Genomic DNA, 57,671 nt, shown 5'->3' with positions numbered 1-57,671 from the left:
TTTATACTATCAATCTTTTTCAGTTTACCTTCTATAATAAACACATCTTCATTAGACTTTAATATTTGTTCCAACTCCCACGAATCAAGCCACCCATTAATAATTACTGATACTAACAGCATTAGCATGAGAGCAAAGCATGCTTTCATCATTGAATTATTATTCGCTCTAACTTTAACCAAGCAAAAAAAGCAAGTGTTAGTATGAAAAACAAAAAACACTCTTCACCAGTTATACTTCCAACTTGATATATGGGTGCCCAAGTAAAATTACTACTCATGCCTCATTCCTTATGAAATAGGTTGTTAAATGCGTAAACTGTTTTACCAAATATGCCTAGATTAACATATAAGTTTGTTTGCTCAGGGGCAAAGCTAAGTGAGCCCGTTATCACAGTTATATTCACAGCGGTGACAGACGCACCGGATCGCATTCTTATACTCACTGTCTCACCGGTTTACTTCTGTGTGGTGTTTAGGTAGATCCCGGCTCGCAAGCGTCCGGGATGACGGCGTTGTTTGTCAGTTTTACTGTTAATCAGAGACTAAGGCATGGATTTAAATGGACTGTGTGTGCATCGACCATAATCGGCTACTCGGAAATGTGCGATAACATACTGTTTTAAACATGCCTCTGCGAACATCAGTTTCGTGAGGGTGTCTTTCAAAAAGACATCCCCAAAACAGATACATTGTTACCACTACTGAGCCACAAAATGTCTAAAGCATTCCTGACACAGCCAATGACTATTAGATCTATAACCTGCGCCTGATTCTAAATCTTCGGATTTGAAAATAGTCCAATAACAAACTGTGCAATGTTCATGGTCATTCTCTGCTTCGAAAATAATATATTGCCAATTTTTATCTTTACACCAAAGAACAGTATCTTTGATATCTGAGTATTGCCACTCTTCACCATGAATTAGAATATTCTGCAAAACTTCACCTACAGTTGTGCCGTTTTAGTATTCATGCGTATTTAATTGAGCCGCCTGCAAACGCCATTGCAACAGGTATCCACTTATAACCTTGCGTAGCAAGTGACTACTCTTTCCAAACACTGGGACCTGTACCCATAATTTTGTATGAATTTCTACGTAACTGCCCACATAACTCTGACACTGGTTGCTTCCTCTACTTTGACTCTCTCCAGTCTTTAATGACTGTAGTTAAATCAAACTCGTTTCTAAAGTTTGACTTCCGACTTGAGTAAACACTGGGGTTAAAAGCGATACTTTTCGCCAGTTCTTCAATAAACGAACGACCAAAGCTCCTGTAAGAAGATACTTCAGCTTGAGAGAGTTGGATATCGACATTAAACATGGCAACACCACCGCAAAGGACGGTTAAATACATGTCATTTTGATCCTGAAATAATAGCCATGACCAGCTTTCTTCATCTACAACAAACATATCACCTCTGGTATTTATAACGGTGCACAAAGCCAACCATATCAGCCCTATCTTATGTTGTATATGAGCCAAACAAAAGCATGGAAACTCGATGGTCTAACCCTGATTTAAATTTACTGAACTAATACCTAGTCCGCTATGCCGTGTAACATTTCACCTTTATCAAGGGCATAGCCGATTACCGCTAAGAGCTTATACAGTAAGTGCCTTTCTTCATCAGACGGGTCGCCAACTAGCAATTCACCTAATTCAGTTCTGGCCTGGCACAGTTCAGCGACAGAAAATGAACTATCGCTAAACTGATCGCAAATATTTCTCAGAAAGAAATTATCTGATTTCTTTAGCAAAGCGCATATTAACGGATACTCTTTGAAGCAAATAGAAGCCACTACGACAGGGGCGTCCTTCAAATATTTGCTTTTTCCAACGGCCAGATCGTACGCCATAATTTAGTTTTCCACCTTGCGAATGATTACACGACCCCCACCATCAGGGCCATCCACTTTAAATCTCATACAGCAACGCCTGTACTTTTTTTAATATAACAACACAGCGCGTGCAAGCTCAAAATAACTGACTATTCAAAGCCCTCCCCAACTTCCCAAAAAAAGCCCACACCTGACCAAATAGCAAACAACCTCATTCTTATGTAGTATCTTTGGGTAAGTCACCCATCGCCTAATGGGATGGCAAAACAGGAATTTATACTACCCAATAGAAGGAAATACTATGTTTAAAAAGATGCCAGGACTGGCGCTGTTGAGTGCGGTGAGTTTTTCACTTGCGGCTCATAACACGCCGCACGCAACAAGTTCATCGACGCTTACACAGCAACACGCCACTCAGTCAGCTTATCAGTTGGTCTTTTTCAGTGACTCTCAAAAAGCCGAGTATCTGGCGAACTACCATAATGCGATACTCGAAGTAACACACAACCATGTTGTGCTGTCTCTCAGTAAAGCGGAATCTGAAGCTTTGCGCGCTGACGGTGCCTTAATCATCGCAAGGCCGGATATGAACCGCCGCACTCAGCCGCAGCGTAAAACCTCAAAAACCATGACCAAGCCCGCCGGTGGTGCTGTAACGCCATCTCAGACGTCTGGTATTCCTGCATTTGCGTGCTACCCAACATTGGCTGAAACACAACAGCTGGCCGAAACACTGGCGCAGACTTATCCGGATTTTGTGGAGCTAAAACATATTGGCCCATCGTGGGAAAAAAGCCAGGGTCTGGGTGGTCACGACCTGACGGTGTTAGTGCTGAAAAATAAAAAGAAAAACAACTGGCGTAAACGCCCTGCACTGTATATTCAGGGTGCTATTCATGCCCGCGAATATACCCCTGGCGCAATGACCATTAAATTTGCTCAGTATCTGCTTGAGCATCGAGACACAAATGCCGATGTGAACTGGATCCTCAATGAGCGAGAAATTCATATTCTGCTGATTGCCAACCCGGATGCCAGGGTGCTGGCAGAGCAGGATGAAATGTGGCGGAAAAATACCAATACGGCTTACTGTGCACTGGATGAGTCAAAGCGCGGAGTCGATCTGAATCGTAACTTTGATTTCGCCTGGGCGTCGCCTGTTGGCGGCTCGACGGACGACCAATGTGCAGAAACCTATCACGGGCCCAGTGCTGCGTCTGAGCCCGAAACCCAAGCGATCCAGGCTTATTTGCGCACAGTGTTCAAAGACAGACGAGGCAACTTGCCAAGCGATCCTGCCCCCAGCTGGACTCAGGGCGTGTTTCTGGACTTACACAGTTATGGCCGTTATGTGATGTGGCCGTGGTCGAGCGAGCTGACGCCCAATCCGAATGCCACTGAGCTGGCTATGCTGGGACATCGCCTGGCGGCTTACAATGACTATCTGGCTTTTGAAACAAAAGAGCGAGTTCAATATGGCGGCACAGCAACCAACTATGCCTACGGGCAATATGGTGTTGCCGCTTACACGCTGGAGCTGGGCACCTGGTTTTTTGAAAGCTGCGCTAACTTTGAGGGGGAGATCTGGCCAAATAATCTCAATGCGCTCATTTATGCCGCCAAAGTTGCCAAACGCCCTTACAAACTGCCTGATGGTCCGCAAATTATCGACCTCAGATTGCAAGGCGCTGAGCGCACTGCGGTGCCAGCCGGTACGCCCGTCAACATAATCGCACAAATCGCGGATGATCATTTTGGTCCTGCTCTGAGTGGCCAGATGCCGCGCAGTCAGGCAATTAAAAAAGTGCTGCTGACTATTCGAAAGGAAGGCCATCACAGAGCCCGTCGGGTGTTACTGAGCGCTGAGGATGGTGCCTTTGACTCAGCGCGCGAAGCCATTAACTATTCGCTGGATACCCGTCGCTGGCGCAATGGCCGCTATATATTGACCCTCAGAGCGCAAGATGAAAGCGGCCAGTGGGGTACCCGCTATGCCAAATTCCTGACCATAGATAACGCGGCGCCCGAAAATAATCGGGCACCAGTGGCCGACTTTAGCAGCGACTGCCGTTATGCCATCTGCGGTTTTGACGGAACGACCAGTCAGGACGATCAAGATGGCCTGAGCTATCGCTGGGTATTCGAGGGAGCACGATTTTATCGTGTGTTCCACGGCCAACAAGTTGAGATTGAATTTGGCCGGGCCGGAGACTATCAGCTGACCTTGCAGGTTGAAGACCGCCATGGATTGCGCGACACCAAATCGGTCAGTTTAACGCTGGATGGGGTGCGTCCGCCAGTGGCTCAGCTTAGCTATCAATGTAACGGGCTAAGCTGCGAATTTGATTCGTCAGCCTCTTATGATCCCAACGGAGAAATTGTGTCACGATACTGGCAGTTTGGTGGCGACGATCCGGCCTATATTCCGGGCGAAGCAAAAATGACGCACACCTTCCCTTCACCGGGTGAATACACCATAATTCTGGTGGTGGTAGACAATGAATATCAATCGGGTGTTATTAGCCAGACTATAAAGGTAAGCGAAGACGAGTAGCCACTTACAAACAGCATGAAGCTTGAAGATTAGCTTCGTGCTGTTTTAATCCGGCTAAAATCAAAATTGAAAAAGCACATCGCCAAGCGCTAAAGCACCTATTTTCGGTTAGTATACGCGTTCGGCATGATAGACAGGAAAACCTATGAATAAGGCAATCAAAGAGCAATTCGATACATACCCTGAACATGTTAAGTCGCGCTTACTGGCGCTGAGGGAGCTGATCTTTGCGGTTGCAGCTGAACAGGCCCTGGGTGAAGTCGAAGAGTCTCTAAAATGGGGAGAGCCAAGCTACAGCGTTAAAACTGGCACCCCACTGAGAATGGACTGGAAAGCGAAGTTGCCGGAGCGTTACTGTCTTTTCTTTCACTGCCAAACTAAGCTGGCCGATACATTCCGTGAGCTGTACGGTGACGCAATTGAGCTACAAGGCAACCGGGCAATTATGTTGCCGTTGTCCAAGCCATTGCCAGACGCAATGATCAGGCACTGCATAACACTGGCTTTAACTTATCAACAGCGCAAACACCTGCCGCTTCTTGGTGCTTAACGATTAGCGTTTACGCCTCATCATTGAGTGTAAACGTCAACTTTCTCAACAGCTCAATGGCTTTAAAGACGCCGATAACCCGATAATAAATAACAAAAGTTTAGCACCCTAAAAGTTGTAAGCTATGCTCAATAGTGTTTGATTTTCAAAAGGACAGGCTATGCAACACGCACTTAAACTTTTTCTTTCGATTGTGATTGTGGTCGTGACTTTTATCGCGTCGGCAACACTGGCTGGCATGCTGGCCGAGTATGCGGGTTGGTGGAAAAAACCGGTGATAGGGGGCGTAGCAGCCGCTTGCGTGGTGCTTGCAGGCTATTTGAGCGCACCCGACCATAAGTTGTATTGTGCCGCAGCCTGGCTGGTGATTGGTGCAGTCGTGGCCGGAGTAATGTCAGAGACATTCATGTATGCCGAAGACGCGAATACCTCGCTACCTTTGTATATCACCTACGCCTGTGGTTTTGCGACCTTGCTGCTTTGCTGGGTTTGGGAGCGCAAACAATTTGCACCACACCAATAGCACGGATCAATTATCTGGGCCCTTGCGTTTACTGGCTTTAATCGAATACAGCATAGGCACCTGCTGGCCCCGGTACAACTTTTGATACCCAAGCTCAGGCACAAACTCCAGTCCTTCAAAGCAATCGTATGGGCTGTAAGGATGTTCAGCAAAGAGCTCAATGCTCAGGCCAGCCATTAGCAACGCGCTGATCACATCACTGATCGAGTGAGTCCAGGTTACTGTGGTGCTTTTGTTGCCATCGCAGTTTTCCGTATAAGTGCCCTCTTGCTCAATATCCGGCGAACCATGAGGAAAGTAGGCATAGCCTGCCAGCAAGTCGTTAATTGGGTGAAATTCCACCAGATGGAACGCACCATCAGGTTTGAGCGCGCCCGCCACCGTGTTTGCCCATGCGGTTAAATCGGGCAGCCAGCACAGTACACCGTAAGAGGTAAACACAATATCAAACTGGCGCGTATTAACTTGGCCAAACTGGAGCACATCGCTTTCGATAAACTCAGCTCTGAGGTTAACCGCACCTTTAAGGGCATTTGCCTGCATTATGGCACTTGCGGATAGGTCTACCCCTGTCACATCAGCCCCCAAACGCGCCCAGGATAAGGTATCCTGGCCAAAGTGACATTGCAGATGCAACAAGGATTTGCCTTTAACCGCCCCCACCTGCGCCAGCTCAACCGGGTTCAATGAACATTGCCCGGCTTTAAACCCGGCAACATCATAAAATTCAGACGCCACATGCACCTGAGTTCTTTTATCCCAGGCTGATTTATTAATGCTTAAATAATCCATGATATCAATTAATTGTAAGTTCCTTAATGATTGTCCAGTAACATAGCGCAGACGCATGAACGGTGCAAACCATCGTGAAAAGTTACGGCCTGAGAAATTTAGTCGTCCAATAAACGCAGCACACAATATCTAACTTGCGCATTTATTGATCCTGACAACTTTGGTAGTTGAGTTGGGTAAAGTCAAACAGAACAAGTTCAGGCGCTGATCCATTTGAGATGACAGAGTTAGTCTGTCACAGGGACGAGCGCAAAAAACGCATCATTGCTAGCATTGACTATTATGATGTAAAACAAAATAACAACTTCACTTCGCTAATATCAGGGACAGTGAACCCAGTCATACAGGAATAGAGGCAAATATTGCAATGGTCACTTCAAACATTAAAACTCCTGGCGTTTACATTGATGACGTAAATGCTTTTCCTAACTCGGTTGTGCCAGTAGCAACTGCAGTACCGGCATTTGTAGGTTACACACCAGCTGCCCAGTACCAGGGCAAATCGTATTTGAACAAGGCGCAAAAAATTACATCTTTTGCTGAGTTTCAGGCAATCTATATGAAGGAAAACCCGCCGCCACCTGCCGATCCAAGCGTGCAATATCACCCTGAATACTATTTGATAGAGTCTGAGCAACAGCCCGACACCGGCGACTATCTGAACATTGCAGGACGCTATTACTCAGTCGTGCCAGATCCAGCTAGCATTTACTATTTGTACAACAGCGTGCGCTGGTTCTATGAAAATGGCGGTGAGGATGCCTATATTGTGTCTGTCGGCACCCATGGTAACAGCGCCGGAAAACCAGGTGCTGTAGGCGCTCAGGTTGTTAACCCGAACGTAAAACTGGCTGAGCTACAGGCAGGTTTATCATTACTTAAAAACGAACAAGCACCTACTATGTATATTTGCCCGGAAGCAACCTTGCTGCCTGTGGCCGACAATGGCACGCTGATGCAAAGTATGTTGCTGCAAGCGGGGGAGATGCAAACCGCCATCTGCCTGTTCGACATCATAGGCGGCAAAGCACCAGACCCCATCACTTATACACAAGATATCGAAGTATTCAGAAACAATACGGGCGCAAACGGCCTTAAGTTCGGAGCAGCATACTACCCTTTTGTAGGCACCGCCCTGATGCAGACTGATGAAGTTAACTATACCAACCTGTGTGGTGGCGACCTTAAAAAATTACAGCCATTACTTAGCCCGGAATCGGCACCGAACGCTGCAGCAGAAGAGATCATCGCCAAAATAATTCAAAATGATGGGTCTATGACCACATCGCAGTACCATGCAGCGCTGCTCAGTGCCTCAAAAACCTATTCGCAAATTATCTCGTATGTTCTGCGCGATGCCAATGTATTACCCCCCAGTGGCGGCATGGCCGGTGTTTATACGGTGAATGACAACCAAATGGGTGTCTGGAATGCACCGGCGAATACAGGTATTGTGGGTGCAACGTCTTTGCCCATTCGACTGAGTGATACTCAGCAGGAGAATTTAAACGTTGACGCCATCACGGGCAAATCTGTCAATGCCATTCGCTTTTTCAACGGCCAGGGTATTCTTGTTTGGGGAGCCCGCACCCTGGATGGCAACTCACAAGACTGGCGCTACATTCCGGTGCGCCGCACCATGACCTTTATTGAACAGACCTGCAAACAGGTAGCTCGTACCTATGCACTTGAGCCCAATACGGCAAACACTTGGGCTGCAATAAAAAACGAAATCAGCAGTTTTCTGACTAACGTCTGGAAAGAAGGGGGATTGCAAGGCTCATCGGCTGCCGACGCATTTCAGGTCTATTGCGGTTTAGGTTCAACCATGACCAGCGACCATTTACTCAATGGTCTTTTAAGAGTGAGGGTTGAGGTAGCCGTTATGCGCCCGGCAGACTTTATTGTGATCGAGTTTGAACAGGAAATGGGTAAATCGGGTTAACGGCCGTGACTTTGGATATTGTGCCAAACACCCAAGTTTTGAGGGAGATATTCAAGCCAATCTGAGCTTTGCTTGCACTAGAATAACTGTACAATTGTAAAGGGGCTGCCAGCTGGCAACCCCCTTTACAAAGCCCATACACTAGGCTTTATTGTGATAAAAACTGCCAGTTTCATAGGGCGTTATCATAGACAGGCCCTTCAGTTGATCCTTTTTAACAGCCAGATGTGATAACGCGTCACTATCTAAGTCCATCGTTTTACCTATCTGACCGCCTTTCAGCCCAAGCTGCTTACCCAGCTGCTCCATTTCTTTTTCCATCTGTGGCAAAATCTCTGTTCTTAGCTGTTTTGCCGCCTGCGCATACCGTTCTCTCTCCTCGGCAGAAGAGGCGTTTTGGGCAATTTGCTCAAACTCAGCAATGCTCTCCTTAGTGCCTTTTACATCACCAACCCGGAAGTTGTAACCAAAATAAATATCCATCAAATTACGTGGTAGTTGCATAGCGTCAGCTCCTTGCTATTAGTAAACCCTATGAAAAACAAAGCAAATATCACGCCAACTAATTAAAACGCTTAGGGTTTTTATGTGATATCTAAGCGTTTAAGTGCAAGGTGCGCTCACAGCGGTATTCAGTTCACCAAATTAATAGGGCTTAATATACCGGCTCAAAACAAGCCACTGTTTCGCCTCACTCAATTCCTCACAGCAATTTTTAATCTATCGTTTTCACTGGTTAGCACGCCTTTTTTACATTGCTCTTGTGCCAGACGATTCATCCTTTCAACAGCCTGTGCGGTGGCACGTTGAAATCCTAGTAAACCAAGGGCGGCAGATGCCGAGTCAGTCATGTTAATTGCATGTGCGTCCCGTACTGTCAACAACAGCGCGTTGGTAAGCTCAGCGTCACAGACATTTTCCAGCTTTTTCATTGAGGGGTCTGTGGCATCCCAATTGCGTAATTTAACGCTAGAGACGCCTTTGGGCCACAGAACCCAGTTATCGTCTTTTTGAATTGCTCCTTTGTCCGCTAAACCATCAATAGCTTGATCCACAATCCGTTTTATTTTACTGCCAACACGAGATAACCCTGCGGCATTGGCCAAACGGCTTGCAACTATGGAAGCAAAAATAGGGTATTCACTGGCCACAACTCGCTCAATCGCATGCTCAATAGCGCTTAATGGAATAGCACTAAAATCATCAACCTTGGGCATGTTAAGTTCAGATGCATCCACTTTTTTATAAGGGATTTTGCATGCATCAAATATCGCTTCTTCTGCCACTTCATTTCTTTGTATTACCGGGACTGAGCCTTGCTCCTCTATTTCTGCAGCCACAGATAACGTATCAGCCAATACCGCAGCCTGTTCAGTGTCACCTTCCAGTGCAGCAAGGTGTGCATCGTGATTTAATATGGCCTCCTCAATCATCACTTTCAGTCTTTGCAGCTCTGATTTTGGATCTCTGTACCAGTCGGTTGACCAGATGCGCGCAAATTTCCACCCTAACCCCTCTAGTACGCTTTGTCTCAACCGCTCCCTGTCCCTGGCAGAAACCGCTTCATAGTAGCCTTCGCCATCATACTCAAATGCCAAAACATATTGATCAGGATAACTTGGGTGGCGTATTGCCAAATCAATAAAATATCCCTGACTTCCCACTTGTGCCGCAACATCAAAGCCCAAGTTTTGAATGGCATCTTGCAGTACACGACCAAATGCAAAATTTGCCTCCTGCTCGCCTTCAACAGCCGTTTCTGATTTGTTGAATTCAGCAAACTCTAAAAACGCCTGCAATGCACGCAGCCCGAATGGGCTACCACTATCCACTCTGAGCTCTTGCCCATGGAAGTTCGAAAAGACCTCCATAGACAATCGGGCCCTTGATATTAATACATTGAGCCTGCGCTCTCCCCCGGGTTTATTTAATAAACCGAAGTTCTGGCTTATCTGGCCCGACTTCGTTTTTCCATAACAAATACTAATAAAGATGACGTCTCGCTCATCACCCTGAACGTTCTCAAGGTTCTTTACAAAAAACTCATCACCACCAGCATGGCGCTCAAAGAACCCATCAGTTTCAGGATGTAAACGGCGCACTTTTTCAAGCTCCAGAATGATTGCGTCGCGCTGAGACAAACTAAAAGCAACAATACCGAGCGATAAATGAGGTTTGGTCAGAGCGTGCTTAAGCACAGCTGCGACCACCGCTTTTACTTCTCCGGGGTTAGTTCTTGACCCCCCTTTTTCGTACCAGCTCTCTGGCAAATAATGGAACTTCAGCCCGGTTGCATCACGGTGAAATCCGGGGCTCGGAAATGCGATCAACTCATTTTTGTAAAACTGCTCATTTGAAACGGCTATTAACGAATCGTGGCGTGACCGGTAATGCCACTTCAGCATATGGCTTGGCGCACCTTTAGACTCCATCAGCGCCAGTATGCTTTCGATGTCAGCAGTATCACTCTTTTCAAGCTCTTCTTCTTCCAATTCCACCGACTTTGCAAATAAGCTATTAGGTGGCATCTGCTTGCTATCACCAACAACGATCACCTGACTCCCCCGCATCATCGCACCCAATGCATCTGGAGCGGGGATCTGGCTGGCTTCATCAAAAACAATCAAATCAAATTCCAGCGCACCTTGCTTAAGGTAAGTTGCGATAGACATAGGGCTCATCATAAAGATAGGTTTAATCTGTTGAATAACATGGCCCGCTTCACTTAATAATTTTCGCAAAGGAATATGGCGCGTCTTCTTACTGAGCTCCCGCAGTACCAGTTCCATTTCTCCTTTTGCATTTTTATTCGGTAACTGTTCAAACAACTGACCGACAAGCTTTTCCTGAGCGAAAAACAGACTTTCTTCGTCCACTTTTTTGAATTCTTTGATGGTCTTTTCGTGCTTTGTCCGATCAAATTGTCGGATAGATGCGGAGTTAGCATACGCATAATCAACCAAGCCCTGGTAATAGCTTTTCTCAAACACATGCAGCAAAGATTCCGGGGGCTCTTTCCAATTGAAGGCCAGTTTTACGAAGGGCTGGATCTGATATTGCTCAAGTGCAGTAATTATCTGGTTATATCGTGCAAACTCATATAACTGCTCTGGCTTGTTCCAACTCGCTAACAGATCTGACAAAGCACCAAATTTCATTGTCGCAAGTTCATACTCTGACCTTTGTGGATCTATCGCAACGATTTCTGTTAGTCGATTGCAAAGGTGTAACGACTCATTATGTAATCGTTTTAGCCCGTCTGACTCATTCAGTAGCAGTTGTTTGTCTACACCAGCATCAATGACTTTTGCCAGCTTCAATTGCAACTGACCACTATTCACTTTTTGATAATAGTCGCAGATCCATTCAAAAACCCGTTTGAGCTCTGCCAAGTCTGAGTGCTCTCCTTGCCATAGCGGGCCAAAAGCATTCGATAAAAACGTACAGTAGGTATCAAACTCGCGTTTTGCGCTTTTATACTCCAACACTGTATCTAATGACTCTAACCACTTTGCGGGGTTGCCCGGCAAAATCCCTTTGTACAGACCAGAAAGCTTAGTTTTCGCTTTTCTAAAACCAGGCGACAAAAAGCGCCACCATTTATCCGTTTTTCCAACTAACCCTTCACGGATACTCAGTAAATCGGCCTCAAATACAAGTGCAATAAACTCTTCTTCGACTGCCTTTTTAAGCAACATGGTGCGCTCAAGACTCTCCAGACCACGTACTACCTGTTGCTCATCCGAAACCCACACCGAGTTATCTACTTGTACCCCATGCAGTTCAGGCACCTCAGACAACCAGTACGCAGTGGAAATCAATTGAGATACCGCCTGCAAGCTGTCGGGTCTTTCAAGCTGTATGCGCTCTGCAACCGTTTGGCCATGAGAATCCAATGCGCTTAATTCATCTCTCAGTGCCAGCATCGCAGCGGATAACGCCTGATGCATCGCGGGAGAAAAATCCTGGCGGGTAGACATGGCAAACGGGTGCGCGGCTGGCTCCCCCATTTGCTGTATCTGCTGGACCAGTTCGTCGACAATTTTTATTACTTGATGGTATGTTTCGTCTGTCCATTGCGAAAACAGACTAAATGGCAACAGGGGGATCGGTTTATCCGTTGACGCTTGCTCAAGCTGCATCAGCTTACCCAAAGCACTGATATAATTGATTTTGCTATTGAGAATGGGCACTCTCACTTCTTTCGCATAGGAATCCAGTAGTGATTTGGCGGCAGCAAGCTCAGCAAACTCTTGCTCTCTGTCTGCTATCTGGGGCTTGCCTTGTGCCAGTGACTCCGAGATGGAAGCCAGTACCACCTTCTTGGTACTTTTGTGACTGTGCAATTCGAGCACGGCAAGCCCGAGGTGAGTTTCATCAAGTCGCTTCTTCACCACCTCCAGTGCCGCCATTTTCTGTGCTACAAACAGCACTTTTTTACCCAAAGCAACAGCCTCAGCAATGATGTTGGTAATGGTTTGAGACTTGCCAGTACCAGGTGGACCCTGGATGATAAAATCAGCACCCGACTTCATTGCCAAAATCGCCGCTATCTGGCTGGAATCGGCATCTTTTACCAAATGGAGCTTCTCAGGGTGCGCCAATTCACTAGTGTTGTACTCGGCTTCTGGGATAAACCCCTCACTCAGAAGACGTGTCATGAGCGGCAGCTGTTCAGGCTTTTTGCCTTCTGGCCAGCCACTCGGATCTAAATCCATATACATTTGGAATTTGCCAAACGAGAAAAGCCCCAGGCCGATTTTATCCGGGTGGACTTTCCAGCTTGATTGCTTCTCGACAGCATGCGCAACTGCTTGATAGTATTCTGGTAAAGTAGTTTCAACCGTGTAAGTAGGTAATTGTAGTTTGAATTCGGTTCTCAATTTTGCGGCCAGCGTCAGGTTGGAGCCCAGCTCCTCACCCGTATATTTCAGCTTAAAACTATCCCTGGCGGACGATCTTGTAAGCTTTACGGGGACAAGGATCAAAGGTGCATAGCGCGATACACGCGTATTGGACGGTTCATTCCATTGCAAAAAACCCAGCGCCAGGTACATTACTTCTATGCCCTGCTCTTGCAACATTGTGTGTGCATCCGCCTCTAACTTTAAAAGTGCCTTATCAAGCTTTGCAGGCATAAACCCAGTTTGAAGATACTTATCGCTAAATCGTGCCTCCCCCTTTTGCTGCTCCAGATACAAATCCAGCGGAGGTAACTCAGTGTCTTCATCAGACTGAAAAAAAGTACTTTGATCATCGTCGCTGATGTTATTTTGATAAGCCTTTGGTAATGGCAAAAAGCTCATTGTTTTTTCTTTTTCGACAAGCAACTCAAAAACCTGCTCAGACTTTTCGTCTATTATATCTATCGCTTTTCCACTGCTACGATAGTTCAGCTGCGGGTTTGCTCGCAGCCCCATATCAAGCAACTCCAGTCGTGCACTTTCCAATTTCTGCTCAATAGTCATAAACAACCCTTGTAATAACTTATCCAATCAACCTTGAATAAATGGAATAAAAATAGAGCTAACAATAAAGCGTAGAGCCACAAGACTGGTTTTGCCACTTCATAAGTAAATCAGGTAGCTGCTGTAGGTGACGTTTAGTAGAGCCAAATTAGTTGAAGTATGGAATAAACGAATGGATAGAAGGTTAATTACATAATGCATCGATAACCGACGAATATGTGATTCAGGTTTTACCCCAACCGGTAAGACCTGCTCAAAAACTGTTTGAGGGTATCAGATTAAGTATTTCTGACTCCCTCGGATAAGTTTAACTAACACTTCTGATTGACAAGGTTACAAATTATGATAAGTCTACACTAAGAATCTTTTTTAACCAGTAATTACCATGAAATACAGATGCTTATATGTCATTTTTTTGATGTGCTGTATGTCAGTAACCTATGCGAGTGAGACACTGATACCTGTTAACCTAAAACAACTGCACCAGATCATTGAGCTGGCAGACAGGTTGGTAGTAAAAGATCCAAAAAACGCACTGGTGCAATTTGAGTCCGAAAAAAGAGAAGACTTATCAGCTTTGAAAAACAGCCTGGTCATTGAACGCCCCGAAACAGAGCGACTCTGTCTATGCGTTGGTAATCCCGTAATTTATTTCTACAAAGGTGATAAAGAGCTAGGAGCTCTATCACATATTAGCGGTAACTATATACGCTTCTCACACTGGAGCAGTGATGCTTCTGTAGTCGATACAGATAAATGGCTAACCTGGTTTGATGATCGCGGCATGCCGTGGCCACGACAGATGTTTGATACGCGAAGGAAAGAGCAAATACAAAGCCAGAAAAATGAGCAGCGCTGGCTTGGAGCAATGCCCTCGTCAATCAGAGCAGTCTGGGCTGAGGCTCTAACCCCTTATGGCACAAGAGATACACAGCGACTGATGACTCTATTCACAGCGGCAATACCAGATAAACGCCTACAGGTCCTGGCTTTGCTAGAATGGTTTGGCTCCGGCGCTGGACCTTGGTCAGGTTATCCATCCTACGAGGGGGTTGCAAGGAAAATGCTGTTTGACTACTCAACGGCTAACATCATCTCAATCATTAACTCAACCCAGCTAAGTACAGCACAAACAGAAGGAGCAGCCAGGTTTTTTGGAGGTTGGAGCTTTTCACAAAAACGACCCGACGACCTGGAAAAGGTGCCTGATACACTCAAGGAACAGTTATGGGAGCACGTATCAGCAACAATGGATAAAGATAAACTTGCCAGGGCAAGACGCGCATTTAAAAAATGACAGTTACACAGAATCTGTTAAAGGATCCTTGCAGCCTGATACTGATTTGTTCTACAACCCTAACCTACTACAGCGAGCTGATGTGATATTTAAGTTAGCGATTATATCGGCTAGGTTTTTCCCAACCGTCAGGTCAACAATAATTTGGGCTTCAGAGTCTAAATATTTCTTTAGTACATCGTTCGTGCAGACAAAGTTCAGCGTCTTTGCTTTGTATTGGTTTTTCTTTTCTTCGAATAATGCATCACTCCGGCTAAAGCCTTCAACGCCAATTTCTAATGAAGTCACGCCAGTTGATTCATAAAGAGAGAGTAATTTAGCATGTTCTCCATCTTTCAAGTGTAATTGAGCGATATCACTTTCAAGCCTGACATATTCATTTTCTCTATTAATTGCATTGTATATTATTGAAAAAATCAGCCCTAATACCCCGACAAGTACACGTACCAGCTGTGTGTTTTTTTGATTCAAAATACCTCTCCGCAAAGCCTATTAGGCACCATTATTTAAACCCTTCAAACCATCACAAACAGAAAACATACCATAACCAGACTAAATTTAGGACACATTCCGTTGCCCTTTTGCACAATTGAGCCACATTGTGCACATTTCTAAAAATGAGCATAAATCATTAAATTTAAAGGACTTCATAATAGGCGAGGACAAGTTTCAAACAGCCTTCCAGCCTTATTTCAGGTGAAATGTGCAAATAATGTGAAAGTTGCGGTTTGGCCTTTGTGGTTATTGCAATTTTGGGCTAACTTCCACAGACAGGCTTAAAATAGCAAACCTTTCGAAAGAAGGGGACGCAAAGCTTCCGGTCTAAGGTGCATACTAAGATAGCGGGGTTGCTGAATGCCAACGAGTGATAATGAAGTGTGCATACTGTTGTTTTGTATGCGCATTGCGTAGCATATTGGCATTCACGCCTATGGCATCTGTTGTCATACCGCCCTCTCTTAGTCTTTCCTCATCCCTGAGCTTGTCGTTGCAATTTTAACCTGTTCATTCTGGTCGACCGCCTATTCAGCGAAGAACAGCAGGGAAACAACATGTCAGATGACAATGCTCTGGGGAATACTCATGAGACAACATAGATACAACAAGCAGCGCCGGCTTTTTAAAGTCGGGCTCTGTTTAATGGCTTTAGGACACGCTATGCCGGGCCTGGCAGCGCAGTGCGAGTTCAAGGTAAAAAATGAGTGGCAAAGCGGTTATACCGCAGAAGTCACGGTATATAACGATTCCGACGTTGCCTTAGATGGCTGGACGGTCGGGCTTGAGTTTAATCAGGGTGAGTCAATCAACAATGCCTGGCGCGCCCAACTGGGCGGCAGCAACCCCTATCAATTTGAGAACCTCAGCTGGAACCGAAAGATAAACCCAAACTCGTCAAAGTCTTTTGGTTTTAACGTGCAAAAAGCGGCCGGGCAAACCGCCGTTGCGCCTGTCTTCTCTGGCATTTGCGCAAGCAGCGGGCAGGATGACAATAACGAAGTCAGTGTTGCCATTACCGCGTCTGACACCCAGGCCACGGCACCTGCCACCATCCAGTTCAGCAGCGAGCTTGCCAACTCAGCCTCAGACACAGTGAGCTATCTGTGGGATTTTGGTAACGGCCAAAACTCAGACGAAATAAACCCACAGCATACCTTTGAGCAGCCGGGTGATTACCAGGTGTCATTAACCATCAGCGACGGTACCAATAACTACCAGGCAGCACCAATTTCGCTCTCGATTGAACAAGCGCAGCCAGAGTCAGCACAATGTATCTTTGAAGTGGAACAGGAGTGGATCTCAGGCTTTCGCGGCAAGGTCACCATCACCAACACCGAAAGCGTGGCTATTTCAGGCTGGAAAGTGCTGATGGAGTTTGCCGACAACACTAAACTGACCGGCGTCTGGCATGGCAATCACAGTGGCAATAACCCCTATGAGATTGTGAACGAGAACTACAACGGCACCATCAATCCGGGTCAGAGCTTAAACTTTGGTTTTAATGCCCAAAAGGCGCAGGAAAACGATGCCCCTACTACGCCTTCACTTGGCGGTTTATGTTCGACAGATGGCAATATTAACCATGCACCAACGGCCGTTGCGTCTGCCTCTGTAACCTCGGGCCAGCGCCCTTTAACAGTGAACTTTGATGGCAGCGGCTCTTCCGATCCAGACGGCGATACCCTGACCTACAGCTGGGATTTTGGCAATGGCAATACATCCAGCGAGCCAAACCCCGCTTACGTTTTCAATCAGACCGGTACATTTACGGTTAAATTATTGGTCAATGACGGGGTTAATACCACAGTCAGCCAGCCTATCAGCATTCAGGTCGCAGAGCCGGATGTAGCGCCAATCAACGGACCGTTTGAGTTAAATCCGCAAAGCTCCAGCCTGTATTTTGTCTCAACTAAAAAACAGCACGTGGTTGAAGCACACACCTTCGAAAACCTCAGCGGTAGTATTTCTGAGCAAGGGGCAGCAAGGCTCACCCTGGATCTGGCCAGTGTTAATACAGGTAACGACACCCGGGACGGCAGAATGAAGGAGCACTTATTCGATACCAGCTTGTTCCCGCACGCCGAAGTACTGCTCGCGGTTGATTATGCAGCTCTGACAGCATTACCCATTGGCAGCACTGAAAAGCAGACTGTGACCGCCACGCTCAACCTCAAAGGCGTGATAGCCGAAGTGACTGCAGACGTGGCAGTTCGCCGCCTGACGCACACTAAGGTGATGGTGCAAAGCCTTGCCCCTGTTGTGCTGGACGCGACAGATTTTGGTTTAGAGCCAGGTATAGAAACACTGAGAACATTGGCGAATTTATCTGTGATCAGTTACGCGGTTCCCGTGAGCTTTAACTTAGTTTTTGAAGCTCAACAATAGGAGGGAAAGAAAATGATATTCAATAATTTACCACGATTCTCTGCCTTGACTCGTCGCAAATCAGCAGCACCTGCCATGGCAAAGTTTGCCGCCTGCATCAGTTTAATCGCAAGCGCGCCGTTTGCTCAGGCAGCACAGTGTTCATTCAACATTCCGGATAACTGGAACAATGGCTTTAAAACCGAAATAGTCATAGAGAATGACTCAGAGCAAAGCATTAACGACTGGTCGCTCGAACTCACCTGGAACCCGGGCATCTCCCTGCAAAATAGCTGGAACGGCAATTTCGACTGTAACGACACAGGCTGTACCATCACCTCACAAGGTCATACAGTCCATGCAAATCAGTCATTTGGGCTGGGCATTGTTGCCAATAAAAATGGCCTGAGCGAAGACGTTGCCATTACCCTCAATGGTGATGTGTGCAGCAACTCTGGCCCGACTACGCCCCCGGATGCGGTCACAGAAACGGGCTTGTGGGCGCTGGATAGCGCAGAGTCTTCACTCAGCTATGTGTCGGTCAAAAAAGACCATGTGGCAGAGCTGAACCAGTTTGCGTCGCAGAATAACGCTGCTCCTGCGCTATCGGGCAGTATTGATGCCGACGGGCGTGTGATTCTGGCAGTTGATCTAAATAGCGTGTCTACCGGTGTGGATATCAGAAACAGCCGGGTTATGGATTTGCTGTTTGAAACAGAGCTACTGCCAACGGCGTACTTCAGTACTCAAATTGACCCTGCACTATTGAGCACGCTGGAAGTGGGCAACCCGACGGTTCAATCCGTTACCGGCGAGATGAGCCTGCATGGCGTAAACCATGAACTCAGCCTGGATGTGTTGGTCGTGAAGCTGGCTACAGGCCATGTTAATGTCAGTACGCTTACGCCGATGATCATCGACAGTAAGACCTTTGATATGGACTATGGTATTGAGGCACTGCGAGTAGTTGCTAACCTGAGTGGCATTGGCGAGACCGTACCGGTTTACTTTAACCTGACCTTTTTATCAGCCGAACAAGACGGTTTTGAGCCGGTTAATATGGCGGCGAAACCCGCTGCGCCTTCTGAGCTCAGCGCCAGTGTGCTTTCTACCGAAGCGCAGGCGCAATTAAGCTGGTACGACAACAGCAATAACGAAACCAACTACCTGGTGCGTTTAAAATCGCTTGATGGCCGCTGGCACACCGCCGCTACGCTTGCCTCTAACGCCAGTTACTATGAGTCGGGTTTGCCGGAGTCCGGCGAGTTTGATTACAAGGTGATTGCGCTGAACAACTCAGTGCCCTCCCAGCCCAGTAATATTGCCCGTGTCACAGTCACGCAAACCGACCCCATTGCCCGTGGCATGGAGTTGTACAAAACCAACTGTGCCGGGTGTCATGGCTCTGAAGGGGGCGGTCTGGGTTCCTTCCCTGCGCTCAATACAGAACGAGACGTACAGGCCATGATTGATGTGATCACCGCGACTATGCCTTATGGCGCGCCGGGTGCCTGTGATGAGCAATGTGCCACGGATATCGCGGATTACCTGCAAACCCTGTGGCCTGCACCATTAACCTGTGATGTGGGTGTTGCGCCTGTGGCATACGGTGCAAGACAGTTAAAAATCCTGACCCAAACCGAATATCAAAACACCGTAGAAGACTTGCTGGGGGTTGATTTTGAAGTGTCAGACGGCCTGTCGCCGGATTCTCAGGTGGGCTTTTTCATCAATAATACCCATGCCGCTGTGCAGCCTTCTAACTACAGCAACTACCTGCTGGTTGCCGAAGAAATCGCACAATGGGTGGCCGATAATGGCTATTCGCCCGCTTTAAGTTGTGCTGCCATTAATGAAGACTGTGCCAACCGTTTAATTGATGAGTTAGCGCCGCAGATATTCCGCCGTCCGCTAACGCAGGATGAGGCAGACAGTTACCGGCTGATCGCAACAGGCTTTTTCAACAATAACGACGTTGCAGCGGGCATGCAGTTAGCACTGGAAGGCTTGCTGTCTTCGCCGCAGTTTATTTATCGTCATGAGTTGGGCGAAGCGAACCCGGATAACTCAGAGCTGGATTACGACGCCTTTGAGCTAACCTCGTGGGAAATGGCTACCTTCCTGTCTTATACCTTTACCGGATCAACGCCAGATCAGCTTCTGTGGCAAGCTGCTGAGCGTGATGAGTTGCGTGATGATACCCATATCATTGCCCATGCAAACCGCCTGGCAGAGCAAGCCAAACCGGTGCTGAGTGACTTTGTAGGCAGCTGGTTAGGCACAGGCAGTTTAGAGGTCGCCAGTAAAGATCAGGACCACTATCCGGGCTTTGCCAATCTGGTACCCGCCATGAAAGCGGAGATCAACGAAACCTTCTCCTACATCATGACTCAGCCGGACGAAAAATTTGGCTCGCTGTATACCGCCAACTTCACGTTCGTCAACCAGTTACTGGCCAACCACTACAACATTCCTGGCGTATCGGGCGATGAAATGCAAAAAGTAGAGACCACACAGCGTGGGGGTATCTTAGCCAATGGTGCGTTTATGTCGCGCTGGGCAGAAGTAGACGAGTCGCACCCTATCTTACGCTCGGTCAGAGTACGCCGCCGTATGCTGTGCCAGGATCAGCCCGATCCGCCAGCCGGTACCTTTGAAGCCAGAGAGCAAAGGCTTGCCGAGCTGTCTGACTTGTTGCAAGACCCGACGACCACTAACCGACTCAAGTACCACAGCTTGACCGAAGGCCAACCTTGTTCAAGTTGCCACGAAAAGTACATCAACCCGATGGGCTTTGGTATGGAAGACTTTGATGCCGTGGGCAACATCCGTAATCAAGACAACAACGGTAATGTGATCAATGCATCGGGCACCCTCTACGCCCCTGAGAAATACGCTCAGGTCAGTGACTTTGTGCCATTCAACGGCACTAAACAGTTAGGTGCTGTAATAGCCGACCTGTCTTCTGCTCAAAGCTGCTTACCACAGCAAATGTTCCGCTACGTAATGGGTGTGGGTCATGACTCAATCGACCCGACGAGTGAAGAAGACAAGCGCCTGTCTCAGACAGAGCAGGTCGGTTATATGTGTGAAATCGACACACTGACCAACACCATGATGCAGGAAAGCCCGAGAGCCATGCTGGAGAAATTTGGTTCGCTCAAGTCGGTGCGTTATCGCAAAGCCTGGTCCAGAAGCGAGTAATGCGGGTCACAACATTAAGAGGTTAGTAACATGAAAAAAGAGCATTTAAATAACATGGCGATATCGCGCCGCAGCTTATTAAAAATGTTTATGGCGTCGGGTATTTCGACCGCCCTGATCCGCACATCGCCGCTGGTATCAGGATTGCTTTACGCACGACATGCCGATGCGATGGACGCCGGGCTGCCCAACAAAACCGTGTCTATTTATATTCCGGGCGGCTCTATTGCGTCGCTTTGGAACCCCACAGGCAGCGGTGAAACCATGCAGCTGGGCGTGATGTCGGCAGGCTATGAGCCGGTTAAAACCGAGTGTAACTTTATGGTCAATATGGCCCATTCCAATGCGGGTCATGGCCGTATGCCGGTGCTGCTCGCCCAGAGCTGGGGCGGCGACAGTTACGACGTCACTATGGGTAACGCACTGGGCCCGAACCTGCCATTTCGCTATCTGAACTTAGGCGTTCACAGTAATGGCCAGGGCCACTTAACCAAAGACAACCGTAACCGTTTGCCGTTCCAGGAAAACCCCTTCACCGTGTATAAAATGGTGTTTGGCGGCGCCCAGGGCAGCAACAGTAAAACGCCTATCATGAATGCGCATATGTCGGCAGCCAACGCGATAAAAAACAGGCTCGCAGGCTACGAAATACAGCGCATGAATGACCATCTCGATGCCATTGCAGACACCCAGCGGCGTTTAGATGAGCTCTCTGGCGGCACCTCCTGTGGCATTGCCCCCGATGACACTGAGTTCCCGTTGACCTTTGATACCTTCAGTCAGCAGGCAAGGCTGCAAGCAGACATTGCCGTGGCAGCTTTGCAATGCAACCTGACCAGCTCGGTATCACTGGCCTTTGGTAACCACCAGTCTGAGTTCCGCATTCCTGAGCTGAACTTCCAGGGGCACTATCACAACGCCATCCACGGTGGCAGTAACGGCCAGCCAAACTACCCGTACTACACCGAAATGCGCAGCCACCTTGGCAGCCTGAGCGCCTATTTGATCCAAAAACTCAAAGCAGCCGGCATCTTAGACAGCACAGTGGTACTAGAAACCACCGACATGGGCCACGCAGACAAACACTCTGCCAACCCCTGCGCCTATCTGATCGCCGGCGGCGGCGCCCGCATCAACCGAGGCGTAGTCAGCGACATCGGCTCTGGCTACAACCAGCACGATGTATTGCACACCGCAGCCAAAGCGTGTGGCGTAGATCTTGGGTTTGGTAAGGAAATTCCGGGGGTGATTGTTTAGGTGGTTGTTTTGGCTTTTTTTTGATAACTGCTATTTAGTGAGTAGTTTTGGTTTATAGATAATCAGGACAGCAAAGCCCCTTTTTAGGGGCTTTTTTTGTGAGTATTGATACCGAAGTGTGGCAAACGACCATCGCTATACTCACACTACATTCTCGTCGCTCCGGACAATCGACTATAAGGCATGTTGTGGTAAACAGATACTAGTTCATCAAACATAGATGACAAGGCTCCTGCATCAAGGTCAGCTTGTTTGCTAGACACTATGATCTTGAGATATCGGGGCTCCTCATTTTCATTCTGTGGCTTGAGGATATCTTCATAAAGTAATACTAGCTTTGCATTGTCTTTGTACTTCATAAATTCAAATCGAGACTTAGACGTTTTAGACCCTAGTCCACTGTTTTTGAAAACTCCTCGAGAATAGTAAGAACCATCTACGGTTAACGATTTATTTAGCAGACTATCTATCGAAGATAGTCGCAGTCCTTGTAAATCAGATAAATCAAGACGGCTTCCACGACTTGCTTGTTCATATTTATAGTTCATTTCATAGCCAGCTACATCAATTGCATCATCCTCATAGCTGATCTCAACCCGTAACTCTGTGTTTTGAGAGGCAAATCTTAACAACCCTTTCTCATTTTTCTTGAAGTCACCTGCCAGATAATAGACATATTGCCCCATTGGAGTAACTTCCCAAAAAAGGCCATCATAAACTGCAACCTTTTTGGCATGTGGTTTAAAGTCACTGTAAACCGGAATTTTACCCAGCGAGTCTATGTAACTGACAGGTTTAATATCGTGGTAACTCAGGCTTGCCAGATGCTCAGTCGGTTTAACACCAACTTTTACAAAAGTCGCTTTTGAACTATGCCCTGTGGAGTTGCACGCGGAGAGAAATAAGATGAACGAAAAAATAGTTATTAGACGCAAAGTATATGTCCTGTAGATTCCTGCCGATACACACACTAAAGTGAACACATCCCTAGAGCCAGGAATTAGAACAACCATGCATCGACGAGATTTTATTTATTAGCAACAGGAATTTATCATTATATCAATATAGGAACAAGCCTCCTTTAATCACGTTCAGAGCCTGTGATATGTGACTTCTTGGAGTATCCCGCACCTAAAGACGACCTGAATAAGAACAGGTACAATTTGGATTAATGCCCAGCTGCTCGCAAATGCCGAAACCTAGCAATTGACGCCATAGCCCCTTGTTAGTCGCCCGACGATGAAGCCTGTTTGTGTCATTAATACGTGAAGACCAGAAGCCAGTAAAGCTCACTTTAGTGGCTCAGGTTTGCCTATGCCCTCTTCAGATGGCGAACGTTTAACATCGTTGTGCAGATCATTGATACGTTTCATATTTTCTTGTTCTGGCTTTGCCAGTACAAATAGCCACCGGAGGCATCGTCAGGCCAGCAAACGCTGGCTACTACCCATCAATCAGCTCTCTTTCTGTTGTTTTGTCAGCACGATACTGCACTATGGAACGACTTAAATGCCCCGTATTTTTAGGCGAGCGAAGCAAATTAACTGTTTCGACAAGGCTATTGTAAAATAACTACTGCATCTCCCGATTCACGGCGAGTAATGATGATTGTGTAATCATCTAACGACATCGTCTAAAAACGCTTTGAGACTATTTCTGGCTTCAGTAAAAGATACGACTCTCGCAAAGATCCCACATGTACAGTTAATGGAACAATTGAAATCTCGCGACTGTAACTTGTATAGGTAACTTGACATGTGGGATTGGTGGTGGAGCTAACGGCTCCATCAGCCACTTCTGAGTGTGGTCGGCTGGATTCACTTGTAACAGGTCAGATTTTAATTCAGACAGTTACTTTTTTACTGATAACGAACTGGCCGACACTCACCCCAAATTAGTGTGCAGAAGAAGCGATAGGTTTAACCTAGACGCACATCAGTTTTTAGGTGGATGTCCACATAACTATGGCTTTCGGGGCTTTTCTTGTGGCTAAAAGTTGCATTGATGAGAAGGATCAGTGATATTCGCTCAACTCATTACTAGACGTCATCTTTCGTCAAAATTTGCCGACAATTACGAACGGTTAATATTCGAACTTCCTGGCTCAGGCTATAAATAATACGATAGTGGCCAAAAATGATTTCACGGTAATTTGTATTAGGCAGCTCAGGCACACAGCGACCCATTTCAGGCACACTTGCAAGTAACTCTGTCTTGTCTAAAACATCATTCACCCACTTTTCAGCAGCGGAAGGATTGTCCAGAGAAATAAACTCAGCGGCATCACCAAGCTTCTGAATCGCTAAAGGAGACCAGACAACGTTCATTTTCTGATGCGGCTTAGCACTTGGGTTCGCGCATCCTCATTTGAAACGCCGAGGCCTGAGGCTAACTGCGCCTCAGCTGCACGCATTTCTTCCAGCAATTCAATTTTCTCTTGCATCGCTTCGTACTCAGCCACATCAAGCACAACGGCAACACCCTTACCGCGCTGGGTGATTACCAATGGACGACGCGTCTCATTGATTTGCTTGATATAGGATGCAACACCAGCACGAAACTCAGAAAGCGGCTGAATATCTTTGTCCAGATGAATACGACTCATAACGAACCCTAAAAAGTACAAAATAACGTACAAATAATAGTTCAACTAATGATGATGAGCAAGAAGTTGGGTGTTGTAACTCTTGGGTGGATGTCTACATAACTTACTTTTCTGAAAGAAATCACCATCTATTTTTCTTTGGGTGATTGCGTTCATTATTTGAATGGAATGAACGCATCTCTCGTATACTTGCTTAGCTTGTTCGGGATATATTTTGGCTAAAAAGCCACCTAATTCCACCTGTTATACTAACTCCTCAAGAATCGGCGGCACTTGAGCCGTCTGCATTACTTGATTTGTTAGCTTTAAATTCAGCCATCGATTCGCGCTCAAATTTGAGCGCCTCTGAACGATCACCAAGATACCTAGGAAGGCTAACAAGTGCCATAAAGCACCCAATGCGTTGTTCATGATGGCCAACGATCAAGCCGCCGTGGCAATTATGAGCACGACATCCACGAATCAACGTGGCGTTATTCGTGACCAGGATATTGTTTGGCCTTACCAAAATTTCAACACCATTTCTTAAGAATCGGCCCCGATTAATCACAACCTTATTTGGTGGTTGAAAATCAATTTCTATAAGTATCTTTCGATGTGCCTCGCGGACAGCCAGCCTCGTTCCTACGAGCTGTATATCCCATGGTTCTGTGGTGTAATAAAGTTGATTATTCTTAATATGAAGAACGGGAGCATTGAACTCATCAAAAATGACAAGATTTAGAAGAAAGTGTCCATCAGCCATAATCAAGCCAATCAAAGGCGTGCCATCTACACTTACAGGCACCATTGCTGTTCCATACCCTAGATCTTCGCAAGTGAAACTATTCCCACCAATCTCAATTTCAGCAGTCTTTCCCGAAAAATGAAGGCTGTATGGTTTAGAAACACCTTCGCGTAGATTAAATGGATTTGAATTAGCTTCTCTGACTACTTCTTTAGGGAGAAGTCCACCAGTTTTCTCTCTATGGTGTTGATCACATAGCAATGTTATTTCTTCGGCAACATGACGCTTGACGTTAGCCCACTCTTCCATGTGTTCATACTCGTAGAGAGGCATTCCGCAAATAACGCAGCCGAAACCACACCTCTGCCGCACCTCGCGCTGAATAGGGAGGGGGATATTACGACTATTGCAGTCTTGCTCTTTTGTCATAAAGCTTCCTTTCTATAGCTAACGCCCGAATATGAGGCAAATTGAGTGGGCTATACTCGAGCACAGCGAAAAGCCCGCGAAAATTTTTCCCAGCGAGTTTACGAGCAACATGAGGCGCTTGTTAACTTGCATATTTAAGGTTGACTATTTTTTTTGCGAAGTCTAATGCTTCATCGGAGTTAAGCTCATCTGAGTCATAAATCACATAAACACTTCCAACCTCTGGAAAGTATTGTCCGATCAACTTTAAGTATCCACCTGAATATCCATTGTCAGCTAAGTATGATGTACAACTTTCATCCCAAGCTTCCATCGCAGTTGACTGAAACGTCAGGTCACATTCATCAGTGAAAGCTCCTTCTCGATTTAATTGCTCGACGACTTTATTTATATCTGATGAATTCATTCCCTTAAGAATTTCTATTGTTGTTCGATTAGGCATGATTGCTCCTTGCTAGTTAACAATTTATTCTACCCCATCATGTCGGAACATAAGCTGACATAACGGGCTGTATTACATAACCTCATGGTCCCACGGAGTAAAATTAAAGTAAACAATATGCTGCAATTATCAAAATCGCACCCACGTGAAATTTGGACAAATTGGGGCATAATAGTGTTATTGGACAACAGCCCAGGCACTGTCTATACATCCAGCAGATTTTTGCTTGGACACCCTCTAAATTGGTGCGCATCAGGAAGCTGCTGTGCTGTAAGTCAATAGATTCAGGCTCGCAGGCGTCCGGGATGACGGTGTGGTTTGTAAGTTCGGCCGTAACGGAATACCTCTGTGCCGTACGTTGGTAGATCCCGGCTCGCAAGCGGCCGGGATGACGGTGGGGTTTGTGAGTTCAACAGCAATGGGGTACCGCTGCCGCACATTGGTAGATCCTGTCTCGTAAGCGACCGGGACGACGGTGAGGTTTGTGAGTTCATCAGCAAAGGAGCTACCGTCAACAGGTAATTGATCTCTTCTCACCCTTTAACCATGAGTAGCGCGCTTATTATCTGAATTTAAGCTTGAAATAGATTTTTCGCTTGTCTAGTATGAAAACTCCACTGTTAATGTGGGTTTAAAAATTCAAATAAAGGATTAACCATGAAATTAAAACTAAGTAAAAAAAGCATTAAGCAATTATCAGCAGACAAAGCAATTTCTCAGCGATTAACGCCAGTTATTGGTGCCGCAGGGCCTGACGTCCCTGCCAGCCCAGCCCTAAACCCAACCGATCAATACACGTGTTATTGGGGCCGTACGTGTAAAATAGAAGCTTAATTTAGCTCTAAATCACGGAAAAGAGCGCTGATGAGCGCTCTCATTTTTGCCAGTGTCGTGACTGCTCTATAGGTGGCAACAATTTCTGGCTTTAGTGATACTTGTCGCGACATACAGTTCTCACCATAAATTCACACATCAATTGTTGGAAAACAGGTTATATCTCACCCCAAATTGCCGTGTCTCAGGATACTGCTGTGCTGTATATCCCGGCTCGCAATCGTCCGTGGTGACAGTGGGGTTTGCGAGTTCAACTGCAAAGGGGGACCGCTGTGCCGCACATTGGTAGATCCTGTCTCGTAAGCGGCCGGGACGACGGTGTGGTTTGTGAGTTCGACAACCACTTTGCCCGGACACCCACCCCAACTTTTAATAGCTCTCCTAAAGCTGAAACTAACCCGGTACTCGCCTGTCATCACAAACTAACAAAAATTGTTCACAATAAATCAAAAGTTTGTAAACTTGCTCTAAGGCATGCAGTTACAGGCTGACATAAAGGCGCAGGCAGTGCTCGCTCGTCGCAATGCTAAACAAGGCACTTTGTGCCGTCAGCGAAAATATTAAACACTAAAGGAAGGTCTATGAAAGCGTTATTAACAGTTCTACTTATTTTGTTCCCTGTATTGGCAAATGCGGCGGATATCAACTGTAAAGGCAAAGTCACCTGGGTGATGGACTACCCTCAACAATGTAATGGCAATACCGCATTCAAAACAAGCGGCTCTAATGGAAAGTGGATTTGTCCGCCGTCGGACAAAGGAAACGCCATTGTTTTGGCAGCGCTCGCGGCAGGTAAAAGCGTAGAAGTTTACATTAATAGTAAAAATGGCTCCATTAGCTGCTCGTCACTCCCTCATTATGTAAACGCCAAGTACATTATCATTAATCCCTAAATTCTGAGTCGTTACGCAGTGTCTGGGGCTTGTGAGTTCGGCTGTAACTGGGTTCCACTGCGCCGCATGTTGGCAGATCCCGGCTCGCACTCGTCCGGGATGACGGAAGTGGATGTCGGTTTTGAGAAAAAGTTCTAGTTTTGAAGGTGAGGTTCGGCCGTGTCAGCTTTGACTGCCAGGCCGGTGCTCATTCAAACACTGTTTCGCTTTGATTTTGGTGCTATCTGATAAAGATGTACTACACCTTTGATCCGCCATTATGCCCCAAAGCCCAATTGCTTTACTTTATTCAAAACCTGCTGATAGCGAATGTCTGCGCAGCTGCCAAACCCGGCGCGTTGTCTGAATTTGGAAGAGGTTGCCAGTGGCGAAGTCATGCCGGTTAGGAATCGGGTTAGTATTGCCTGGCTGGGCGTAACGCCAATTTGCATCAGGTGCTGTTTTAGCGCATTTAAATCGTTTCGTAACGTATCGTTCGACGGAAATTCGGCCTGTTTTGACTGGGCTAATTGTGCAATTTGACCTCGGCATGCTGAGCAGTGTCCGCATTGCTCAGGGGCATTTTCATCGTCAAAATAGCGCGCTAAGTTGTAACTTAAACACGTATTTAACTCAAAAAAGCGCAGCATGGCCCCAATACGTTTAACCTCGGCTTGCTCCTTATCTAAAAAGTAATCGGCAAGCTCTTTGGCCAAATCTGGCTCTGCCAGCTTAGTTTCATTAACCTGATACACCTGCATCATGCGCTTTGATTCAAGCTCGATATGCCCTTGCTCATGCAGGTAATCCAGTGCTGCTACAATCCGGTTTCTGTCGTGTCCTTGTTGCACTAAGGCCTGAATATCAACGGTGCCCCACACTTTCTTAAATTGCGTGTTGGCAATTATCTGCTGAATAAATTGCTGACGGTTCGCATCGAACATGCTGATGACGTCCTGCTCTGTGCGTAACCACTTGAATCTAAAGTCGGCGTAAAAGGCGTATTTGGCCTCAATCACGCCTTTAAGTTCGAGCTGTACCAGCAAGGTTTTTAATGCCAGTAATCGGATATTGCTGACTTTAGAGGCGCTGAGTTCCTGCATTTCCCATAAGCCCTGCTGTTGCTGCGACTGAATTTCGTCAATCAGTGCCTGAATGCTGGCTTGCTCCGGGGTGTCGGCGTAAACAAAGTTCTCAAGCGTCGCAACGCCATCTAAGTTAGCCAAAGTAATGCATTCTGAAAATTGCCCGTCGCGCCCTGCACGGCCTATCTCCTGGCTGTAATTCTCTATCGATTTTGGCAGGTCGTAGTGCACCACAAACCGAATATCGGATTTGTCTATGCCCATACCAAAGGCAATCGTGGCAACGATCACTTGCTTGTGATTGTTCATGAAATCGTTCTGGATACTCTGACGAAGGCTGTCATCCAGTCCAGCATGATAAGCTGCGGCATTTACGCCCGCCGCCTGTAATTGCTTAGCCACCTGCTCGGCCTGTTGTTGCAGCGTGACATACACAATGCCTGCGCCAGCTTGTTGCTTTAAATAGCCAATCAGTGCCTGCACTTTTTGCGCTTCCGGGTAGGCATACACGCTTAAATCCAGGTTAGCGCGATAAAAGCCCGTCTGAACAATATGCTCGGGTTTTATATCAAACCGGTTCGCCATGTCGCGCTTTACTTTTTTGGTCGCCGTGGCAGTAAGCAGCAACACTAATGGGATGTTTAACTCATTACGATAGTCGGGTAGCTTAAGATAATCGGGCCTGAAATTATGGCCCCACTCAGAGATACAGTGCGCTTCATCAACCACCAGCATAGAAATAGGCACTTGCTTAATGAATTCTCTGAAACGCTCGTTCTTAAAACGCTCAACCGAGATCATCAGCACTTTAATGCTGCCATTTCTGACATTTTGCATCACAGACTGGCTTTGCTCGCGGGTTAACGTTGAATCTAAACTGGCCGCATTGATGTTTTTGCTGTGTAAAAACTCAAGCTGATCTTTCATAAGTGCCAGCAGTGGCGAGATAACTAAGGTTAAATGGGGCAGCTGTAAAGCCGTCAGCTGATAACACAAGGACTTACCTGAGCCGGTTGGGAATATTGCGAGGCTAGAGTGGCCGTTGACCAGCTGGGTGACTGTTTGTTCCTGGCCAGGCCTGAATGCTGAAAAGCCAAAACGTTGCGATAAGGTTTGGTGGAGCGCCGATTCATTCATGATGCAAAATTCCGTGTTAACAACTGCCGTGTAAGATAACACATTACCAATCCCCAACAATACTTAACCAGTTTGACAAGTGGCAGGCTTCCACGTGACGGCGAGGTTGGTTAGGTTAGCGATCAGAAGGAACCATCGTATTGCGGGTTATTAGATCCCGGCTCTCAAGCGTCCGGGATGACCGAGGGGTTGGTTCGACGTAAGCAGAATACATTGGAGCCCTGTGCTGGCGGTTCCCTCGTGCCTGCTTTGCCTGGTTTGTTTTGTCCGGGAAGGCACCTTAAGTTCATTACTTGCCTCAAAATTGGCGAGTGAAATATAAGGACTGGTATAGCTGTCGTTCTATGTCGAGACTAGCGCTTAAAACATACCGCCAGTTATAGATAGGAAGTGAACCAACCTTTAGATAGATATCTACATGGCTCTACATAGTTGTAGGCCCACTCGGCTTTACATTGCCGAATTGCCTGTAGGTATCAACTTGGAACTCCTCAATTCCATCACTTTCTTAATCACTCCAGCCTATCCATAAAATCAGCATGGTTTAGAGCGTTTTAGCTTTCCCTGTCAAACTCCATTTACATAAAAAACAACCAACACCAAAACCCCAAACATTTAGATTACATAAATAAAACCTGCTAGAATCGCGCCGATTTAAAAACAAAATAGGGACAGCAAAATTATGAGCAAATTTAAAGTTACTCCTTTGACGATAGCCTTAACGACCATTCTCACAGGCTGCGGTGGCGGAGGCAGCGATGGCGATCAAACCCTGACTGAACAACCAAAACAAGAAAAAGCAGCTGTCAGTGTCCTGGACGACCCTTCAAACACATCCATTGCCGAGCTATCGAGAGTAACTACAGCGCTGATAAGTGACAGATACAAGGGAGTAACAACGCCTGCTAATCTGGACAATGAATTGCTCAGAAAAGGGTTGGCACATCTGTTCGATGATTCCACCGACGGATTTTCTGGTATGGATATGCCCTATTTACAGGATCACGTTTCTAATGACGGTTCTATAAGTGGCCTTTCTGCGTGTCCCATATCAGGTAATGTTACCTACAGGGGTAAAGTTAACGAGAATGGTAACGGTGCCGTGCTGGCAAAGTTCTCAGACTGCGTCATGTCCGACGAGAATGAAAAAGTCGATGGTTCCATGACAATCGCGGTCTATATGACTTCGGCTACAACTGGCGAAGTGGCAATGCTGTTTAACAACTTCACCAGTTCAAATAACGAGCAAAAAATCAAACTAACCGGTAGTTTTATCACTTCTTCAGGTTATGACACTACTATCAGAGAAAACACAACTAACATCAAACAGCATTTATTGGTCGAAGTGAATGGAAGCTATCAGATAATTTCAGAGCTCACAGTCAACGATGATGGCTACAATAACAACATGGATTACCATGAAAACTTGCAGATCGAAGGTACTTTGACTTTCAGTAATGAGGGCGTATTTGCCTTTTCTGGGAAGGATTTGTACGGCTATTCACCTAGTTTCGAAGGGGGTGAGCTGCGCTTTGAAGGTAGCGATAAAATTATTACCTTGGAATTCGAAAATACAGGCACTACTTATTTTGAAGACAGTAACAAAGATGGCCAATATGACCTGACAACAAACATTTCTGATATTAAGCATTTCATTTCTGGTGAGTTGAGTGATTTAACACTTGTGCCACTCAATCCGCTCTCACTGCCTCCAATCGTGTATTCCCCAAACCGAAACGATGACGATGAGTATTTCGCAACCAGCCCTATCATTGTTGAAAATGGTCATTATGAAGATCCTGATACGCCTTTGCATCAATTGGAAGTCAGCTTCCGTTGGTATCTTAATGGCCAACTTATTGAAGGACAGACAACTAATACACTCCCTGCGGGTATCGCGGTTTTTGGAGACACGCTTGAAGTCGCCATGGTCGTTTCAGATTCAGACAATACAGTTGTAGGCCCAACATTAAATCTGGACCTGCAGGACTCACCCATCCAATTGACGATAGAAGGCTTAGATGACTCAATTACATCGGGGCAAACGGTATCATTCACTCCCATCATTTCAGACCCTGACAAACCAAACGATACGTTAGTAACTCAGCTTATCTCGGCACCAGAAGGCACAATACTGAGTGACAATGGGGTTCTAACCTGGACTGTGCCCACAAATATGCTTTTCACTTCACAGGAGTTCTATTTTTCATTCACCACACCAGGAGAGGATAGTGAGCAAAACGCCATTGTTACCGAAAAAGTCAGGGTGACAACTAACAAAGCACTGCCAATAGCTCACTCAGGAATAGAAGCACCTACTGAGCAAAGAAATTTTCTCATTGATGACTTTGACGGAGATAATAAGAACGAGATACTAACGACAGACAACAACTGGCGTATAATGTTGGTGGAGCAGCAAAATGAAGAGACCAAGCAAAAATGGCTCTACCCATATGAGCTACCTAGCGGTGGTAAGGTAGTACAAATCGCTGCTGCAAATACGGATGAAGACAGTGAAAGTGAGATCTTTATTGTAACTGAGTTTGGTGTCAGCCTGATTAATAACCTCGACAATGAAGCTGTCACAGTTTTTAATTCAGAGACAAAAATATCAGCAGGTGCCGTTCAAGATATCGACGGTGATGGTATTGTAGAAATTGCATTGCTTCATGGCGAAAGCCAATACAGCGCTTACAGAGAGTCACTCAGCGTTTTCAGTCTTAAGGACACCACGAATATGCTGTTTGAAACCGCAGCCAGTAACACAAGAACAGTTCACTTTGCCAACCTGGATGACGACAGCCAGCTTGAACTGGTACTCAGCTCAGGGCTTATCTACGATACTAAAGACTGGCAGAGTCAATCGGCAATAGACACAACGTTTTCCAAGGGCCTGATAACCACTGGAGACTTCAACGGAGATGGCGTGCAAGAGTTAGCTGGTGTAAGTGATGAATTGGAACTTCACTCACTTGCGGCTAAATCGCTGTTAGCAAACCACCCCTTACCTGATAACGGTACATGCTCAATCACCGCTGCAAACCTGGATAATGATACTGATGATGAATTGTTAGTAGGCGATTGTCAGTGGGGTAATATTCGCGCTTATGACGTGACAGCGGACAATAGCATCTCAGAAATATGGTCGATTGATATGGTTGATTATGGTTCAACCTCTTTGACTGTAGGTGACAGTGATAACGACGGAAAAATGGAGCTACTCTGGGGCACTGGTGGCATAAACCGTTTCAACTCAAAACTGCTAGTAACTGCGGATATAGACGCTACAACACCCACAGTGCGCAAAGACATGATTGCGCCGCAATTGGACTTCTACGTTCCTGCAGGCTGGTCGAGCCTTAAACAAGAATCGGACAACGCAATTTTCTTTGTCCCCGGAACCAACTCAGGCTCAGGAGGTAGTCGCGTACTAACTACGGTTACAAACGGTTCCTACAGGCTATCAGCGCCAATCTCCAGCAACTGGAATTATCATTCGTCAGCGCATGTCGCAGATTTTTACCAAAATGGAGTTGCTCAGTTGCTGATCCCAATTACAGAAGCACACTCTGCAAACCTGGCAGTGATGGACATAAGAACTGAAGCGGTATCCTACCAACTAAATACCGACTCAGATGCAACTATAAAACGTGTGACAGCGGCCGACGCCAACGGCGATAACATCCCGGATGCAATTTATAGCACTTCTCAAAGTGTGAAGTTTGTTGATGTGTACAATGAGGCATTAATTGGAAATTACAGTACATCAGAAGACAGTATGTCAGATTTCAGCGTACATTACGGTGAGACGCTGACCCTCGCAGTCGCTGAGGATAGGCTCAAACTGCTTCAATCAAGTATTAACGGCTTTGAGCAGCTCAGCGCCGTCGAGCAAAGCTGCAGCCATATTGAGTTTTTTAACTATGATCAGGACCCCGAGCAAGAGCTACTTTGTCTGAAAGTGTCAGAACAGGATAATGAAGAGTATGCTACGGCCGTATACATTTATGAAATTGTAAATAACGTTCTTCAGCTAGTTCATCAGCGGGACCTTACTAAGCAGGTTAAAGAGATTGTGGTATCTCCGACCCGAACAAGTTCACAAGAGCTCATCCTCGTCACACAAATCGGCAAAGATTGGGATTCTGAAGTATCCTCACAGCTCATCTACACTGACTCCAGAGGCTACCCTTTGTGGGCTAGCCCGATGTTTCCTGGTACAGTTTCAGGCAATGCGATTAAAGCCCGACAAGACAGCAATGGGAAGTTGAACCTGCTCCTGTCTACGTCAGAAGCCATGTATCAGATACACTAACCTGTTTGCAGTGCCTCCGGCTCCCCGGAGGCACTGATTTAAGCAATTGCCACACAGAAATACGGCAGCCTACAATATCCAATAAGCCAACCTTGTATTCAAACCTGGACCTTACCAAGCCATCCATCAGTAAAGTAAACACTGCAAGAACCGGCCAACTGTTCTGCGAATAGGCACGACGCTGTAGGTTAGCGGCTCCCGACTCGCACGCGTCCGGGATGACCGAGAGGTTGATTGGGTTCGCGATCAGAAGGAGCCACGGTATTGCAGGTTAATAGATCCCGACTCGCACGCGTCCGGGATAACCGAAGGGTTGGTCGGGTTTGTGACCAGTTGGAGCCACGGCATTGCGGGTTAATAGATCCCGGCTCGCAAGCGTCCGGGATGACAATGGGGTTTATAAGAATAAGCAACCAAAAATCACGTTGCCAAATACCCACCGTTAATTTAATAAGCGCCCATGGATTCACAGTGCCAGAGCGCCAACTCTGGCGCCGAAGTCGGGCTCGTAAAAAGGCTAGACTATGTGAATTTTGTACTTTTCTACAAATGCTTGCCTGTCTGATTCCGTCGGAGGATTGTCAGCAGTGAATTTGGATATATCCCGAATAAATCCCTCAGAGGGGCCTGAAGGTGTATTGATAACGAGCACGTGACTGTCGGCGATCGCCTTAAAACGTCTTTTTACGTTGGGACCAGCAATAACAAGGTCGCCAGCATTGGCAACAAACTCGTCATTTTCTACACCGAACTCAATTTCCCCTGAGATAATGTAAAAGATCTCATCATCAATCTCATGAAAGTGCCACGGAGCCTCATTGCCTTTAGGCAGTTTGCTATCAAAAATAGAAACCCGGTTATCTGTATCTGAGCCAGATGCAAGAATGGACGTGATTTCCCCCTGTTCAAGGTCATGTCTCTCAGCATTACCGGCTTTGACGTGCTTGTATCTCATTGTATGCCCTCGACTGTTCAACGCTTTAGCGACACTTTCGCTATAGTGCTCTTTATAAAAGACTCACCAGATTACATCATTATGAGTGATGTCACCAGCCTATACAAAGTCATCAAGAATTGAGTGCAAAGTGAAACGACACCGGCCAACAAGCAAAACGAATGCCGGTGCGTTTTGGGTAGGTGTCTTGAGAACCAATGATGACGGGTTTGTTAGGTTCGCGACCAGAAGGAGCCACAGTGTTGCCGGTTAATAGATCCCGGCTCGCGCGCGTCCGGGATGACCGAGGGGTTGGTTGGGTTCATGACCACAAGGAGCCTCAGCATTGCAGGTTAATAGATCCCGGCTCGCACGCGTCCGGGATGACCGAGGGGTTGGTCGGGTTCGCGACCAGAAAGAGCCACAGTATTGTCGGTTAATAGATCCCGGCTCGCGCGCGTCCGGGATGACCGAGGGGTTGGTTGAGCTCGACGTGAACAGGATATAACGGCGCTTTAGGTTAGCAGAGCTCACTGGTGCTGCTGGTTAGCAGTTCCCGGCCCGCACACGTCCGGATAATCAAGAGGTTTGTCGAGTTCGCAATAGTGGCAAAATACCGAGCTGCATATTAATAGTTTCTCCGTTCTCATGCCTTCATTTCTATTACAGTTTTTTAAATACATTTCGTTTACTTTTTTCATCAAACAACCTGCGCGCAAAGATTCGGTCTTTTTCTAACCATTACAAGAAGCTATCTACACTCAAACCAAGCGAAATTAGAGCTAAAACTCACATCTTCACACTTCTTGCACTTTTCGCGCCTATATTTGCCGCGGTTGCTCGTACAGGGGCGTAAACAGCCCCCTGATTAAGGACCAGCTTCACACTAAAAGGAGAGGATTTTTACCATGAAACCAAACAACACACTGGCGTTGCTGCTGGCAGGTGCCGTCGCGGCATCTGGCGTATCGCTTGAGGTACATGCCGCAATAGATACCGATGATGAGAAAGTCACGCGACTGGACTTGCAAGGGCAGATAGATAACTTTGCGCCTTTTTCTAAAACTCTGTGGGCCGGGGCGCACAATGCCTATGCGTCACATGCCTGGAGCAAAGGCACGTATACTGATGTAAACCAGTACTACTCCCCTAAAAGTCTGCTTAAGCGCGGCATACGGGTGATGGAATTTGATATTTACCCGGAAGGCACCTTTGATTCTACCCCTATGCTGTGCCACAACTCGCTGGAAAATAAAGCCATTTGTTCAAGCTTTCATGCAAAGCTGTCGGAAGGGTTAGACGACATTAAAGACTTTCTCAAAGACAACCCGGACGAAGTGGTGTTACTGAAAATAGAATCGTACAAGCATAACGACCATAAAAACTGGCACAACAAAATTGGCGAACGTCTGAAAAAAGACATCGGTGATTATTTGCTGATGCCCTCTGACTGGGGCTATGCCGATAAGAGCTGTGCCTCTTTGCCGGTGTCGCACCTCACCAAACGCGACATTCTGGCAGCGGGTAAGCAGCTGGTTGCCGTGGTGCAAACCCCCAGAGATCACAGTAACCTGTGTTCCTATCACAGCAGTGGCAGTTACTCTAAATTCTGGAATACCGTGTTTATCGGCGTCGATGCCTTCGATGCCAGTGGCAACCTGCAAAGCAATCAACCATTTTGCCAGAACGGCAGCAATGAGTGTGTGAACGGCGATCAGACCGCGCATTATCTGGCCAACAATATGACGGTGATCATTGATGGCGCAACGCAGCTTAATCCGGATGGTCCCAGTTCAAGTAAAACCGGTAGCAATGTGATCAGCAAGTGGGCCAACAAAGGCGCGCAAATTCTTGAGCTTGCATTGGTCGAAGCCAACAACACCAGCGCTGCCAGTGGCTATGGTGCCAATGAAGTCCAGATTGAAGACTTTATCTGGTCGTGGAAATCGAACCGGCCCAATGGTTCGGGCGACTGTGCCAGCCTCGAAAGCGATGCCTCTATCGTCGACAAAGCGTGCTCTACCTATCAGTACCACGCCTGTGTAGATGACAACCGCAACTGGAAGCTGACCACCAGCAAGGACAGCTGGGAGATGGGATTTGCGAATTGTCAGAGCCTGGGCGGCAGCTATGCCTTTGCGATGCCATTCAATGCCTATGAGCATGTGCAACTACAAAACACCATAGGTGCCAGTTCCGAGCACCACTGGGTGAACTACTACAAGGCGTTCGATGATTTTTGGTTGTCTAACGCAACTGAGCATATCGACTGGCAGTATGTGAAAAACACTGCGGTGGGTTCGACCAATAAAGGCGACGCCTTTAACGATATTGCCCTGTTAAAGCGCAAAGCCCTGGTGGGCGGCACCTTCAACCTCAGCTTTGTGCGGGTACGCTCAAACAATCGGGTGGATGGCTTTCAGGCTTGTTACGAAACCAAACAGAGCCTGTCCCATGCCAGCGTGGGCACGTCAGAAATGTGCGTTACCTATGGCGGCAGCGGCGGTAGTTGGGGTGATAAACTGACCTTTGATAGCAGCAAGGGCGAGCACCTAAAAAGCCTGCAGATCTGTAAAGACGATGGCAAATATGGCTATGATACGGTTTACTATCTGAAGCTGACTTCCAGCAATGGCAGTTCAATCAAAGGCGGTACTTCGTCTGGCAGTTGTACAACCTACTCGGCCAGCGCCAGCCAGCAACTGTTTGCTTTTCATGGCACCGATAATAAAGAACTTAACTCACTGGGCGTTTATCGCATCGCCAGTTCACAGGTTAACGGCGGGCTCTATGCCACCGGCTGGCTTGACCGCGATGATCCGGCCAGCGGTGACAATGAGTTGTTCAGCTCCCACCAGTCAGTGGGTAACATCGGCGCCAGTTGCAGCACCAGTGATGTTGCAGGGGTAATTGCACGAGTCAAAGGCAACAAGCTGGACTCAAGCCTGACCGGCCAAAACCTGGTCAATAACAGCTCGGGCTTTGCCTGCTGGAACTCCAGCAATGGCGGAAGCAGCAGTTACACCACCTGTGAAGACTACGAAGTAAGATACTTCTTCACCAAGGCCAGTTGCTTGCCTTAACTGGTTTACCTTAACTGGTTTACCTTAACTGGTTTACCTTAACTGGTTTACCTTAACTGGTTTACCTTTATTGGCTTAACATGCGACCTTCAAAAAAAGCGCCCGCGGACGCTTTTTTGTTATTCGCTTGCTTGTATCGACAACGTCATGGTCGACGACAAGGTTTCCTGCGGCCCTACTTTGGCAGCGCCGCCGATAATATGCAGCTGCTCGTTAAACGAGACCGAGCCATGACCATGACGCGGTTGTGGCAAGCTGGGCAGTGCTTGCCATAGATCCGTTTGCGGATCGTATGCCCATACGTCATCGAGGGCTTTGCCTGCCTGCCAGTCTCCATTTGGGCCAAACACCTCACCACCCGACACGATAATTTTACCATCCAGCACACTGGCAGACAGCCCGGCCGATGCAACGGGCAAAGGCGCAATCGGTGACCAGCTATCCGTTTTGGTGTTATACACTTCAGCATGACTGAGGTTAACGCCCTCTTTGCCGCTGGTGCGTCCGCCAATCACGTAAATTTTATGACCAATCACCGCGCTGGCGGCGGAATTGCGCGCCACGCTTGCCGACTTAACCTCACGCCAGTAGGCGTTGTTAACCAGCACATAGTGTGCGTCGGTATCTATATTTTTACCGCTGTCCCGGCTGGGCGTTTTACCACCGATCACATGAATGTTTTTGCCCACACTGGCATACACAGATTCGGCGAGCGGTATGGGTAAAGACGGTGCGTTACGCCAGGCCTGCATATTGCCATCGAGCCTGAAGACCGAGCGCTGAATTTGCCAGGCATCATCTTTAGCCCCCGTAAAACCACCAATGGCATACAGAAAATGCTGGTTGGCGACCATGCCCAGGTGATGCCGGGCTGCGGGCAAAGCAGGGGCTTTGGTCCAGCGCGCGTGAGCCGGGTGAAGTAAAAACACGTCAGTGGTGGGACCTAAATCAGAAAACGATGGAAGATCGGAAGGCGTAAAACCGCCCCCGACAAAAATACGCTTGTTAAAAACCGCAGGATACACTTCCTGCAACGCAATGGGTAAGTCGGGCCCGGTCGACCAGCTAAATGAGGTCCGAGGCTCAACGTTTTGCTCTGCCCCAAGCGATCCCGATAGCAACACAGCTGTTATTACCATAAAGACCCAACTTGCAGAGAATAGGCGCATTCTGACTCCTTAAAATTTAATCAAACTATGATACGGTACTGCCAGGGCGCAAGATCAGTGTGCGCGTCATCCTATACAGTTACCGTAAAACATCAGCAACATCAAATAAAAGAGCCAGCGTGCGAGCCTGATTAGGCGTCAGGCAGCGGTGTACTTAGGATTTCCTTGCGCACTATCTCAGCGCCAGCACTAAGCGCATTTAATTTGCCCCAGGCCACATCCCGTGCAAGCGGTGCCATGCCACAGTTAGTGCAGGGGTAAAGCTTATCGGCATCCACATATCTGAGCGCTTCTCTGAGTGTTGCGGCGACTTCTTCTGGCGTTTCTATGGTATCCGTCGCCACATCAATGGCACCGACCATGACCTTTTTGCCGCGCACCAGGGATAATAACTCAACCGGCACCCGCGAGTTATGGCACTCCAGCGAGATAATATCTATGTTCGACTTTTGCAGCTTAGGCAACACTTCCTCGTACTGACGCCACTGCGAACCCAAGGTTTTTTTCCAGTCGGTGTTGGCTTTAATGCCGTAGCCATAGCAAATATGTACGGCCGTTTCACACTTCAAACCTTCAATGGCACGCTCCAGGCAGGCTATGCCCCAGTCATTCACTTCATCAAAGAACACATTGAACGCCGGTTCATCAAACTGGATAATATCAACCCCGGCGGCTTCCAGCTCTTTAGCCTCCTGATTCAATACCTTGGCGAATTCCCAGGCCAGCTTTTCGCGGCTTTTGTAATGGTCGTCGTACAAGGTGTCTACCATAGTCATCGGACCGGGCAAGGCCCACTTTATTGGTTGCCTGGTTTGCTGGCGCAAAAACTTTGCGTCTGCAACAAACACCGGCTTCTGGCGGCTAATGGGACCAACCACGGTTGGTACACTGGCATCGTAGCGGTCACGAATTTTAACCGTTTTACGGTTTTCAAAATCCACGCCGTCGAGGTGTTCAATAAAGGTGGTCACAAAGTGCTGACGGGTTTGCTCGCCATCGCTGACAATATCAACGCCTGCCAGCTGCTGCTCGTGCAACGACACACGCAGTGCATCTTGTTTGCCGTCAACGAGTGCCTGTCCTTCGAGCTTCCAGGGTGACCAAAGCACCTCTGGCTGTGCCAGCCAGGCAGGTTTTGGCAAACTGCCCGCAGTGGAGGTAGGTAAAAGTGTTTTCATAATTTCTGCCGCTTCTTTGTCGTTAACTATCAGGCGTAATTCGCCGACCACTGCTCAAGCACAGTCTGGTAAGGCTTAATAAAGTGCTCGTGGGCAAACTTACCCTGCTCCACCGCCAGCCTGCTGCGCTCCTCACGGTCGTACACAATTTGCGTCAGTGAGTGGTCCTGGTTTTTTAAGTTTGGCTGATAGCGTTTGCCTGCCACTGCATTGGCGTTATAAATCTCCGGGCGATAAATTTTCTGAAACGTTTCCATCGTGCTAATGGTGCTGATCAGCTCCAGGTTGGTGTAGTCATTCAGCAAGTCGCCAAAGAAGTAAAACGCCAGCGGGGCAACACTGTTTGGCGGCATAAAGTAGCGCACCTGCAAACCCATTTTCTTAAAGTATTGCTCGGTCAGCGACGACTCGTTTGGTTCATATTCAAAGCCTAGTACCGGGTGTTGGTTTTCGGTTCTGACGTAGGTTTTGCTGTCCGACACACTCAGGCAGATCACCGGTCGCTTTTTAAAGTTTTGTTTATACGCACTGGAGTTCACAAAGTGTTTAAACAGTTTGCCGTGTAATTCACCAAAACCTTCGGGGATACTGAACTGCGGTTTACCTTTATTGTGATCGAGCAAAACCACACTGAAATCGTAGTCGCGAACATAAGATGAAAAGTTGTTACCGACGATGCCTTCGGTGCGCTCACCGGTTTTATGGTCGATAATGTTGGTTTTCAGTACCTCGATAGAGGGAAAAGCTTCGCCGCTGCCCGCAATGTCGATGTCTACCGAGATGATCTCCAGCTCAATGGCATAACGGTCGCCGTTTGGATTGTCCCAGCTCGCCAGCGCATTAAAACGGTTATCGATCATCTTTAATGCATTACGCAGGTTCGCCTGACGACTTTCCCCTCTGGCCAGGTTAGCAAAATTGGTTGTGATCCGTGTATTGTCTGACGGACGATAATGCTCATCAAAAATGAGGCTTTTGACTGTAAAAGTAAACTCGTTGTTCATGGCGTTCTGGTATCCAATTTTCTGTAATTAACCCAAATGTACAGTGCTCTTCTTGGTGCAGCGTTTGCACTTAGCCATAATCAAGCAGGTCAGGCGTTGAGAGCACATACATTGTTACCCGGGCAAGCACTTGAAGAAAAACGGTTTAATTTCACCTAAAACTTGAGCTGCGCTCATGCTTATTACTCAGCTGCGTTTTTTCGTCGGCCAGTCACAAGAAAAGGGGTGTGAAAACATCTAGAAATTTAAGCATCTAGCCATCTAGATGCTTAAATTGAATTTACTTCAACTAAAACGTGAGGAATATTCAAAGCTTATCTGAAAAGCCTGCGCCCTTATCTTGATATACTCCTGTGGAACGTGGCGATCTGGTTGCCAGCAAGGCATTCCCCTCGTCATCTGTCTAAATCCGAATAATAAAATGAGACAAACACAATGAGTGACTTGTTGTTATTGATAATATGCTGCGCGGTGCTGGGCAGCGGTGTGGGCTTTCTGGCCGGACTCCTGGGCATTGGCGGCGGGCTGGTGATTGTTCCGGTGCTAAGCAGTATCTTGTTATACTTTGCGGTGTTGCCTGCTGAGCAGGTGATTATCGCCGCCATTGCCACCTCTTTGGCCTCTATTTTGTTTACTTCGACCTCCTCTGCCATCGCCCACCACAAAAATGGCAATGTGCCCTGGGAGCTGGCTCCCTGGATCATGACTGGGGTGGCTCTGGGCGCGCTGATCAGCGGCTTTTTAGCGGCCATGCTTCCGGAGCAAATCGTACGCTGGGTGTTTGCCATCAGCGTGGTTCTGATTGCACTGAAGATGTTTTTTGGCAATAACAAGCCTCCTTCTGACGAGCGCACTATGCCCAATAAAGGGGTGTTAACGGGGTTTACAACCTTAACTGGCGGGCTCTCAGCCATGATTGGTATCGGTGGCGGCGCACTGCTGGTGCCCCTGCTGACGTTTTTCTCCATTGATATGAAAAAAGCCATTGGCTGCGCCTCAGCCTGTGGCATCGTGATTGCCCTGTTTGGCTCTGTCGGTTACGTCACGTCGGGCAGTGCACAGTTTGCGCTATCAGATGGGTTTGCCGGGTTTGTCTACCTGCCCGCACTGCTGGGCATTGTCTGTACGTCTTGGTTTACCGCCCCGCTGGGTGCAAAAGCAACGCATCATTTACCCGTACCAACCATCAAGAAAATATTTGCGGGGTTACTGGTGCTGGTTGCGGCGAATATGATACTCGCCTAGACGCTGTCATAGGGGCCGGATTGAGCGCCCCTCGTTTTCACCAAATTCGGTTCAGTACAACTCAGTTGCGGCACTCAGCACCGCAACTCAGGCAGGTTTAACACAAAATTGTGCCGTGGCAATTAAACTCTCCGGGATTAGTAGTACAAATTTTGACAATAGACGGGCAAATGGTTGTGCACCCGGTGTTTGTATGCTCGCCGCCAGCAACATTAGGCGTTGCATCAACAGCCAGCGTGGGGAGTTTACTTAAATTTTTGATCTGCTTTTTCTTAAATGTCAGTTTCATAATCATTCCTTGTGTTGATAAATAAGTGTAGATAAATAAGTTTCAATAATTACCTTAACTTAATCCAGAGCATTTGCAATAGAGGGACAAATTTGCCGCTTCTTCCCCGTTTATAGCGGACCATTGAGTGGTATCCTTTGTGCCGCCTTCATATCAGTCATCGCTCTGCCATTCAGAACACCTTAGCAGCCTGCTGCTTGGCGGTTAGGGTAAAGCGCTGTGTTAAGCCAAGGCGCTTGTATTTGGCCCGCATGGCCAGCTGTTTGTCGTTACTCTTGCCGTAAAATCCATTGTGAAATCGCAGTCCTTGCTTGTGATCAACGCCGACAAACTTGCCCATGACCACAATCTGGTCAATCTCGCTTTGGTCGCCGTGATGAGCGGTTTGTGGTGACAGAAGCAATCCTTCAATCTGCTTTTTAGTTTTTCCCTGGGTCATATAAATCTGCGCCTGTACATGTTTAAACAGGTCACTTTGCGCCTGTTTAAATTCCTCTGCTGATAAATGGCCATTTTTATCGGCATCCGCATCTGGAAAACTCGACGGGTCAATGGCCACCACCAGATAGGCGCCCGACTCGTCGAAGTTCAGTGTCCCCTGCTCGGCCACCATTAAGTGAGCATGGGCAGCGCAGCTTACTGAAAGGCTGCCTGCTAGCAGTAATTCTGTGATGAAATTTCGCATGTTTGAATCTCCCAGTGACTATAACTGACCTTTTACACAGCGCTGAAAATACGGATAGGTGTCGGTGGCATAGTAATGGTAAATGCCTTGAGGGAACTCAGGGGTGACGCCATAGCGGCCATTACATTCGTCCAGGTCGCCGCTGCCCGCCACATACACCCAATCCTGGGCAAAGGTCCCCAGTGCATACACAGACGTTGAGGGGCGGTTGCTGCTGACGTTCTCCACCAGCTGATAACTCCCCGTCATCGCCTTTAATGACGAGGTTGCGTCTTGCGCGTCGCTGTAGCCATATCGGGCGTAGATAGGAAAGCCGTCTGCGGCCCAGCCAATCAAGGTCATGCTGGTACTGTCACCGCCACGCAGGGCAATAAAGCCTTCCGGCATGCCGTGGTAATGATAAGCACCATTGGGCTGCACATGGGCATTGTTGTCATCGGTGCCAAAGTCAAAGCTGGTCTGGCCAAGCGCTTCGATATGCCAATTTCCGGTATTGCCGACCAAACTACAGCTGTTGCCGGAATCATCGCACGAGCCTGCGGTATTGGCGTCTATTTTAACGCCATTCAATACATAGCCCGTTGCGCCTCTTGGTCCGCCGAGCGTTGAAGCCGTATCCGTTTGTTCGGGCGTTAGGGTGTAACTGACAGAAACCGCGGTTTCGCTGATGGTATTGGGATTGCCCGGATTAGGAAAAGTGCCCGTCTCATGGTCTGGAATGCCGTTGGCTGTAAGTTGCCGGGTGCTTCCCGTACAGCTCCAGTCGGCATTACTGGTCATTTGTACTGAGGCGGAATCATTGAACTCGTTGTAAAAGTAATCACACAGCACGCCGTCGGTCGAGCCAGATGTCAGCGCCGTGCCCGTGTCTGTATTGGCACCCGACTCTGTCTCTTCGGTATTTGAATCATCCAACGGAGCATTATTATCACTTGATGTATCCGCTGTGCTGTCGCTCTGAGTTGCGGAACCTGTGTTGGTGCTGCTGGCTTCTGCGCTAAGCGAATTCGACTGAGCCTGAGTATCACTGCCACCACCCGAGCCACATGCAGATAACAACAACACCGACACCCAGGTCGCCAACATTGTTCTTTTATGTACTGTATTCATACCAACCACTCCCACAAAACGGAACATCTGATAGCAAAACGCTACCTTTGATTTCACTATATGAGTGGATTGTGCAAACACCGCGCAAAGAAAGTGCAAATACTGTGCAAGTTTAAGGCGCGCTGGCCTTGCCCTGGTTGAGCCAGACACCCGGCTAACTTTAAAGTGTTTTTCCCATATAGGTTTTTTCCATATAGAGCAAAGCGCGCCCCTGATGCTCGCCCCGCTCAAAGAGGGTATAGCCAAGTTTTTGATAGATATGGATCCCACGGGTGTTGTCGGCAAACACATCCAGCCAGATGCGTTTGCACTTAAGCACATCGACGCAGTATTGCTCCATTTGGCTGAGAGCTTGCTGACCAATACCGCGACCTTTAACGCCGACCACAATTCTGCGAAACTCCACGCTGGTTTCACCCTCGCGCGCCAGAATGATAAAACCGACTAGCGACTGACTGTCATAGATAGACAAATACACTATGTGTGGCTGTGCCATCGCGGCGCAATGTTGCTCAGCACTGTATGGCAGAATAAAGCCGGATGTATCCGCCGCCACTTCCATTTCTACAAACCGCGTTATGTCTGATGGGTTTGATTCTTTTAGTTCTATCATTGCACTCGCCTGTTTCTGAGCCCTGGCAACCTGACGTAAATACCACCAAGTGCCCGATATTCATCAGCCATTAACTTTACAGGATCAACAGTAAGCTGGCGATAGGGTGATAAGCCCTAAACTCACAACCTGCAAAGGCAAAGCGCTGAAAGTGCAAAAAACACACAACCACAAACTTGACAAAAAATACACATAAAACTAACCTCAATCTCACTAATCAAAAGGAGAGGATCTGACATGAAAAAGTTACCACTGAGCGCATGTATACTTGCTGCATTACTGGGCCATAGCACGCTCGCGCACGCCAACAGCCAGATCAGTGATCAGGCAATGGCTGAGTTCAAGGAAATGCGGGTGGCATTTGATGAAGGCGCCAACGCATTGGGAATGAGCGCTGAGCGCTATGCCGATGTCGCCCAGAAGTACGAGCGCTTTATGACCAAGCTGGCTGCGCCAGCGGGTTATCACGACAGTGAAGTGCCTGATGATATCCTGCCTTTTAACCAGATCCCTGCGGTACAGGAAGCAAAGTACCATGCTGATGGCTATTCCCCGGAGTTTGAACAACGCCTGAGAGCCGAGATAAACCAAAATGATGCTCGCCTGGCCACATATCTGGGTCTGACAACCGAGCAGCTTCACCCATTTGTTAAACAGTACGCTCAGTTTGTGATGGATGGCAGAGTAATGAGCGACAACATGATGGGGAAAGGTAATTTCTCTATCAAGGCCATGGAAAGGTTCGAGTATGTGTGTCGCTCAGAATGCGGCAGCTTTGGTATGACTAGCCTAGATTACCTTCATTTACGAGAAGGACTGCGAGCGCTGCATTCAGGTGGCTATTATACCGACGTTAAAGTTGTTACTCGCAATCGTGATGGCTCTTACCATGACACAGCTATCTGGCGCGTGCGCATGGATGGGCGCATATGGCGAGAGCGCGCTGCAAATTGCGACAATGAGATTAGTTGCCACCAGGAACCCTAGTCACTCCTGGCGCTTTTTGTATTCAGCACTTTAAACACTTATTCAGGCTGGGTGGCGACCACGAAATACAAGGTACTTGCGGCACCCAGATATAACCTTGCTGATCACACCCATAGGCCATGCCCGGTGCCTGTATCTGATAAAGTCCGGCAATATAAAGACAGAAAATGGCATCCAGCGCATCTTCATTGCTTTTAAGGGTTTGCCCGCTCAATGACTCTATGTAGTCCTCAGACAGAATATGCGAGAACGACTCGGGTATTTCAAACGCTAAAACCCGCGAAGACGCAAGCTGCGCAATTAAGCTGGCCAGCGCCCTCTGACCTGCCTTGCGCGTAGCCACATCGCCCTTTTTATAAAGGAGCCTCTCCGGTAATTCAAAACACTCGATCATGGCAGGATGCGGATAACACTCAATTTGCCATTGTGTTAATGCCAGGTGCTCAAACCCCTGTTCCTGTAAAGCCAACGAGAGAGCGACACTGGCAGCGGCGGGATACAAGGTGGTGTTTGAGGTATGACAAGAGGCTTTACGCGACCCGTAATCTCTGCTGAGCTGTTTTTCACATTCCCGCTGACCCGTTTGATTTTCGATGATCAGCGGCGCATCAATGGCAATACCTGTGAGCGAGGGTTGCCGTGCGATAAAGGTCACAATATCTTGCAGACCAAACAGCGCAGGCTCTACCCCTTCCAGAGATAACACGCCTCCATTCAGACTACCTACGGCCGCCGCAGACGGGTTCTTTTCACTGTGCCAGGCCAGGTCTAGTCCCATTAGTGTCATATTATTCTCCCTAACGCTTTGCTTACCATTATGTTGTCGTTTGTTTTAACGTACCTCAGTGGCCAGTTTAAGTAAATGAGCACTGAAGTTCAGGCCACGGCGCTTTGCGTCTGTCAGATTAACGCGAAAGCTGAGGTTGTTGGCATCGGCTATCAGGCCTATCATGGCCCCCTGGCGAAACCCTTCGCTGGTATCCGCAACCACCAGCACCGGGGACTGTGCCAGGTCTTCAAGCCAGTACTGGGTTTGCTGTCTGTTCTGCTGGCTTAAAAACAGGATATCGCATTGCGATACCTGTTCGTTGTCGGGCAGCTCTATCACTTCGGTACTCTCATCCACCTGTTGCTCTTGCAGCAAAGCGTCGATGGCCTGATAGAGAGCCGGGTTACCGACCACGCAAAAGCTCAGTTTATCTGGCGGCGGTGGCGGCCACTTGCTGAACTGACTAAAGCGATATAAAAACGCCGCCTTGAGCTCATTCTCACTGAGGTTTTGCGCCTTTCCCTCGGGCAGCAGCACCAGACATAACAGAACCAATAGCAACTTAATCATTGCCCCAGCTCCAGTTGAGCGACAGGTGCACCTGACGACGACGTTGCAGATAAGGCACAAAGCCGTCATCGGTAATATCGAGTATTTCTTTGTCGGTGATATTTCTGACGCCCAGCGCGATAAACAGGTTGTGCTCGTTTTGCCAGTTTACGTTGACATCATGACTGGCAAAGCCCGGCAGGTGGCTGTCAAAGGTTCTTCTTTTGCTGACTGCATAAGAATTCAGGCTGAGCGTAAAGCCTGAGTGACCAAGCGGTAAGCTAAAACGCAGCTTGCCAATAAATTCAGGGGAGTTGGCAATGCCAAACCCGCCGCGCAGGCGTGAGCGCTGGATTGCGGTGCTGGCTATCAAAGACATACCGTTTGACCAGCGTTTGTCTGCCCCAATTTCAGCACCATGGCTGCGAATGGGTGGTGGATTAAAGTAAATAGGCCGGAAAAAGTCCTGATGGATCAGGTTATCTATGTTGGCGTAATAAAACGTGGCAAACGACGACAGTGAGTTGCTCCAGCGCTGCACCAAGCTTATCTCATTGTAATCTATGGTCTCATTTTTGGGGTTTGGCTCGTCAAATACGCTGTTTGCATTGCGCTCAAGAAAGTTCGCGACCCTGAATGCCCGGCTGTGACGCAGCAACAGGTGGTGCTCGGGGGTAAAACTGTATTTGGCGGTAAAGCTTGGAGACCAGCGCTCAGAGCTGAAGTCCGAATTGTCATATCTCAGTGCCCACTGAAATTTAAACTCAGGTGTTATGCGCCACAGGTCCTGAACATACAGGCCATAGCGATTTTCATTACTTTTTTGTTCAAAATTAAACTCCGAGGGAATGCTCGAGCGAGAGCTAAATTCCTGCCTGTGATCCTTTTGAAAATCTATGCCCAGCATAAGTTCGTGGTCTTCCACACCTAAAAAAACCAGCTGCCCATCCAGGTTGCTCCAGCGGCCTGAGTTCATAGGGCGCACAAATTCCAGCCCGCCATCGGGCAAGGTCAGCGGTACATTGCGGATAAGATCGTTACCGTGAGTAGAGATATGAAAATAGGCTTCTATGTCCTGCGAAATAGTGTCATCAAATGTCAGCGCGACAAAAAAGGCTTCATTGTCGAGCGTTTCAAGCTCCGGCGTGCCCATTTCTGGCATGTCAGAGCGCAGCACACTAAAACCATCCGGGAAACTGCGTTGGCGGCGTGAAGCCGCAGCCTGAAACTGAAAACTGCCACTTTGATGGCTGAACATGGCTCTGCTGCTGCTTTCTTTGTTAAGCTGCTGCCAGGCTAGCAGCTCGGCTGGGGCACCTGGCACGGGAAAATCGATATCCCGCAGCTTAGAGCCACTTAAAGAAAACCAGCTGTCGGCGCCCCCTTGTGAGCGCAGCCCGGCAGTTATCCGGCCATGGTGTGTTTCGTCGTTGGTCACCGACCAGGCAGTGTTCAGGCCACGCAATTTGCTGCTGGTTTTGGTCACTATGTTGATCACCCCAAGAAGTGCATTGTTGCCGTATAAAGCAGCAGACGCACCCGGGCTGTATTCCACCCGCTCAATCAGCCCCACATCGACAAAATTCTCGTAGCCAAGCAACCCGGCATCCAGCAGGTTTTCGTTCATTCGGGTCCCGTCCAGTAAGAACAAAAAACGCGAATTAAAGTCGCCGGGTCGACCTATGCCTCTGGCCCCAAGGTAGATAAATGAGCTGTTATCACGGGTGGTGATCCCCACAAACATCGCCAGAATGTCTGCCAGTGATTGCAGATTAAACTGCCTGATATCTTTGTCGGTGATCACATGGGTGACTGCCATGCTGTCGCTACTGGAGCGCTCTATCCTGGAGCCCGCAGAGCTTTGCGTATTGCTGGGTAACTGGTTGAGCTGCTGACTCAACAAATCTTCCAGGTCGGGTAAAGGGTCATTTTGTGCCAGCGCGCAGCTCGACAATACCATCATGAGCCCAACAAAAAGGTAATGCTGTTTCATACCTGTGCCTGCTTACTGAAAACCTGAAAGTTGTTTTTTCCTGCACGTTTTGCCGCGTACATGGCATCATCGGCGCAGTTGAGCAGCTCCATAGGTGCATCGGCATCAAGAGGCGTGTAGGCCAGACCAATACTGATCCCAATCGGCATCACAGTCTCTTTAACTACTATGGGTTGGTTAATGATGGTGACTATCCTGGCGGCCAGCTTCTCGGCGTTTTCTGTCGACTCTATGCTTGGCAAGAGCAGCGCAAACTCATCGCCCCCCAAGCGACAAAGCAGATCATCGCTGCGGATAATGGCGCTGATCCGCTGACCAACCTCGATCAGCGTTTCATCCCCGGCATCGTGGCCATAGTTGTCGTTCACAAATTTAAAATTATCGAGGTCAATAAACATCAAGCAACTTAAAGGCTTGGGGTTACACGCCTCGCAGGTTATCTCTTTGAGCAGTTGATTCAATGCGACCCGGTTTGGCAGCTTAGTGAGCGGATCGGTGCGGACCATTTGCTTGAGCTGCTGCCCTTGTGCCTGCTCCTGTTCAAGCTGTTGTCGTAGTTCAGCCTGGGAAATATCAACACGCTTGAGTAGCTCGTTGAAACTGCGGGTTAAAATACCAATTTCGTCATCGCGGATCACATTGGCACGCAGTTGAAAATTATGCTCATGAGAGACCCGCTGTGCCAGCTCCGAGAGTGAGATAAGTGGCATCAGGGCCTGACGCTGAACGCGTGAAAGCAAAAAAGCCGAGCCGGTAAACAAAGCTGCGATCAGTAATGCCAACATCAGGACCAATTGTAAATACCAGTACATCATGCCCGTTAAATCGAGCACCATGATCAGGTCGCCCTCAAACTTGCCTTTGATTGACACGGGGTAATATAAGCGCATTCTAACGCCTTCGTATTCCCGCACAGACTCAATGCCAACTTGCTGATATAAAGTCGAAGATTTAACAAAACTGGGCTTTGCATACTCGCTGAAAACCTCACCTTTGGTATCTCGTAGCGAGATAAACAACACGTCTTTGTTAACCCCGACAAGTTCAAGCTCTTTGCTTGCCGTTTCCACATCATTAAACACCAGCATAGGCACCACGTTATGTGCCAGCTGGGCAAGATTGGTCTCTGCAGTTTCGGCCTGCCGGTCGCGGACCACAAACCACAGCAATATGGACGTCAACGAAAACACCAGCAGCATACTGCTTGCCATCACCGACAAGTTCAGCTGGGTTAATCTCTTAACAAGAGACATAGAAGGTAACGGCTCGCTCAAGTGTCCCCCATAAACCAGACGACTGTATTGTCTTAATAAATATAGAAGAGAGCTGTTCAAAAAACAGGCCGAGGCAGGTAATTAGAGAAAATTATTACGTTTATTGCAACTCCAACCCTGAGCGACAGATAACATTAGCGTTATCGTCTAACGGTACAATTCACGCATTTAACTCAGCACAGCACTTGCCAAATGTTGGGCTAGTCGATTTAATACGTCTGTACCCGCACAAACATGCAGGGACGTACATGTTTTAAATAAGGAGAATTGACATGTCAGAACCCGTTCATATCGACCTGGTTGAGGCCTATATTAGCGCCTACAACGACTTTGACATTGCCGCTATGCTGGCGCTGTTGGACCAGGATATTGTTTTTGAGAATGAATCTAATGGTGAGATCACGGCAAGTGCGCAAGGTAAAGCAGCCTTTGAGCAACTCGCCGAAAAATCAGCCGCGATATTCGAGACCCGTCAGCAGACGCTCACCGAGTTGGCATTGGAAGAAAATGCTGCCATCGCGCACATTCAGTATCAGGCAAGGCTGGCCGTTGATCTGCCAAACGGCTTAAAGGCTCAGGATACGCTGGAGCTTGAGGGAAAAACCCTGTTCCGGTTCGAAAACAACAAAATCACTTATATCAAAGACGTGAGCTGAGGCCGACACAGCCGCCCCATTTTACCGAGCCAAGAGGACTATTTGTTTTATGACCTTTGAACATTATCTGGCCTTGTTTATTGCCATGTTTCTCGTTGCGGTGATACCCGGACCCGCCGTATTTGCGATTACCTCGGCGTCTATCGCGCGTGGGCTGAAGCAAGGTGTGAATATGACTGTGGGCTTGCTGCTTGCCGATTATCTGTTCATTTTACTTGCGATTTCGGGCCTTGCAGTGGTCGCCGAAGTGCTGGGCAGCGCCTTTGTGATCATCAAATACCTCTGCGCCGCTTATCTGGTCTGGATGGGGATTTCCCTGATCCGTGCAAAACCGGGCACATCCATTGCTGAACCTCAGGTGCAAAGCACGCAGTCAGCCGTGTTGAGCGGTTTTTTGCTGACACTGAGCAACCCAAAAGCCATTGTTTTTTACGTGGCCTTATTTCCCACATTTGTGGCCATAGAAAACATGACCTACCCGGATATTTTGGGGATTATGGCATGTGCAACACTCGCGTTTGGTTCGGTTAACCTGGGTTACGTGTATCTGGGCAGCCAGGCCAGAAAACTGCTGACAACGCCACGCCGACTCACGCTGCTCAATCGCTGTGCAGGCTCGGTACTGGCCGCATCCGGCGTGACGGTTGCTGTGCGCTGACCTCATTTGTGCTGAGCTTTCGCCTAACTCAGCACAAACAATTTAACTGAATGCCAGGATTAAAGTTCAATGGCCAGGATGCAGCTATTTTGTGAGCCTGCACTGCGCTTTTGCGGGTCGTGAAAAGTATCAATAATTTGAAATCCGGCTTTTCGCATCATGCCAGCAGAAGCCAGGTTTTCTTCATGACGCTCAATTAAAACCAGTTCGCCACCAGCGTGCTTTGCTTGTGCAATACAGGCCTGTAACAGGGCCGTCGCTATGCCTTTGCCGCTATGCTGACTGGCAACCACCACGTCACCGATAAAGTACATGACATTTTGGCCGGTGTATTGGTTGAGATAATCCGGGCTGTGGACAGCGTCAATCAACACAGCAAAGCCGATGATTTCATCTTCGTGCACCGCCACCATGGCACTTGCACCGCCCTGCTTGAGTAACTCAAACTCACCATTAACGCCTTCTTCAGTTAAGTGGTTCCACTCATTCTGGCCATGTTGCCACAACAGTGCTTTTAGTGCCTCAGCTTCCGTCGCCAAAGCAAGTCGATAAGTGATCATTTGGTTTTTCCTTCCAATTTTATTATGTTTTGTATTGATTTGAGCCATGCAGATGCTCGTGTAAATGCCCTTTACAGTGGGCTTTCAGGATCCGATTATTTGTCCCGATAACTGTACTAAAATTTCCTGCAACACAGGGAGTACAGAAATGACCAACAACAGCGCCATGGCCAAGTTAAAACGCTGACGGCTGGCCGCACTGCTCAGCCAGTTTTGTAACAGTGAGCCAAACAATAACCAGACGCCAACGCAGGGAAATGACACCAACAAAAAGATAGCGGCGATCAGCATTGTCTGGCTATCGACTCCGCCACCGACCGTAGTAAAAGCAGCGACGGCGCCGGTGGCAACCACCCAGGCTTTGCCGTTTATCCATTGGAACAAGGCGCCTTTTAAAAACGACAACGGCTGACCCTGACTCTCGGCATCCTGGGTATCGGCGGAGCGCGCGATCAGTAAAGCCAGATACAGCAAATACAGCACACCCGCACACTTGATAAGCATATGAAGCCCTGGAAACCATTCAAACAACCTGGAAAAACCGATCCCGACGAGCAGCAACATAAAGGCAAAACCGATACAAATACCACTGAGCAGCGGCAAACTTCTTTGAATCCCGAAGTTTACTCCTGACGTCATCACCATAATATTGTTCGGGCCTGGAGTCACTGAGGATGATATGGCAAAGAGGATAATTGCGTATAAATAGTCCATATTTGAGCCCTTCCTTTTGTTTTTTATACTCCTTTTTACAGGTCAATTTGTAAATAGACAAGTGACCCATGTTCGAAAATTCGCCACAGCGCGTTTTATAATGCTCAGAGTTTTCTTGGCGTTGTGAGGCCAGAGCGCGCCATAACTGTATTTAAAAGGGAAACAGCCAGACTACTGGGAGTGTTGTGTTAAGACAGAGCTCGCTCAGGAAACTGAGCGAGCAGCAGAGTTATTCGTGTATAGCTTTTAGGTTTTAAAGCGACTGACTAAGTCTCTGAGCTGCAATGACAGCTCTTTCATATCACCGGAGTAAACCTGTACCTGCTCGATTTTGCCCATACTGTTTTGCCCCGAAAAGACCACTTCATTGATGTTTTTACTGAGATCTTCTGCAACTGTGCTCTGCTCCGAGACTGCCGATGAGACATGGCTGGACATTTGTGTGATGTTTTCGACAGCTTTACTGATGTTTGCCAGCGAGGCGCTGGCTGTCTGTGCCGCCTGCTTGCTTTCTTCGCTTTTAAGCTTGCTTTTTTGCATCACAGTCACGGCTGAGTCTGAGCCTTTTTGTAGCAAGGTAATGGTTTCGTGTATTTCCGCAGTGGATGTTTGTGTTCGACTGGCCAGGGAACGCACCTCATCGGCCACCACGGCAAATCCCCGGCCCTGCTCACCGGCTCTGGCAGCCTCTATGGCAGCATTGAGCGCCAGCAAATTGGTTTGCTCTGCGATCGACTGGATCACATCTAATACCGACACTATGCCCTGAACACTGGCTTCCAGTGAACTGACCACTTGCGTGGCTTCGTCCATTTGTATTACCAGCTCTTCTATTGCATGAATAGATTGCTCAAATGCCTGATTCACCTTATCCGCATCCGTGTAGGCATTTTCTGCCGACTCCAGCGTCAGCTTAGTATTGCTTTCAATTTCCAACGCCGACGACGCCATCTCAGTAATGGCCGTTGCAATCTGGTCCGTTTCCTGTTGTTGCTGCTGTAAAAAGTTAAAGCCTTCGGTACTAAGGCTAGAGATGTTTTCTGATAACGCGGATGAATCGTCAATCGATAGCTTAATGGTTGTCACAAGTTCCGCGATTTTTTCTTCAAACAAGTTAAATGAGGCGGCCAAACGACCTATTTCATCGTCCCGTCTGACCACTAAATGCTGGGTCAGGTCGCCTTCACCACTGGCAATGTTGGCCAGTTTGTCAGCCACCTCCTCCAGGGGTATCGCCACCAGGCGATTAAAAATGAATGCCAGCACGCTGCCTAAAATGGCCGCAAGCAGTACCACTTTCACCACAGAATTAATGGCCAAAGACAGCAGTGCCTGGCGCATGGGCTCTGTGTTGATTAACAAGGTAACACTGCCCACCGGACTTTGCTCCCCGCCATTATCGAACAGTAATTCAAAGTCAAAAGAAGTGGTAGAGGGCGGTTGTGTATCGCCCTCTTGCGTAGTTTTCACGATTAACTCGCCGCCCGTATCACGCACTTCAATCAGGGCAATGTCGTCAGATGCCGCCTCCGCATTTACCAGTTTCTGCGCCAGGTCAGTCTGAAAGTTCCACAAAGCACTCGGCAGTGATAGCTCCATACGCTGCTTAGCCAAGGCTATTTGCGTATCCAACTTGCTTTTCAGCTGATTACTCTGCGTCACATAGTCATAAACACCGAACGCGAGCAACACAAAACCCATTGCCAGCAAAGCGGTTAAAACAAGACGAAATTGAATCGAGCGAGTCAAGCGAACCTCCTGCCACCGTTAATTCAGGTGCTTAGCCATAATGGCGGGAATATCTATTTTTTTCAGCCCGGCATTATATATTTGCTGCCACTTTTGACCTTGCGCATCATTACGAAATGCCACAAATAACTGCTTGTCTTGCAGTAAAGTCGGATGCATTGCAACCTTAGACTGGACACTGCTTAACGACGCGTCGGATTTCAGCAAGTACTTCAGTACATTACTGTCTATTACGGCTGCATCGATGCGTTTTGCCGCGACTTTCTTAATGTTCAGCACATCAGACGGTACGGCCTCCCCTTTAATACTGCCGCTGGCTATCATTTCGTCCAGCTCTTTGGTGTTAACATAGTCCTGGACCACACCAATGCGTTTACCAGCCAGGTCGCCCACAGTGCTGTAGCTGATTGGCGCAGACACATTCTGGACCAGACCAAGTGGCCCTGTGCCCATCGGATCGGAAAACACAAACTCACTGGTGTCGTAGTGATATTCAGGAAAATACCCCACATACTTGGAATCTTTGGTAGACGCCGACTTAACCGCCCGCGACCAGGGGTAAAACTCCACCACCAAAGTGTGTCCTTCAGCGGCAAACGCAGCTTTTGCAACCGCCACCGACGCCCCCTGTTCACTGAGCGATTTACCAGAGTAAGGCGGCCAGTCCAGTGAAGTCAAATACACAGTTTCGGCATAACTATACCAAGATGCACACAGCACCATTAAGGCTGCAATCAGTGATTTCATTACATAACTCCATTAGAAATTAAAGGTTCTGGCCAGTGTGACTAACACAGTGGAATCACCCATAGTGTCCAGGGTCGTATCTTCGTACCCTAAGCTCAGCGCCCAATCGTTAATGCTATAGTTCACCGTGGCGCGCCAGTGGGTGTAACTGTCATCGTCTTCCCATTTCCATTTGTCTTTATCATGACTTATGGAGTGGTCAATACCCACTTCGAACGACAGATTGTCGTTGATGGGAATGGCGTGAGTCAGCATCACTATGCTGTGCCCGGCATCTGTCCCAAAGTAGTCCCAGGTATACCAGAAATTCAGATTGGTGTTGCCAACGTTAAACTTCACGTAGGCTTCTGGATAGTTATAATCCGAGCTGTTATCGCCGCCATGGTAGGTATATTGTGCAATGCCAATATCCACATTAACCGTGTCGTCAATCGCGGTGTAATAGCCAATATAGCCATCCGCTTCAATGTCTGTTCCTTCGCCAAAATCAACCTGAGATCCCCAAAAACCGGCGTACAGACCAGAGTCGCCCGCCCAATCAAGACTGGCCTGAATGGCAGGATCTTCATCGGTCTGGCTTACCCCGTTGAACAGGTAATCGGAAACCAAAGTAATAGTAGAAGAAGTCGCGGCGTATCCATTGGCGGATACCGCAAGAAAAGTGCACAGGAGTAATTTTTTCATGGTAACCCTCTAAGAGCCAACAAATTAGTTGTCACTTCAAAGCGTAGCGCAAATTTTTACACTTTAAAGTTAGAGGGCACTTTTATTAGATTTATATCAAAAAATTCAATAGTTTTTGGTTTGTGTAAATAATACCAATTTCACTTAATACCTGTTCAATTTGACGGAGCAAATATGACGCTAACTGTGTTAAAAATTTCTCATTTAGAACAACTAAATAGCAAAATTTTTGCCTTGTTATCGAGCCTATTTTCTCGCCTCAAAATAGAACACTTAATTA

46 protein-coding genes, 2 pseudogenes and 1 riboswitch (1 of these 49 running past the window's edge) are annotated in these 57,671 nt (G+C 47.7%); of the genes and pseudogenes, 16 read left to right on the top strand and 32 right to left on the bottom strand.

The features are described 5' to 3' along the window. From C3B51_RS09020 to C3B51_RS09010, 3 genes are all read right to left on the bottom strand, one after another. Window positions 1-221: the 5' portion of a hypothetical protein gene (locus C3B51_RS09020; protein ID WP_130244827.1), read on the bottom strand. It extends 259 nt beyond the left edge of the window; the window shows 221 of its 480 coding nt (coding positions 1-221); it begins with the start codon at window positions 219-221; the stop codon falls past the left edge of the window. A gap of 915 nt (window positions 222-1,136) precedes the next feature. Continuing rightward, window positions 1,137-1,415: a hypothetical protein gene (locus C3B51_RS09015; protein WP_130244826.1), complete on the bottom strand. Its 279-nt coding sequence runs from the start codon at window positions 1,413-1,415 to the stop codon at window positions 1,137-1,139. A gap of 128 nt (window positions 1,416-1,543) precedes the next feature. Continuing rightward, entirely contained in the window at window positions 1,544-1,861 is a 318-nt protein-coding gene (locus tag C3B51_RS09010; RefSeq protein ID WP_130244825.1) for a hypothetical protein, read from the bottom strand. Between the two features lie 283 nt (window positions 1,862-2,144). Here C3B51_RS09010 and C3B51_RS09005 point away from each other — a divergent pair, with 283 nt between their 5' ends. From C3B51_RS09005 to C3B51_RS08995, 3 genes are all read left to right on the top strand, one after another. Next, entirely contained in the window at window positions 2,145-4,397 is a 2,253-nt protein-coding gene (locus C3B51_RS09005) for a M14 family zinc carboxypeptidase (RefSeq protein ID WP_165389128.1), read from the top strand. Window positions 4,398-4,542: 145 nt separating this feature from the next. Further along, the gene (locus tag C3B51_RS09000) at window positions 4,543-4,947 is read left to right on the top strand and encodes a DUF1801 domain-containing protein (RefSeq protein WP_130244823.1); all 405 of its coding nucleotides are present in this window, start codon (window positions 4,543-4,545) and stop codon (window positions 4,945-4,947) included. A 160-nt stretch (window positions 4,948-5,107) separates the two neighbouring features. After that, window positions 5,108-5,470, top strand: a complete 363-nt coding sequence (locus C3B51_RS08995; protein WP_125717391.1) for a hypothetical protein — start codon at window positions 5,108-5,110, stop codon at window positions 5,468-5,470. Window positions 5,471-5,476: 6 nt separating this feature from the next. On the opposite strand, the gene C3B51_RS08990 is transcribed toward C3B51_RS08995, so the two are convergent. Next, entirely contained in the window at window positions 5,477-6,262 is a 786-nt protein-coding gene (locus tag C3B51_RS08990; protein ID WP_130244822.1) for a class I SAM-dependent methyltransferase, read from the bottom strand. 367 nt (window positions 6,263-6,629) lie between these two features. On the opposite strand from C3B51_RS08990, the gene C3B51_RS08985 reads away from it, so the two are divergent. Beyond that, window positions 6,630-8,207: a phage tail sheath family protein gene (locus C3B51_RS08985; RefSeq protein WP_130244821.1), complete on the top strand. Its 1,578-nt coding sequence runs from the start codon at window positions 6,630-6,632 to the stop codon at window positions 8,205-8,207. Window positions 8,208-8,348: 141 nt separating this feature from the next. Here C3B51_RS08985 and C3B51_RS08980 read toward each other — a convergent pair whose 3' ends face one another. Beyond that, complete coding sequence (locus tag C3B51_RS08980; RefSeq protein ID WP_130244820.1) at window positions 8,349-8,711, bottom strand: hypothetical protein; 363 nt, start codon at window positions 8,709-8,711, stop codon at window positions 8,349-8,351. Between the two features lie 191 nt (window positions 8,712-8,902). Further along, on the bottom strand, window positions 8,903-13,675 hold the full coding sequence (locus C3B51_RS08975) for a DUF3320 domain-containing protein (RefSeq protein WP_130244819.1): 4,773 nt from the start codon (window positions 13,673-13,675) through the stop codon (window positions 8,903-8,905). A 427-nt stretch (window positions 13,676-14,102) separates the two neighbouring features. On the opposite strand from C3B51_RS08975, the gene C3B51_RS08970 reads away from it, so the two are divergent. Further along, window positions 14,103-14,972, top strand: coding sequence for a hypothetical protein (locus C3B51_RS08970; protein WP_130244818.1), 870 nt, complete (start codon window positions 14,103-14,105; stop codon window positions 14,970-14,972). A 51-nt stretch (window positions 14,973-15,023) separates the two neighbouring features. Here the strand turns inward: C3B51_RS08970 and C3B51_RS08965 are convergent, their stop codons facing one another. Then, window positions 15,024-15,443 (bottom strand): hypothetical protein, encoded by a 420-nt coding sequence (locus C3B51_RS08965; RefSeq protein WP_130244817.1) that lies wholly within the window; start codon window positions 15,441-15,443, stop codon window positions 15,024-15,026. A gap of 302 nt (window positions 15,444-15,745) precedes the next feature. Continuing rightward, window positions 15,746-15,828: riboswitch (cyclic di-GMP riboswitch) on the top strand. A 284-nt stretch (window positions 15,829-16,112) separates the two neighbouring features. Here C3B51_RS08965 and C3B51_RS08960 point away from each other — a divergent pair. The 3 genes from C3B51_RS08960 to C3B51_RS08950 are packed head-to-tail and all read left to right on the top strand — an operon-like array spanning window position 16,113 to window position 22,295. After that, window positions 16,113-17,855, top strand: coding sequence for a cellulose binding domain-containing protein (locus tag C3B51_RS08960; protein ID WP_240701873.1), 1,743 nt, complete (start codon window positions 16,113-16,115; stop codon window positions 17,853-17,855). Window positions 17,856-17,867: 12 nt separating this feature from the next. After that, entirely contained in the window at window positions 17,868-21,038 is a 3,171-nt protein-coding gene (locus C3B51_RS08955; protein WP_130244815.1) for a DUF1592 domain-containing protein, read from the top strand. A gap of 30 nt (window positions 21,039-21,068) precedes the next feature. Then, window positions 21,069-22,295, top strand: a complete 1,227-nt coding sequence (locus tag C3B51_RS08950) for a DUF1552 domain-containing protein (protein ID WP_052713331.1) — start codon at window positions 21,069-21,071, stop codon at window positions 22,293-22,295. Window positions 22,296-22,441: 146 nt separating this feature from the next. Here the strand turns inward: C3B51_RS08950 and C3B51_RS08945 are convergent, their stop codons facing one another. From C3B51_RS08945 to C3B51_RS08915, 7 genes and pseudogenes are all read right to left on the bottom strand, one after another. Continuing rightward, window positions 22,442-23,230 (bottom strand): hypothetical protein, encoded by a 789-nt coding sequence (locus tag C3B51_RS08945; protein WP_130244814.1) that lies wholly within the window; start codon window positions 23,228-23,230, stop codon window positions 22,442-22,444. Window positions 23,231-23,426: 196 nt separating this feature from the next. Next, window positions 23,427-23,697 (bottom strand): annotated as a pseudogene (locus C3B51_RS08940) (type II toxin-antitoxin system YoeB family toxin). 41 nt (window positions 23,698-23,738) lie between these two features. Beyond that, window positions 23,739-23,986 (bottom strand): annotated as a pseudogene (locus C3B51_RS23880) (type II toxin-antitoxin system Phd/YefM family antitoxin). 348 nt (window positions 23,987-24,334) lie between these two features. Then, window positions 24,335-24,622, bottom strand: coding sequence for a type II toxin-antitoxin system RelE/ParE family toxin (locus C3B51_RS08930; RefSeq protein WP_130244813.1), 288 nt, complete (start codon window positions 24,620-24,622; stop codon window positions 24,335-24,337). Continuing rightward, the gene (locus tag C3B51_RS08925) at window positions 24,619-24,900 is read right to left on the bottom strand and encodes a type II toxin-antitoxin system Phd/YefM family antitoxin (protein ID WP_130244812.1); all 282 of its coding nucleotides are present in this window, start codon (window positions 24,898-24,900) and stop codon (window positions 24,619-24,621) included. Before C3B51_RS08925 ends, C3B51_RS08930 begins: the two co-directional genes overlap by 4 nt. Before the next feature lie 256 nt (window positions 24,901-25,156). Then, window positions 25,157-26,056 (bottom strand): cell division protein, encoded by a 900-nt coding sequence (locus tag C3B51_RS08920; protein ID WP_130244811.1) that lies wholly within the window; start codon window positions 26,054-26,056, stop codon window positions 25,157-25,159. Between the two features lie 121 nt (window positions 26,057-26,177). Continuing rightward, on the bottom strand, window positions 26,178-26,498 hold the full coding sequence (locus C3B51_RS08915; protein ID WP_130244810.1) for a hypothetical protein: 321 nt from the start codon (window positions 26,496-26,498) through the stop codon (window positions 26,178-26,180). A 657-nt stretch (window positions 26,499-27,155) separates the two neighbouring features. Between C3B51_RS08915 and C3B51_RS23560 the strand changes: the two genes are divergently transcribed. Together C3B51_RS23560 and C3B51_RS08910 are read left to right on the top strand one after the other, a co-directional pair. After that, window positions 27,156-27,332, top strand: coding sequence for a hypothetical protein (locus tag C3B51_RS23560; RefSeq protein ID WP_165389127.1), 177 nt, complete (start codon window positions 27,156-27,158; stop codon window positions 27,330-27,332). 581 nt (window positions 27,333-27,913) lie between these two features. After that, entirely contained in the window at window positions 27,914-28,225 is a 312-nt protein-coding gene (locus tag C3B51_RS08910; protein WP_125781421.1) for a hypothetical protein, read from the top strand. Between the two features lie 257 nt (window positions 28,226-28,482). On the opposite strand, the gene C3B51_RS08905 is transcribed toward C3B51_RS08910, so the two are convergent. Next, window positions 28,483-30,426, bottom strand: coding sequence for a RecQ family ATP-dependent DNA helicase (locus tag C3B51_RS08905; protein WP_130244809.1), 1,944 nt, complete (start codon window positions 30,424-30,426; stop codon window positions 28,483-28,485). Between the two features lie 682 nt (window positions 30,427-31,108). Between C3B51_RS08905 and C3B51_RS08900 the strand changes: the two genes are divergently transcribed. After that, window positions 31,109-34,741, top strand: a complete 3,633-nt coding sequence (locus tag C3B51_RS08900; RefSeq protein ID WP_130244808.1) for an FG-GAP repeat domain-containing protein — start codon at window positions 31,109-31,111, stop codon at window positions 34,739-34,741. Between the two features lie 517 nt (window positions 34,742-35,258). Here the strand turns inward: C3B51_RS08900 and C3B51_RS08895 are convergent. Beyond that, the gene (locus tag C3B51_RS08895; RefSeq protein WP_130244807.1) at window positions 35,259-35,696 is read right to left on the bottom strand and encodes a cupin domain-containing protein; all 438 of its coding nucleotides are present in this window, start codon (window positions 35,694-35,696) and stop codon (window positions 35,259-35,261) included. Window positions 35,697-36,583: 887 nt separating this feature from the next. Here C3B51_RS08895 and C3B51_RS08890 point away from each other — a divergent pair. Continuing rightward, on the top strand, window positions 36,584-38,758 hold the full coding sequence (locus C3B51_RS08890) for a phosphatidylinositol-specific phospholipase C domain-containing protein (protein ID WP_130244806.1): 2,175 nt from the start codon (window positions 36,584-36,586) through the stop codon (window positions 38,756-38,758). Window positions 38,759-38,877: 119 nt separating this feature from the next. Here the strand turns inward: C3B51_RS08890 and C3B51_RS08885 are convergent, their stop codons facing one another. The 3 genes from C3B51_RS08885 to C3B51_RS08875 all read right to left on the bottom strand — a co-directional run bounded on the left by C3B51_RS08885 (window position 38,878) and on the right by C3B51_RS08875 (window position 42,109). After that, entirely contained in the window at window positions 38,878-39,927 is a 1,050-nt protein-coding gene (locus tag C3B51_RS08885; protein WP_125719581.1) for a Kelch repeat-containing protein, read from the bottom strand. 131 nt (window positions 39,928-40,058) lie between these two features. Continuing rightward, the gene (locus C3B51_RS08880) at window positions 40,059-41,105 is read right to left on the bottom strand and encodes a methionine synthase (protein WP_130244805.1); all 1,047 of its coding nucleotides are present in this window, start codon (window positions 41,103-41,105) and stop codon (window positions 40,059-40,061) included. A 29-nt stretch (window positions 41,106-41,134) separates the two neighbouring features. Then, the gene (locus tag C3B51_RS08875; protein ID WP_125719585.1) at window positions 41,135-42,109 is read right to left on the bottom strand and encodes a DUF1852 domain-containing protein; all 975 of its coding nucleotides are present in this window, start codon (window positions 42,107-42,109) and stop codon (window positions 41,135-41,137) included. Window positions 42,110-42,544: 435 nt separating this feature from the next. Here C3B51_RS08875 and C3B51_RS08870 point away from each other — a divergent pair, with 435 nt between their 5' ends. After that, window positions 42,545-43,354: a sulfite exporter TauE/SafE family protein gene (locus C3B51_RS08870; RefSeq protein WP_130244804.1), complete on the top strand. Its 810-nt coding sequence runs from the start codon at window positions 42,545-42,547 to the stop codon at window positions 43,352-43,354. A gap of 97 nt (window positions 43,355-43,451) precedes the next feature. On the opposite strand, the gene C3B51_RS08865 is transcribed toward C3B51_RS08870, so the two are convergent. The 4 genes from C3B51_RS08865 to C3B51_RS08850 all read right to left on the bottom strand — a co-directional run bounded on the left by C3B51_RS08865 (window position 43,452) and on the right by C3B51_RS08850 (window position 46,051). Next, on the bottom strand, window positions 43,452-43,643 hold the full coding sequence (locus tag C3B51_RS08865; RefSeq protein ID WP_125719589.1) for a hypothetical protein: 192 nt from the start codon (window positions 43,641-43,643) through the stop codon (window positions 43,452-43,454). A 172-nt stretch (window positions 43,644-43,815) separates the two neighbouring features. Then, on the bottom strand, window positions 43,816-44,328 hold the full coding sequence (locus tag C3B51_RS08860; RefSeq protein ID WP_130244803.1) for a hypothetical protein: 513 nt from the start codon (window positions 44,326-44,328) through the stop codon (window positions 43,816-43,818). Between the two features lie 18 nt (window positions 44,329-44,346). Beyond that, complete coding sequence (locus C3B51_RS08855) at window positions 44,347-45,438, bottom strand: YHYH protein (RefSeq protein WP_240701872.1); 1,092 nt, start codon at window positions 45,436-45,438, stop codon at window positions 44,347-44,349. Window positions 45,439-45,598: 160 nt separating this feature from the next. Beyond that, the gene (locus C3B51_RS08850) at window positions 45,599-46,051 is read right to left on the bottom strand and encodes a GNAT family N-acetyltransferase (RefSeq protein WP_130244802.1); all 453 of its coding nucleotides are present in this window, start codon (window positions 46,049-46,051) and stop codon (window positions 45,599-45,601) included. Between the two features lie 237 nt (window positions 46,052-46,288). Here C3B51_RS08850 and C3B51_RS08845 point away from each other — a divergent pair, with 237 nt between their 5' ends. Beyond that, complete coding sequence (locus C3B51_RS08845; protein WP_130244801.1) at window positions 46,289-47,038, top strand: hypothetical protein; 750 nt, start codon at window positions 46,289-46,291, stop codon at window positions 47,036-47,038. Window positions 47,039-47,060: 22 nt separating this feature from the next. On the opposite strand, the gene C3B51_RS08840 is transcribed toward C3B51_RS08845, so the two are convergent. Genes C3B51_RS08840 through C3B51_RS08825 form a run of 4 tightly spaced genes read right to left on the bottom strand, consistent with a single transcriptional unit; the run spans window position 47,061 to window position 51,602 of the window. Continuing rightward, window positions 47,061-47,825, bottom strand: a complete 765-nt coding sequence (locus tag C3B51_RS08840) for a DUF429 domain-containing protein (protein WP_130244800.1) — start codon at window positions 47,823-47,825, stop codon at window positions 47,061-47,063. Between the two features lie 45 nt (window positions 47,826-47,870). Next, window positions 47,871-48,377, bottom strand: a complete 507-nt coding sequence (locus C3B51_RS08835) for a YfiR family protein (protein ID WP_164519257.1) — start codon at window positions 48,375-48,377, stop codon at window positions 47,871-47,873. Beyond that, window positions 48,370-50,349, bottom strand: coding sequence for a TonB-dependent receptor plug domain-containing protein (locus tag C3B51_RS08830; RefSeq protein ID WP_130244799.1), 1,980 nt, complete (start codon window positions 50,347-50,349; stop codon window positions 48,370-48,372). Before C3B51_RS08830 ends, C3B51_RS08835 begins: the two co-directional genes overlap by 8 nt. Next, entirely contained in the window at window positions 50,346-51,602 is a 1,257-nt protein-coding gene (locus tag C3B51_RS08825) for a sensor domain-containing diguanylate cyclase (RefSeq protein ID WP_165389126.1), read from the bottom strand. The genes C3B51_RS08830 and C3B51_RS08825 overlap by 4 nt, the downstream gene beginning before the upstream one ends. A gap of 293 nt (window positions 51,603-51,895) precedes the next feature. Here C3B51_RS08825 and C3B51_RS08820 point away from each other — a divergent pair, with 293 nt between their 5' ends. Together C3B51_RS08820 and C3B51_RS08815 are read left to right on the top strand one after the other, a co-directional pair. Beyond that, a complete protein-coding gene (locus C3B51_RS08820) occupies window positions 51,896-52,279 on the top strand; it encodes a nuclear transport factor 2 family protein (RefSeq protein WP_130244797.1) in 384 nt (127 codons plus the stop codon). Window positions 52,280-52,328: 49 nt separating this feature from the next. Next, window positions 52,329-52,937 carry a LysE family translocator gene (locus tag C3B51_RS08815; RefSeq protein ID WP_130244796.1) on the top strand — a complete coding sequence of 203 codons (609 nt, stop codon included), beginning with the start codon at window positions 52,329-52,331 and terminating at the stop codon, window positions 52,935-52,937. Between the two features lie 59 nt (window positions 52,938-52,996). Here C3B51_RS08815 and C3B51_RS08810 read toward each other — a convergent pair whose 3' ends face one another. The 5 genes from C3B51_RS08810 to C3B51_RS08790 form a co-directional block, all read right to left on the bottom strand. Beyond that, window positions 52,997-53,497 carry a GNAT family N-acetyltransferase gene (locus tag C3B51_RS08810; RefSeq protein WP_130244795.1) on the bottom strand — a complete coding sequence of 167 codons (501 nt, stop codon included), beginning with the start codon at window positions 53,495-53,497 and terminating at the stop codon, window positions 52,997-52,999. A gap of 84 nt (window positions 53,498-53,581) precedes the next feature. Next, window positions 53,582-54,211 carry a LysE family translocator gene (locus C3B51_RS08805; protein WP_130244794.1) on the bottom strand — a complete coding sequence of 210 codons (630 nt, stop codon included), beginning with the start codon at window positions 54,209-54,211 and terminating at the stop codon, window positions 53,582-53,584. Window positions 54,212-54,457: 246 nt separating this feature from the next. Further along, complete coding sequence (locus C3B51_RS08800; protein WP_130244793.1) at window positions 54,458-55,960, bottom strand: methyl-accepting chemotaxis protein; 1,503 nt, start codon at window positions 55,958-55,960, stop codon at window positions 54,458-54,460. Window positions 55,961-55,978: 18 nt separating this feature from the next. Beyond that, window positions 55,979-56,707 (bottom strand): substrate-binding periplasmic protein, encoded by a 729-nt coding sequence (locus C3B51_RS08795; RefSeq protein WP_130244792.1) that lies wholly within the window; start codon window positions 56,705-56,707, stop codon window positions 55,979-55,981. A gap of 12 nt (window positions 56,708-56,719) precedes the next feature. Continuing rightward, entirely contained in the window at window positions 56,720-57,391 is a 672-nt protein-coding gene (locus C3B51_RS08790) for a TorF family putative porin (protein WP_125719618.1), read from the bottom strand. Window positions 57,392-57,671 lie beyond the last annotated feature (280 nt).

The sequence above is a fragment of the Pseudoalteromonas rubra genome, from assembly GCF_004212645.1.
Taxonomy (GTDB): Bacteria; Pseudomonadota; Gammaproteobacteria; order Enterobacterales; family Alteromonadaceae; genus Pseudoalteromonas; species Pseudoalteromonas rubra_G.
The sequence above is the reverse complement of the archived record's forward strand: the minus strand, read 5'-3'. Positions and strand labels throughout refer to the sequence as shown.

Coding starts and splice junctions, on each gene's coding strand:
- C3B51_RS09015 (WP_130244826.1), bottom strand. CDS start 1,415: ATGTTTGTTGTAGATGAAGAAAGCTGGTCATGGCTATTATTTCAGGAT.
- C3B51_RS09010 (WP_130244825.1), bottom strand. CDS start 1,861: ATGGCGTACGATCTGGCCGTTGGAAAAAGCAAATATTTGAAGGACGCC.
- C3B51_RS09005 (WP_165389128.1), top strand. CDS start 2,145: ATGTTTAAAAAGATGCCAGGACTGGCGCTGTTGAGTGCGGTGAGTTTT.
- C3B51_RS09000 (WP_130244823.1), top strand. CDS start 4,543: ATGAATAAGGCAATCAAAGAGCAATTCGATACATACCCTGAACATGTT.
- C3B51_RS08995 (WP_125717391.1), top strand. CDS start 5,108: ATGCAACACGCACTTAAACTTTTTCTTTCGATTGTGATTGTGGTCGTG.
- C3B51_RS08990 (WP_130244822.1), bottom strand. CDS start 6,262: ATGGATTATTTAAGCATTAATAAATCAGCCTGGGATAAAAGAACTCAG.
- C3B51_RS08985 (WP_130244821.1), top strand. CDS start 6,630: ATGGTCACTTCAAACATTAAAACTCCTGGCGTTTACATTGATGACGTA.
- C3B51_RS08980 (WP_130244820.1), bottom strand. CDS start 8,711: ATGCAACTACCACGTAATTTGATGGATATTTATTTTGGTTACAACTTC.
- C3B51_RS08975 (WP_130244819.1), bottom strand. CDS start 13,675: ATGACTATTGAGCAGAAATTGGAAAGTGCACGACTGGAGTTGCTTGAT.
- C3B51_RS08970 (WP_130244818.1), top strand. CDS start 14,103: ATGTCAGTAACCTATGCGAGTGAGACACTGATACCTGTTAACCTAAAA.
- C3B51_RS08960 (WP_240701873.1), top strand. CDS start 16,113: ATGGCTTTAGGACACGCTATGCCGGGCCTGGCAGCGCAGTGCGAGTTC.
- C3B51_RS08955 (WP_130244815.1), top strand. CDS start 17,868: ATGATATTCAATAATTTACCACGATTCTCTGCCTTGACTCGTCGCAAA.
- C3B51_RS08950 (WP_052713331.1), top strand. CDS start 21,069: ATGAAAAAAGAGCATTTAAATAACATGGCGATATCGCGCCGCAGCTTA.
- C3B51_RS08930 (WP_130244813.1), bottom strand. CDS start 24,622: ATGAACGTTGTCTGGTCTCCTTTAGCGATTCAGAAGCTTGGTGATGCC.
- C3B51_RS08925 (WP_130244812.1), bottom strand. CDS start 24,900: ATGAGTCGTATTCATCTGGACAAAGATATTCAGCCGCTTTCTGAGTTT.
- C3B51_RS08920 (WP_130244811.1), bottom strand. CDS start 26,056: ATGACAAAAGAGCAAGACTGCAATAGTCGTAATATCCCCCTCCCTATT.
- C3B51_RS08915 (WP_130244810.1), bottom strand. CDS start 26,498: ATGCCTAATCGAACAACAATAGAAATTCTTAAGGGAATGAATTCATCA.
- C3B51_RS23560 (WP_165389127.1), top strand. CDS start 27,156: ATGAAATTAAAACTAAGTAAAAAAAGCATTAAGCAATTATCAGCAGAC.
- C3B51_RS08910 (WP_125781421.1), top strand. CDS start 27,914: ATGAAAGCGTTATTAACAGTTCTACTTATTTTGTTCCCTGTATTGGCA.
- C3B51_RS08905 (WP_130244809.1), bottom strand. CDS start 30,426: ATGAATGAATCGGCGCTCCACCAAACCTTATCGCAACGTTTTGGCTTT.
- C3B51_RS08900 (WP_130244808.1), top strand. CDS start 31,109: ATGAGCAAATTTAAAGTTACTCCTTTGACGATAGCCTTAACGACCATT.
- C3B51_RS08895 (WP_130244807.1), bottom strand. CDS start 35,696: ATGAGATACAAGCACGTCAAAGCCGGTAATGCTGAGAGACATGACCTT.
- C3B51_RS08890 (WP_130244806.1), top strand. CDS start 36,584: ATGAAACCAAACAACACACTGGCGTTGCTGCTGGCAGGTGCCGTCGCG.
- C3B51_RS08885 (WP_125719581.1), bottom strand. CDS start 39,927: ATGCGCCTATTCTCTGCAAGTTGGGTCTTTATGGTAATAACAGCTGTG.
- C3B51_RS08880 (WP_130244805.1), bottom strand. CDS start 41,105: ATGAAAACACTTTTACCTACCTCCACTGCGGGCAGTTTGCCAAAACCT.
- C3B51_RS08875 (WP_125719585.1), bottom strand. CDS start 42,109: ATGAACAACGAGTTTACTTTTACAGTCAAAAGCCTCATTTTTGATGAG.
- C3B51_RS08870 (WP_130244804.1), top strand. CDS start 42,545: ATGAGTGACTTGTTGTTATTGATAATATGCTGCGCGGTGCTGGGCAGC.
- C3B51_RS08865 (WP_125719589.1), bottom strand. CDS start 43,643: ATGAAACTGACATTTAAGAAAAAGCAGATCAAAAATTTAAGTAAACTC.
- C3B51_RS08860 (WP_130244803.1), bottom strand. CDS start 44,328: ATGCGAAATTTCATCACAGAATTACTGCTAGCAGGCAGCCTTTCAGTA.
- C3B51_RS08855 (WP_240701872.1), bottom strand. CDS start 45,438: ATGAATACAGTACATAAAAGAACAATGTTGGCGACCTGGGTGTCGGTG.
- C3B51_RS08850 (WP_130244802.1), bottom strand. CDS start 46,051: ATGATAGAACTAAAAGAATCAAACCCATCAGACATAACGCGGTTTGTA.
- C3B51_RS08845 (WP_130244801.1), top strand. CDS start 46,289: ATGAAAAAGTTACCACTGAGCGCATGTATACTTGCTGCATTACTGGGC.
- C3B51_RS08840 (WP_130244800.1), bottom strand. CDS start 47,825: ATGACACTAATGGGACTAGACCTGGCCTGGCACAGTGAAAAGAACCCG.
- C3B51_RS08835 (WP_164519257.1), bottom strand. CDS start 48,377: ATGATTAAGTTGCTATTGGTTCTGTTATGTCTGGTGCTGCTGCCCGAG.
- C3B51_RS08830 (WP_130244799.1), bottom strand. CDS start 50,349: ATGAAACAGCATTACCTTTTTGTTGGGCTCATGATGGTATTGTCGAGC.
- C3B51_RS08825 (WP_165389126.1), bottom strand. CDS start 51,602: ATGTCTCTTGTTAAGAGATTAACCCAGCTGAACTTGTCGGTGATGGCA.
- C3B51_RS08820 (WP_130244797.1), top strand. CDS start 51,896: ATGTCAGAACCCGTTCATATCGACCTGGTTGAGGCCTATATTAGCGCC.
- C3B51_RS08815 (WP_130244796.1), top strand. CDS start 52,329: ATGACCTTTGAACATTATCTGGCCTTGTTTATTGCCATGTTTCTCGTT.
- C3B51_RS08810 (WP_130244795.1), bottom strand. CDS start 53,497: ATGATCACTTATCGACTTGCTTTGGCGACGGAAGCTGAGGCACTAAAA.
- C3B51_RS08805 (WP_130244794.1), bottom strand. CDS start 54,211: ATGGACTATTTATACGCAATTATCCTCTTTGCCATATCATCCTCAGTG.
- C3B51_RS08795 (WP_130244792.1), bottom strand. CDS start 56,707: ATGAAATCACTGATTGCAGCCTTAATGGTGCTGTGTGCATCTTGGTAT.
- C3B51_RS08790 (WP_125719618.1), bottom strand. CDS start 57,391: ATGAAAAAATTACTCCTGTGCACTTTTCTTGCGGTATCCGCCAATGGA.